Origin of the sequence: Staphylococcus simiae (genome assembly GCF_017357005.1) — a bacterium.
Classification (GTDB): domain Bacteria; phylum Bacillota; class Bacilli; order Staphylococcales; family Staphylococcaceae; genus Staphylococcus; species Staphylococcus simiae_A.
On the sequence record NZ_CP071589.1, the window covers coordinates 749,731 to 807,401 of the forward strand.

The window sequence follows — 57,671 nt, forward strand, 5'->3', positions numbered from 1 at the left end:
GATATAGTTGCACCGAGTATTATATTGGCGCAAGGTATTGGTAGATGGGGTAACTTTATGAATCATGAAGCTCATGGTGGTCCAGTGTCTAAAGCATTTTTAGAACATTTACATTTACCAAACTTTATCATTGAAAATATGTACATTAATGGTCAATATTATCATCCAACATTTTTGTATGAATCATTATGGGATGTTATTGGATTTATAATATTAATATCTTTACGTCAACATATGCGCATTGGTGAAACATTCTTTGTCTATTTAATTTGGTACTCTATCGGTCGTTTCTTTGTAGAGGGACTTCGTACTGACAGTCTAATGCTAACGAGCAATATTAGGGTAGCGCAAGTCGTATCAATTATTTTAATTTTAATAAGCTTGATATTAATTATATATAGAAGAGTTAAATATCAACCAACAGTATATAGTAAAACAGGTCCATTACCATGGCCCACTAATAAATAAAGTGGTGAAAGTTTGAGACAGCTTACAACGATTAAAAATTATAAAGTTAATCCTTTATGGCGTATTTACCAAATTGTTAAGTTTAGCAAAGTTTTAAAAAATACGCTTATTATCGAAATGACTAAATTTATACCAGCAATGTCAGTTAAGAGATGGCTATATTGCCATTTATTAAAAATGACCATAGGGCAACATACGTCTATGGCGTATCAAGTAATGATTGATATATTTTATCCAGAGTTGATTTCAATTGGCGATAACACTGTTGTTGGTTATCGAACAACGATATTAACACATGAAGCGTTAGTAAATGAATTTAGATATGGACCTGTCACGATAGGGTCAAATACTTTAATAGGTGCACATTGTATCATTTTACCAGGCATACGAATTGGAAATAATGTGACAATAGCAGCAGGTAGTGTAGTAACTAAAGATGTACCAGACCATGCATTCGTATATGGTAATCCTATGTACATTAAAAAGAATTAGGAGGTGACAATATCAATGGCACAACAAAAGAACAATATTATATCAATGACATTTGATGATGCGTTTTATCGTAAAATGGCAACACAAAAATTTGGACAACGTGACTATGGTAAAGCAGCAGAATACTTTAATAAAGTGCTAGAATTGTCACCAGAAGATTTAGATATTCAACTTGATTATGCACAGTGTCTTTTGAATATAGGTCAAGGGCGTCGAGCCGAGCATATATTCTTTGATAATATTATTCAAGATAGGCATCTTGAAGATAGCTATTACGAATTGAGTCAATTGAATATTGAATTAAATGAACCAAACAAGGCATTCTTGTTTGGTATTAATTATGTCATAGTTAGTGATGATCAAGAATATAGAGAAGAACTAGAGCAAATGTTTGATGTTTCTTATGATGATGAAGAACAAATTGAAACTGAGGCACAATTATTTTCACTTCAAATATTATTTCAATATTTATTTTCACAAGGTAAGTTAGAAGATGCTAAACATTTTGTATTACAACAACCTGAATATATACAGCAGCATCGAATTATAAGAAATTTAATGGCAATGTGTTATTTATATTTAGGTGAATATGATGTTGCACAAACATTTTATGAACAATTATTAAATGAGGATAAATCCGATATATATGCTTTATGTCATTACACATTGTTACTTTATAACACTAATAATATGGAACAATATCAAAAATATTTAGCGATGTTAAATAAAGTAGCACCGATGAATGAAGATGAAAGTTTTAAACTTGGTATTGTTCTTAGTTATTTAAAGCAATATCAAGCATCTCAGCAATTATTATTACCGCTATATAAAAAAGGCAAATTTTTATCTATTCAGATGTGAGCTGACCCCAATTAGTGGGAATAAAATAAAAACACTTCCGTTGAATTCGTGTAAAATGAATCTAAACGGAGGTGTTTTTCTATGAAAAGAGTATCTTATTCATTAGAAACTAAAAATAAAGCTATTGAAATGAAAAGTGCTGGTTATACTTCAAAACAAATTATGGAGACCTTAAATATTAGAAATAGAACACAGGTCGATACATGGTGGCGTTGGTATCGAAATGGAGAAAGTTATAGATTTTCTCAACAAGTAGGAAAACAGTACAGTTATGGCAAGGGTATTGAAGAATTAAGTGAATTAGAAAGACTAGAATTAGAGCTTAAAAGAAAAGATGTTGAATTGGACATTTTAAAAAAGTACAAAGAATTGGAAAGGAAGTGGTTCCAGTAGTAGTTATAGAATTAGTAGAAGAATTGAAGGATAAGTATTCAACCAAAATGATACTTGAGGTTTTAAACATACCTAAATCAACATTTTATAGATGGAAAAAGAACCAAAATAAAATAGATTTTATTACTGAAAAAGTCATTGAATTATGTGAAGAAAACAACTATACCTACGGTTATCGAAAGATTACAGCGCTAATTAATCAATCATCTTCTGTACCTGTTAATCATAAACGAATTCAGAGAATTATGCAGGAGAACAATTTGAATTGTCGAGTTAGACCTAAAAAGGCTAAAAAAGCTGGATCTGCTTATTATAAAACAGATAATTTATTACAAAGACAATTTAAAGCTAATCAACCAATGAAGTTACTAACTACTGACATTACTTATTTACCATTCGGTAATTCAATGTTGTATTTATCTTCGATTATGGATCTTTACAATGGAGAGATTGTGGCATATAAAATAGGATCTAAACAGGATCAAAATTTAGTTAACGAAACATTAAATGGAAATGATAATTTAATAATGTACACTTTTGACTGTTTAAGTATGTACAATCTGTAAAATTTAGAGATAATTTTATTGAGGTGAATAACAATGAAATTATCTTTAGATATAAATACAGATTATGAAGTTACAACTCTTTCAGATTTACCAAAATTAAAAATTGTTATGGAGAGCTTAAACATGAAAATTAATAAAAGTGAAATCGCAAGACAAATGAATGTAGATCGAAGAACAATAGATAAATATTTAAATGGCTTTAAACCTTCGGTTAATCGAAAAAAACAATCTAAAATTGATCCCTATTATGATTTAATAAAAGAATTGTTGTCTGAAGAATGTGAACAGAAATTCTTTTATAAACGCGTGTTATGGCAATACCTTAAAGATAATCATGGTCTAAATTGTGCGTATTCCACATTTAGAACATATATAAGAAAACATGATTTATTCAATAATTATTTTAAAAAAAGACGACAAAAGTCAACGCCTGTTGGAACAACTAGATTTGAAACAAAACCAGGTTGCCAAGCTCAATTTGATTGGAAGGAAGATATAAGATTTAAAACGAAGGATCATCAAGAGGTATCTTTAAATATTGGTGTTTTACTCCTGTCATATTCACGCTTCAAAATTATGCAAGTTACGATGAGTAAATCATTAGATGTATTACTTAATTTAATGGTTCAAGCTTTTGAATCTATTGAAGGTGTTCCAGAGGAACTTGTTACAGATAATATGAAAACAGTGATGAGTCAACCTAGGACTGAAACGTTTAGTGGACAAGTTAATCCTAAATTCAAACAATTCGCTGATGATTTTAATTTTAAAGTGAAGCCGTGTATAGCTGGTCGTCCTAGAACGAAAGGTAAAGTTGAATCCATTATGAAAATATTAGATGAAATTCATGCCTATCAAGGACAATTATACTTACATGAAATTCCACAATTTATTGACGAATTAAATGATCGTTTGAATTACTCAGTGCATAATGGGACAGGAAAAATACCAATTATTGAAGTAAAAAAAGAAAAGAGCTTCTTACAGCCATTACCCAATGTCCATGTAAGAAACTCATATAAAGTAGAACATAAATATTTGAAAGTCAATCGTTCGAATATGATTACATATCGCTCCAATCAGTACTCAGTTCCTGCTGAATACTATGGAAAAACGGTTGAAGTTCAAGTTTATGATCAACGTTTGTTTGTTTATTATAACACCAAATTAATCGTTGAGCATCCTATTACCCATCATAAATTAAATTATCAGCAACAACACTATTTAGAAACGCTAGCTGTCTCCTATGGAGACCATGATGATATTAATCAGCTGGCCTTAGATAATTTAAAAACGATAGGAGAGATGTATGATGAATAATATTACTAACTACCAACGTTTAAAAGATAATCTGTCATATCTAAAAATGAATCAAATGATTACTCATTTAGATGAAGTGATAGATTTTAGTATCACTAACGATTTATCATTTATTGATACTTTAATTAAATTGAGTGATTATGAAATCGCAGTTAAAGAAAAGAATATGATTGAATCAATGGTTAAGGTAGCAGCATTCCCTTTTAAAAAGGAACTGTGCGACTTTGACTTTTCATTCCAACCTAACGTCAATAAACAAGAAATCGTAGATTTTACTCATTTACGATTTATAGAAAACCATCAGAATATTGTCTTTTTAGGTCCAAGTGGTGTAGGTAAAACCCATTTAGCTACATCAATTGGTATGTCAGCAGCGAAAAAAAGAGTAAGTACGTATTTCATTAAATGTCATGATTTAATACAAAATTTGAAAAAATCTCAATTAGAGAATCGGTTAGAAAATAGACTCAAGCACTATAGTAAATATAAATTACTAATTATTGATGAAATAGGCTATTTACCTATTGATAGTGAAGATGCCAAACTCTTTTTCCAACTGATTGATTTAAGATATGAGAAGAAAAGTACCATTTTTACTACAAATATTAATTTCAATTTATGGAATGAAATATTTGAAGACCCTAAAATAGCTAATGCCATTTTAGATCGCATATTACATCACTCAAATGTCATAAAAATAACTGGGAAGTCTTATCGGTTAAAAGACCATTTTGTGAAAGTTGAAAAGACAGAATGACATTTTTGTACATTCTTAAACAATCATTTTTGTACATTCTTTTATTGACATTTACACATTAAATCAACTAGATATACCCGAGGGTTGTATACTACATAGCGATCAGGGAAGTGTGTATACATCGTATTCTTACTATCACTTATGCGAAGAAAAAGGCATTGTCAGAAGCATGTCCCGTAAGGGAACACCTGCTGACAATGCCCCGATAGAAAGTTTCCATTCCTCGCTAAAGTGTGAAACCTTTTATCTCAACAATGAGCTTAGTAGCTCTAATAACATTGTAATCGATATTGTGGAAAAATACATTGATTATTATAATAAATTTAGAATTCAACAAAAACTAGGCTACTTTTCTCCTATAGATTTTAGAAAATTAGCAGCCTAGAATATAGTGTTTTTATTAAGTTCCCGTTTTAAGGGTTCAGTGCCGATGTATAATGCATTAACTTTTAACTGCTATTATTTAGGTGATATTAAAGAGAGTCACTATTATTGGGATAAGTTACAACAAATTTCACAAGTAGACATAGGGTATGCACCGTGGGCTATTGAAGAAAGTAAGGTACTTTTTGACAATCAAATTTTACCACGATTAGAAAGTGACGATAGTCATGAACGTATATACGGTATTTTTCTGTTGAATGAAATGAATGGCAAAGAAATTTTGATTACTGAAGAAATTTGGAAAATACTTGAAAATATGAATGACTATGAAAAGTTATACTTAACTTATTTAGTCCAAGGCCTAACATTAAATAAATTAGATTTTATTCATAGAGGGATGAAACAATTATATAGCCATCCACAATTAAAATTAAATCATGATTTGTTCTTAGCTTGGATTGCAAAAGCAGAAGATATTATTGCGGAAAAAGTTGATTTAACAAGTGTTGAACCATATATTGCAGCATTCACTTATTTATATTTTAAAAACCAATATCAAAGTATGACTAAAAAAGAAATTATTACGTGGCTAGATATTACACAATATAAACTGAATAAGATGATTGAATTATTGTTGAGCATATAGATTTATGAAATATTAGTTTTATTATATAATGCGCATAATGATAAATAATGAGGAGGCATTGCAAAATGGCTGAAGTAGATTTTGACATAGCAATTATCGGTGCTGGTCCTGCCGGTATGACAGCAGCAGTATATGCATCACGTGCGAATTTAAGCACAGTAATGATTGAAAGAGGAATTCCTGGTGGACAAATGGCCAATACAGAAGAAGTAGAGAACTTCCCAGGATTTGAAATGATTACAGGCCCAGACTTATCTACTAAAATGTTCGAGCATGCGAAAAAATTTGGTGCAACATATCAATATGGTGACATTAAATCAGTAGAAGACAAAGGCGAGTATAAAGTTATTGATTTTGGTAATAAAGAAATTACAGCTCGTGCAGTTATTATTGCAACAGGTGCTGAATATAAAAAAATTGGTGTACCAGGCGAACAAGAATTAGGTGGTCGTGGTGTAAGTTATTGTGCAGTATGTGACGGTGCATTCTTTAAAAACAAACGTCTATTTGTCATTGGCGGTGGAGATTCAGCAGTTGAAGAAGGAACATTCCTAACTAAATTTGCTGATAGAGTAACAATTGTTCACCGTAGAGATGAGTTACGCGCACAAAGTATTTTACAATCAAGAGCATTTAAAAATGATAAAATTGATTTCATTTGGAGCCATACTTTAAAATCAATTAATGAAAAAGATGGTAAAGTAGGTTCTGTTACTTTAGTTTCAACCAAAGATGGTTCAGAAGAAACACATGAAGCGGACGGTGTCTTCATTTATATCGGTATGAAACCATTAACTGCACCATTTAAAGATTTAGGTATTACAAATGATGTAGGTTATATTGAAACTAAAGATGACATGAGTACATCTATCCCAGGTATTTTTGCTGCTGGTGACGTTAGAGATAAAGGTTTACGTCAAATCGTTACAGCTACTGGAGACGGTAGTATTGCAGCACAAAGTGCAGCTGATTATTTAGAACAATTAAATGACTAACTAGAACTAAATGATATCATTTGAGACTAGAGCTATAGTGGTTAAAGCATTGATCAACTATAGTTCTAGTTTTTTTATGTTATATTTAAACTATAGTAAAATATATTTTTATGAAATGTGCTACAAAATAGCATTGTATAACAATTTTTGGTTCTCTATTTTTCAGGACTGATAATTAAAAAGTGAATAATTTAAAATATAAATTATTTTGAAGCCGAGACTCCTGAGGGAGCAGTGCTAGTCGAAGACTACAGGCTGAGACAGCACCCTAGGAATGCGAGGCTTAAAAAATTAATTATGTATCAGTCCAGTTTGGGAGAGAACCCAATTTTTTAGCATTAAAAGTTGTTGGTTTTCAAATGTCGTATATTAATTGGGAAAATACGATTATGAAAATTGGATCAATGAAATTCTAATAATTAACAATCTAAGTAACATAAATGAGTTATAGGCGGTGTCATAATGGATAATAATGAAAAAGAAAAAAGTAAAAGTGAATTACTAGTGGTAACGGGATTATCTGGCGCAGGGAAATCGCTAGTTATTCAAAGCTTAGAAGATATGGGGTTCTTTTGTGTAGATAATCTACCTCCTGTATTATTACCAAAATTTGTAGAATTGATGGAACAGGGAAATCCATCATTAAGAAAAGTAGCGATTGCTATTGATTTAAGAGGTAAAGAATTATTTAAGTCATTAATCACAGAACTTGATGTTATTAAAAGCACGAGTGATGTTATTGTTGATGTTATGTTCTTAGAAGCTAAGACTGAAAAGTTAATTTCACGTTATAAAGAAACACGACGTGCACATCCATTAATGGAACAAGGGAAGCGTTCATTAATTGATGCGATTAATGATGAAAGGGAATGTTTATCACAAATCAGAAGTATATCTAATTTTGTTATAGATACCACTAATTTAAAAGCAAAAGAACTAAAAGCACGTATCCAACGATTTTATGAAGATGACGAATTTGAAACATTTACGATTAATGTAACGAGTTTTGGATTTAAACATGGCATACAAATGGATGCAGATTTAGTATTTGATGTGCGTTTTTTACCTAATCCTTATTATGTAGTTGATTTAAGACCGTTAACAGGTTTAGATGAAGCAGTTTACAATTATGTTATGAAATGGAAAGAGACGGAAATCTTTTTTGAAAAATTAACTGATTTGTTAAATTTCATGATTCCTGGGTATAAAAAAGAAGGGAAGTCACAATTAGTAATTGCTATTGGTTGTACAGGTGGACAACACCGTTCTGTCGCATTAGCAGAACGTCTAGGCAATTATCTAAATGAAGTGTTCGACTATAATGTTTATGTACATCATAGAGATGCACATATTGAAAGTGGCGTGAAAAAATGAAACAAATAAAAGTTGTACTCATTGGTGGTGGCACTGGCTTATCAGTATTAGCTAGAGGTTTGCGTGAATTTCCAATTGATATAACTGCCATTGTCACTGTAGCAGATGATGGTGGCAGTACAGGTAAGATAAGAGATGAAATGGATATTCCAGCCCCGGGAGACATTCGCAATGTGATTGCAGCATTAAGTGATTCAGAATCTGTATTATCACAATTATTTCAATTTAGATTTGGAGAAAATCAAATTAGCGGTCATTCATTAGGTAATTTACTTATTGCAGGCATGACTAATATTACAAATGATTTTGGGCATGCGATTAAAGCTTTAAGTAAAATACTGAATATTAAAGGACGAGTCATTCCATCAACGAATACAAGCGTACAATTGAATGCTGTGATGGAAGATGGAGAAATCGTTTATGGTGAATCAAACATTCCTAAAAAGCAAAAAAAAATTGAGCGTGTTTTTTTAGAACCTAGTGATGTGCAACCGATGGAAGAAGCAATTGAAGCGTTAGAAGAAGCTGACTTAATTGTTCTAGGGCCTGGTTCTTTATACACAAGTGTTATATCTAACTTATGTGTAAATGGTATTTCAGATGCCTTAATTAACTCAAAGGCGCCTAAACTCTATGTATCAAACGTTATGACTCAACCTGGTGAAACAGATGGCTATAGTGTGAAAGACCATATTGATGCTATTCATAGACAAGCCGGTCAAGCATTTATAGATTATGTTATTTGTAATACACAAAAATACGACGATAATGTACTTAAAAAATATCAACAAAAGCACTCTAATCCAGTAGAAGTGAATAGAGAAGAATTGGAAGATGATGACAGAATTAAAGTCTATACGGCATCTAATTTAATTGAAATATCAGACGACTTTTTAGTAAGGCATAATACGAAAGTATTATCTACAATGATATATGATATTGCTTTAGAATTAACGAGTACGATACAATTCATTCCTGGAGACAAACATGTTTAATATTTTGAATACAATATTTATGATATGATAATAAGACTGTGTTTATAACATGAATGTTATCTGATATCTAACTAAAGATGAATAAATCGAAAGGAATGGTTGTCAAATGAGCTTTGCATCAGAAATGAAAAATGAATTAACACGTATAGAAGTAGATCCGTTAAATGCTAAAGCAGAGCTCAGTGCATTAATTAGAATGAACGGCGCATTAAGTTTATCAAATCAACAATTTGTTATTAACGTTCAGACTGAAAATGCAGCAACGGCAAGACGTATTTATTCATTAATTAAAAGAGTGTTTAATGTAGAAGTTGAAATTTTAGTGCGTAAGAAAATGAAATTAAAAAAGAATAACATATATATTTGTCGGACTAAAATGAAGGCGCGAGACATTTTAGATGAATTAGGTATTTTAAAAAATGGTGTCTTTACTTATGATATTGATCAAGAAATGATCAAAGATGATGAAATGCGTCGAAGTTATTTAAGAGGTGCCTTTTTAGCAGGTGGTTCTGTTAATAATCCAGAAACGTCATCATATCATCTCGAAATATTTTCCCAATATGAAAGTCATGCTGAAGGATTAACAAAATTAATGAATAGCTATGACTTAAATGCTAAACATTTAGAACGTAAAAAAGGTAGTATCACTTATCTGAAAGAAGCTGAAAGAATCTCTGACTTTTTAAGTTTAATAGGTGGTTATCAAGCGTTGTTAAAATTTGAAGATGTCAGAATAGTTAGAGACATGCGTAATTCTGTCAATCGTCTTGTTAATTGTGAAACGGCAAATTTAAATAAAACAGTTAGTGCAGCAATGAAACAAGTTGAAAGTATTAAATTAATAGATCAAGAGATAGGTATAGAAAATTTACCTGAAAGATTACGCGAAATTGCTAAAGTTCGTGTCGAAAATCAAGAAATATCGTTAAAAGAACTGGGTGAAATGGTATCAAATGGTCCAATTTCTAAATCCGGAGTTAATCATCGATTACGCAAATTAAATGAATTAGCAGATAAAATTCGTAATGGGGAACATATTGAATTATAAAAGGTAGTTTAAAACCACAATTATCTAAGTGCTTCTTTTTAAATTAAAGTGACTTAAATAATAGGAAAAAAAATTTTTAAAAATTGGTTGCTAAGACAGTATTTATAATATCTTAGCAACCGATTTTATTATAAATGGTTCTCTAACAAATCGGACTGATACATAATTAAATTTTCAAGCCTCGTAACCCCGTTTGCACATTTAGAGCTAGTTAGATTTACAATCTTTACTAGCTCTTATGCAATTGTTGCGCTAGCAACCAATTGTAATCCTTTAGTTAGATTTACAATCTTTACTAGCTCTTGCCCAACCTGCATTGCTTGAAAAACTGGATAACCAGTTTTTCTATGTTGGGTCCCTACCACAGGAGTCTCGGCTTCAAATTAATTTTCGTTTTAAAATTATTTATTTTTTATCAGTCCGTAAATTTCAAGTTTAAGTTAGCCACTTATATTTTTTAAGTAGTACTAACGTTTTAGGCTCTTTTCTGTTTTGTAAACCCAAGATGAGTGGTAGATATTCTATCTATGACTCATCTTGGGTTAGTAACAGCTAAAGTATTTAGCTGTTAAATAACTATAATAGATTTAATACTTTTAATGCTTGAGCCATTCTATGATGAGCTGTGTCATAGCCTAGGATTTTTCTAGGATAATCATTCATAAATTGTTGCACTTGTTTTAAGCGACATTGACTCACGGTTGATAGATCAGTTCCTTTAGGTATAAATCGACGTAACATTTTATGTTGATTTTCACTGGTACCACGTTCAAATGATGAAAATGGATGTGCGAAATAAATATTGATGTCATGACCAAATTCTTCATATAATGATGCGAATTCTGAGCCATTATCTGCTGTGATTGATTTGAATATATGTGGTGTGAGCGACTTTAAATGCTTAAATATTGATGTTAATCCTTGTGAGACTGAATGAGCGCTTTTATCATTAATCAGCTTTAAGATTTCAAAACGTGTAGCACGTTCAACGAGTGTTAAGATGACAGGTTTAGATTTATCTTTGGTACTGATGACAGTATCGATTTCCCAATGTCCAAAGGTTTGACGAGATTGGACGTCCTGTGGACGCTGTTCAATACTTGGACCTAAAATACGACGATGTGTACGATGATAAGTTTGATTAGACATTCGACGTTTTAACTTCTCTAAAAGATGGATATTTTTAGTCGCCATGATATTATCATTAATCCAAGCATATAAAGTTGTCACACATGGTATTAAATCTTTACGGAATACATTTTCACGATGAGCACATGCCACAACAGCTTCAGGTGACCAACGTTGTTGAATCATTAAGTCATCAGCCCAAGCTATAAAATGAGGATTTTTCCGCCATAAAGATTGTGCGCCACAACGTTGTCGATTCTTGTAGTAATTTTGTTGTGCGAGTGATGGAATATATTGGAATTGTTCATATTCATAAACTTTATCTTGATATTTTTGGCGTGAAATTTGACGTGTAGTACCGCGTTTTATTTCATTATGGATAGTTTGAGGCGCACGTCCTAATTCACGTGCAATAGCACGATTAGAAAAGCCTAAATCTTTAAGGGTTTCGATACGAATGCGTTCTTCATAAGTTAGGTGTGTTCCTTTATGTTTTATCGTGTTACAATGATTTTGCGTCATGTGAATTCATCCTTTATTGAAGAGTGTGAGAGCCTCAATAATAACATGAAATTCACGTGACGTTTTTTATTTATAGGTGGCTAAGTTGATTATAAAATCCACCATTTTTTATCAGTCCTAAAAATAGAGAACCCTTATATAAAGACAAAAGGCTCAACAAATTAATGCTGAGCCTTATCTTTAATCATCTAAATTTTTAGGATTAAAATGTTTATAGATCGTATGACCTTCTTCACTTATAATGTTACTAGCAGTCTCTTTTAATATTGGATAATAATTATTAGCAAAACCTACAATTATCTGATTAATTATTAATGATGATAACTCTCTATCTGTAGGTAGTGCAGAATTAATTATTTCAACTAAATCCGAATAAATAATTTCATCAGAATTTTTATGGGCAATATATTTAAGGAAATTACCTTGAACTTCTTCAAAAACACTATATTTTAAATCCATTTCTAAAAATATTAAACTAACAGTTTTTGTGTTTAGTTGGTTTTGTCCCATTTCTGATGCTAATTCTTGAACTGATTGATATAAAAGTCTAATATCATTTTTATCTTCTAACATTTAGCTCACTCCATTTAAAACAACCATGATATTGCTTCCTTAATAGTTGTTGAAATTATCCCGGCATTTCCTTTACTTAAACCAGCATTTAAGGCACCACGTTTTGCAGCATCACCAACAGCTTGAGCTGGTACATCTGACCATTTAAGTAATGGTTTCAATTCTTGAACTATAGGTGAATAAGCTTTATCAAACAAGTTAGCCGCCTTATTGCCACCAACTTTTTTAATTACATTTCTTGCACCACTTTTATGATTTATTATAAATTTAATTGCTGTTTTTGCTACTTTTGTTGCTCCAATTCGTTCTTGAGCTTGAGGATTCTGAGGCAAATCGGGATTTCGATTAATTTTAACACCATCAACATTCACATATTGTGGTTGGTTTACTTTTTGAGAACTTTCTTGTACTTCTTTCGCATTTGCTAAAGGGGAAACTGACGTAATAACAATAGCACTTAATACCAATGATCCGATGCTTTTACTTAGGTTATAAAGTATTATAGCCCCCTTGAAGGGAATTGAACCCCTATTTTAAGAACCGGAATCTTATGTGTTATCCATTACACTACAAGGGGATAATAAGTAACAAACAAATTTCTGTACTATAGTAATTAAAATAAGTACAATTTGAATAGCTATTAATAGTTTACAAATGAAAAGTTGTAAGGTCAATCGTCGATAAAAAGTATAATCAAATATTTTGACCATTTTTGACTTTTTATGTAAAATAAAAAAATAACAGAAATTACAAGGAGGAAATATAAATGAATTTAATTCCTACAGTTATTGAAACAACAAACAGAGGCGAACGTGCTTACGACATATATTCACGTTTATTAAAAGACCGTATTATTATGCTAGGTTCTCAAATCGATGATAATGTAGCAAATTCTATCGTATCACAATTATTATTCTTACAAGCACAAGATTCAGAAAAAGATATCTACTTGTACATTAACTCACCAGGTGGTAGTGTAACAGCTGGTTTTGCAATTTATGATACGATTCAACATATTAAACCAGATGTACAAACAATTTGTATCGGTATGGCTGCATCAATGGGTTCATTCTTATTGGCAGCTGGTGCTAAAGGTAAACGTTTTGCATTACCAAATGCAGAAGTAATGATTCACCAACCATTAGGTGGTGCACAAGGACAAGCAACTGAAATTGAAATTGCTGCTAACCACATTTTAAAAACACGTGAAAAATTAAATCGAATTTTATCTGAACGTACTGGACAAAGTATTGAAAAAATACAACAAGATACAGATCGTGATAATTTCTTAACAGCTGAAGAAGCTAAAGAATATGGTTTAATTGACGATGTAATGGTTCCTGAAGCCTAATTTATTGCATATAATCATATAAAAAAGCTGCGCTTTGATGCGCAGCTTTTTTTATTGTGCGCCCGGCATGGGTAATTACTAGACGGTGAAAGTCCGTTACAGGCTTGGTAGTAGGAACTGTTAGCGAAAGACAAGGGTGTCCATTGTGAAATGGAATCTGAAGGAAGTCGGACGCAAACACTCGCACTGACGAACAGAAATATCATACAAGGCTATGTGGAATGGATGAATCTGCAATACAAGATAAAGTCCGATACTACCCGAGTTCTATATAGTAAATGATGCAGTGGAATGAGTGGAAAGTGGTTACTCTTACCCGGGGAGGTCTCATCAGCGATAAAAAAAATCGTAGTAATAACGAATGATGAGAAGTCAGCAGAGGTCATAGTAGGTAGAAATACTGAAGGACTGAACAATATTCATACAAAGTAAAGAATGGAGGTTAGAGATTTACAACGTACAGAATACAATTAATGATTGGCAACTCATAGAAAGATAAGTAGTGGAACGAAAAAGGATATATGAGTGCGTACAGTAAATCTTAGGTGAAATGAAAGAAATGTATCGTGAGTCTCCATCTATGATGGAGCTTGTTGTAAGAGAGAATAATATACAAAAAGCAATTAAGAAAGTGAAGAAAAACAACGGTGCACCTGGCATCGATGGCATGCGAGTAAGTGAATTAACATCACATTTCGCAAAATACTTTCCACAAATTAAACAAAAACTGCTTGATGGCACGTATAAGCCACAAGCAGTAAGAAAGGTTGAAATACCTAAATCAAATGGGAAAAAGCGCGTGCTTGGAATCCCTGTCGCAAGAGACAGAGTTATCCAACAAGCCATTAAACAAGTCATTGAACCTAGTATCGACCGTACTTTCTCAAAACACAGTCATGGCTTTAGACCGAATCGTAGTACAGGAACTGCACTTAAAGAATGTGCAACATACTATGAAGAAGGTTACTTAGTTGCAGTTGATTGTGATTTAAAACAGTGCTTTGATATGTTGAACCATGATAAATTAATGTATCTATTTGAACGACATGTTCAAGATAAAGCCATTTCTAAATTTATTCGTAGAAGCCTACAGGTTGGTGCAATCGACCTCAATGGTAATTATCGAAGTAGAGAAATAGGTGCACCGCAAGGTGGTGTTATTTCCCCGTTACTTTGTAATATTTATCTTCACGAATTAGATAATGAATTGGAGAAACGTGGTCATCGCTTTGTTCGTTATGCAGATGACTTCGTCATCTTTGTACGTACAAAACGAGCGGGTCAACGTGTCATGGAAAGTGTGACAAAGTTTATCGAAAAAGACCTTAAACTTATTGTAAATAGTGAAAAGAGCAAGGTAGGTTCTATCACACGTTTAAAGTTCTTGAGTTGTCTAATGACCAAAGTAAATGGCACTTATCGTTTCAGACCGACTATGGAAGCAAGAAGAAATTTAAAACGCACCTTAAGACGTCTAACGAAACGAAATAGACCAGGTACCTTTAAAGAGATTATATCAGAAATTAATCAAGTAACACGAGGGTGGATAAATTACTTTGGTAAAGGATTTATTACAGGTTTTGTAACGAAGTTACAATCATGGTTAAACCGACGCATTAGACAACTAATCCTCAAAAGATGGAAAAGAATAAAAACCAAATATAAGATGTTACGTAAGTATGGACTTGACCATAAGAGTGCAATGAAAATTGCCAATTCAAGAAAGAAATACTGGCGCTTATCATCAACGCATGAAGTTCATCGTGCACTTACAACAAAACGTCTCTACAAGTGGGGGTTAGAACCATTAACCCAACTCGCAGAGACGGCTTACGCAAGATATTGAACCGCCGAGTACGGAACCGTACGCTCGGTGGTGTGAGAGGACGGATAATCAAATAATGGTTATCCTCCTACTCGATTAGAACGATGTTTTGATAATTGTACAAAGGTAGTAATTACTGTAATTGCACCCACAATAATAAAGAACATAGCTAAAATAATTGAAGGTATTGAATGATTAAAAGTTAAGCAACCAATAATAATTAATATCACACCATTCATTAGTGACAATAAATGAAAAGATTTAGATTGTTTCATTAAGAACACTCCTTAATAATGTTTAATCATTAATCAAATCTTCTAGTGCCAATTTTAAATTACTATATTTAAAATTGAAACCTAATGCTTGTAATTTATTAGGTATTACTTTTTGAGTATCTAGTATCACTGTTGACATTTGACCAAGTAATGTTCGTAATACTAATCCTGGTACCCATGTTTCATGTGGTTTATGCATTGTACGAGCTAGTGTGTAGCCAAAGAAATTTTGTCTTTCTGGTATAGGTGAAGTTAAGTTGAATGGTCCTTGGGCACTTGGATGATTGATCAAATATAAAATAGCGTTAGTTAAGTCATCTATATGAATCCAAGAATACCATTGGCGACCTGATCCTAATTTGCCACCTACATAAAATTGATAAGGTAATTTCATTGATTTAAGTGCGCCACCCTCAGAAGATAGCACCATACCAAATCTACCAATGACAACTCTAGTTCCTAATTGCTCGAACTGTTGAGCAAATCGTTCCCATTGATAAACAATATCTGATAAGAAATCAAATGGTAAGGTTTTATATAATTCTGTATAAGTCATATATAAGTCAGGAGGGTAATATCCAACAGCACTTGCATTAAATAAGACTTTAGGTGCCTGTTGACGTGATTTAAAGAGATCGAATAATGCTTCAGTACTTTGAATTCTGCTGAGCATTAGCGTTTGCTTATATTCTGGTGTCCAACGTTTATTTAATGTAGCACCTGCTAAATTAATTACGCTATCAATATTATCAGGAACAATTTGTTGCCAATTTGGCTTACTCCAATTAACAAACGTTATTTTAGCATCAGATGATGTTTCGTCATGACGCGTTAATATCGTTATATGACAGTCCGTTTTTTTAAGTTCATTTATCAGGCTTGAACCTACTAAACCTGTTCCACCAGTAATTAAATAGTTTTTCAAAATAATCCCACCTTGAAAGTTAATTGTAAATATTTGATAATTATTCTTATTATTCAAAGGTTATTCAAAAATTAGACATTAAGATGTCATTTTAACTTTTAGCAATGCATTTAAATAAATATGATATAAGTTATAATAAAGATGTACCTTCGATATCTAATAAACATCTCTTATTAAGTATATGTAAACGCTGCATGATACAACGAAGGTAAATTTTGACTCCCTTTAGTAGTAAGACCCGTGCGAGAATCGTACGGGTCTTATTTTTGTTGTTCTTATAAAAGGTGTAGAAAGGAAGGTAAGTTAAATAACATTAAATTCCTTGATATTATCAAAATTTAAAAAGTTATGAATAACATTTGAAGCAACGTTATTATACTATACCCATTTATTGATGTAATTAATTATGACTTTGTAATTATAAGAAGTTACAATGTTGAAAATTGGGGTATATTTCTATATATAAGTAATTTGAAAGTTAATAAAGAAAATGAAGAGGTTTCTATTTTTTATTTTAAATGATGAGTTAATAAATGTTGTATTTAAACTGTAGATGTTAAGATAGAATTTAATTCAATTTCTTTGTAGGTATGTTAAATGAACAAGTCTATTAAACCATGTATTTCTATATAAACAGAACTGAGCCATTTACTGAAATATATTGAGTTTAATTAATTTGTGCAACATATAATAAAGATTAATAAGATTTAAAGTGAGGGAGAGTATGTCGAATCAACATAACGACTACAATAATATTGAAGGTCAAGACAAAAAGAAAATGAGCACGGTATCTAAAATAATTAGTGCTATTATCGTGCTGTTATTATTATTTGGTTTAGCATTTGCTATATTTGCGTTTGTAGATCATTCTAATAAATCTAAAGAGCGTTTAGAGCATGAACAAGAACAACGTGAAAAAAAGAAACAAGATGATATAGAAAAAGAACAAAAAGAAAAGGAAAAACAACAAGATGACATAGATAATCAAGAAAATCAAAGCCAACAACAACGTTCACAAAATAATGCTACTCAAGCACCAGTAAGACAACAAAGCAGTAATACATCACAACAGCAATCTAATCAGAATAATCAAAAAGAAAAAGCGACTAGCGATGACAAAGCAAAAACTGATAAAGATTCAGACTCTAAAGATAAAGATGATGAAGCATCAAATAAAGAGCAAAGTGATGACAAAGCAGATAGCAATAAAGAACAAGCTAAGCCACAACAAAATAATAATGCTAATCAACAACAACAGACACAACGACCAACACAACCACAACAACAAGCAGGTGGTGGTGCTGCAAATAGTAATAGTGGAAACAGTAATAATCAAGCTACCACAGCACCTAGACAAGCACCACAACAGAGTCAAAGTTCCAATGCAACACAAGCTAATAGACAAAGTGGCAATTAATATTTAACTCTAGTTCATTACAATTAAAAAACAAATACTCAATCAATACTAAACTGTCAGTGAGACAAAATAACTCACTGACAGTTTTTTTAAGTTCTCTAATTTTTTAAGACTGATAAAAAAGAATAATTTAAAAATAATTATGTATCAGTCCAATTTGGAAGAGAACCTTTTTTATTGAATTGGAAATTGACAATTGAGATGACTTGACCAATGTTAAAATACCCACCAAATGATAGCGGTAATGATGAAAGAAATAATTAAAATGACAAAGCAACCCATGGCACAACCACATCCTTGAAGTCGACAACTAAAGTGATAGTTACCATTAAATGCTACAGATTGACGGTTTTGTTTGAAATACATATTTCCTTTATATTCTGGGTCGCTAGGATCTAAGACTTGTTGCTCTGAATTATTATTTGATAAATTTTCATTATGCATGACGCAATCACACCTTTATTATCGTGTTATATTCTAGAATGATTAATTATAACAAGAAAGGGTATAACGTTCATTAAATACAATAACTACTGTTATTAAATAGTTGAGACGAAGTAACTTGTTATGAGTGAAAACGTTTTATCAAATTATTTAGAAAATTTAAGTTAATCCACTTGCATTTTGTGAAATACAATAGTAGTATTGCATGTGTAAAGAGGTTGAATTTTGTCCCAGGTGGGACTTAATAAGACAATCACTGTTTGATAGCTATTGATATTTTCAACATTAAGAGGAGGAGGTAGTAGTGAAAGACTTATTACAAGTTCAACAAAAACTTATACCAGATCTTATTGATAAGATGTATAAACGTTTTTCGATTCTCACTACTATTTCTAAGAATCAACCAGTTGGTCGTCGAAGTTTAAGTGAACACATGGATATGACTGAGCGTGTATTACGTTCAGAAACAGATATGTTGAAGAAACAAGATTTGATTAAGGTCAAACCTACAGGAATGGAAATTACTGTAGAAGGTCAACAAGTACTTGAGAGATTGAAATCCTATTTCGATATTTATGTTGACGATAATCGTTTAGCAGAAGATATTAGAAGTAAATTTCAAATTAAGGAAGTACATGTTGTTCCAGGAGATGCAGACCATAATCAATCAGTTAAAGCAGATCTTGGTAGACTAGCGGGACAATTATTAGAAAGTTCGCTATATGAAGATGCTATCGTTTCTGTGACTGGTGGTTCAACTATGGCTTATGTAAGTGAAGCTATTCATTTATTACCATTTAATGTTTTCTTTGTTCCAGCACGAGGTGGTCTTGGTGAAAATGTTGTTTTTCAAGCAAATACCATTGCTGCGAGTATGGCTCAACAAGCTGGTGGTTATTACACAACGATGTATGTACCAGATAACGTGAGCGAAACAACGTATAAAACATTAATGTTAGAACCGTCAGTAATCAATACATTAGACAAAATTAAACAAGCAAACGTAACTGTACACGGTATCGGTGATGCGCTGAAGATGGCGCATAGACGTCAGTCACCTCAAGAGGTTATTGATAAACTTCAACATCACCAAGCCGTCGGAGAGGCATTCGGATATTATTTTGATAATCAAGGTCACATCGTTCATAAAGTAAAAACAATTGGACTACAGTTAGAAGATCTTGAATCAAAAGATTTTATTTTTGCAGTTGCCGGTGGACAATCAAAAGGACAAGCAATTAAAGCATACCTTTCAATTGCACCTAAAAATACTGTGTTAATCACAGATGAAGCAGCCGCAAAAATAATACTTGAATAAGAGATAAAAAGTTTAATACTTTTTAAATATCATTTTAAAGGAGGCCATTATAATGGCAGTAAAAGTAGCAATTAATGGTTTTGGTAGAATTGGTCGTTTAGCATTTAGAAGAATCCAAGATGTAGAAGGTCTTGAAGTAGTAGCAGTAAACGACTTAACAGATGACGATATGTTAGCTCATTTATTAAAATATGACACAATGCAAGGTCGTTTCACAGGTGAAGTTGAAGTAGTAGATGGTGGTTTCCGTGTGAATGGTAAAGAAGTTAAATCTTTCAGTGAACCAGATGCAAGTAAATTACCTTGGAAAGACTTAGATATCGATGTTGTATTAGAATGTACTGGTTTCTATACTGACAAAGATAAAGCACAAGCTCATATCGATGCAGGTGCTAAAAAAGTATTAATCTCAGCTCCAGCTACTGGTGACTTGAAAACAATCGTATTCAATACTAACCACCAAGAATTAGATGGTTCTGAAACAGTTGTATCAGGTGCATCATGTACTACAAACTCATTAGCCCCAGTTGCTAAAGTTTTAAATGATGACTTTGGTTTAGTTGAAGGTTTAATGACAACTATCCATGCTTACACAGGTGACCAAAATACTCAAGATGCACCTCACAGAAAAGGTGACAAACGTCGTGCTCGTGCAGCAGCAGAAAACATCATCCCTAACTCAACAGGTGCTGCTAAAGCTATCGGTAAAGTAATTCCTGAAATCGATGGTAAATTAGATGGTGGAGCTCAACGTGTTCCAGTTGCTACAGGTTCATTAACTGAATTAACAGTAGTATTAGAAAAACAAGACGTAACAGTAGATCAAGTTAACGAAGCAATGAAAAATGCTTCAAACGAATCATTCGGTTACACTGAAGACGAAATCGTTTCTTCAGACGTAATTGGTATGACTTACGGTTCATTATTTGATGCTACACAAACTCGTGTAATGTCAGTTGGAGACCGTCAATTAGTTAAAGTTGCAGCTTGGTATGATAATGAAATGTCATATACTGCACAATTAGTTCGTACATTAGGTTACTTAGCTGAATTATCTAAATAATAACAGCATAGTTAATATTACTAGTGCTCAGAACTATTCATCATAAATAATGCTTATGAGTAAGCGGGGAGCACATACGCTTCTCCGCTTATTTTTATATTAAAGTTCCTAAAAACAAGGAGGAAACACCATGGCTAAAAAAATTGTTTCTGATTTAGATTTGAAAGGTAAAACAGTTTTAGTGCGTGCCGATTTTAATGTGCCATTAAAAGATGGAGAAATTACAAACGATAACCGTATTGTTCAAGCTTTACCAACGATTCAATATATTATTGAACAAGGTGGCAAAGTTGTTTTATTCTCACACTTAGGTAAAGTAAAAGAAGAAAGTGACAAAGAAAAATTAACATTACGCCCAGTTGCTGAAGATTTATCACAAAAATTAGGTAAAGATGTTGTCTTTGTTCCTGAAACACGTGGAGAAACTTTAGAAACAGCTATCAAAAATCTTAAAGAAGGCGACGTATTATTAGTTGAAAATACTCGTTTCGAAGATTTAGATGGTAAAAAAGAATCTAAAAATGATCCTGAATTAGGTAAATATTGGGCTTCACTAGGCGACGTTTTCGTCAATGATGCTTTCGGTACAGCGCACCGTGAACATGCTTCTAACGTTGGTATTTCATCGAATCTTGAAACTGCAGCTGGTTATTTAATGGACAAAGAAATTAAATTTATTGGTGGCGTAGTTAATGATCCTAAGAAACCTGTTGTAGCTATCTTAGGTGGTGCTAAAGTTTCTGACAAAATTAATGTTATCAAAAACTTAGTTAACATTGCAGATAAAATTATTATCGGTGGTGGAATGGCGTATACATTCTTGAAAGCCCAAGGTAAAGAAATCGGTTTATCATTACTTGAAGAAGATAAAATTGATTTCGCTAAAGAATTACTTGAAAAACATGGTGACAGAATTGTCTTACCAGTTGATGCAAAAGTAGCTAAAGAATTTTCTAATGATGCAAAAATCACTGTAGTTTCAATAGATGATATCCCTGCTGACCAAGAAGCAATGGATATTGGTCCTAACACAGTTAAATTATTTGCTGATGAATTAGAAGGTGCTCATACAGTAGTATGGAATGGACCTATGGGTGTATTCGAATTTAGTAACTTTGCTCAAGGTACTATCGGTGTATGTAAAGCAATTGCTAATCTTAAAGATGCTATCACAATTATTGGTGGCGGAGATTCAGCTGCTGCAGCAATCTCATTAGGATTCGAAAAAGACTTCACACATATTTCTACTGGTGGCGGTGCATCATTAGAATATCTTGAAGGTAAAGAATTACCTGGTATTAAAGCAATAGATGATAAATAATGAATAACCAATAAAAGTGATGTGCATGTTTTTGTTATTTTTATAAAGGGAACACAATAATATAAAGTTTTGTTACATCACTTTTCAAAAAATAATTTTCAAAAATTTAAGGAGTGTCTTTAATGAGAACACCAATTATAGCTGGTAACTGGAAAATGAATAAAACAGTACAAGAAGCAAAAGATTTTATTAACCAATTACCTACATTACCAGATTCAAAAGAAGTAGAATCAGTTATTTGTGCACCTACAATTCAATTAGATGCATTAACAACTGCAATTAAAGAAGGTAAAGCACAAGGATTAGAAATCGGTGCTCAAAATGCTTACTTCGAAGACAGTGGTGCATTTACAGGTGAAACTTCACCAGTTGCATTAGCAGATTTAGGCGTTAAATATGTTGTTATTGGACATTCAGAACGTCGTGAGTTATTCCATGAAACTGATGAAGAAATTAATAAAAAAGCACATGCAATCTTTAATTACGGTATGACACCAATTATTTGTGTTGGTGAAACTGATGAAGAGCGTGAAAGTGGAAAAGCTAACGATGTCGTTGGTAATCAAGTGAAAAAAGCTGTTGCTGGTTTATCTGATGAGCAACTTAAACAAGTAGTGATTGCTTATGAACCAATCTGGGCAATTGGTACAGGTAAATCTTCTACATCTGAAGATGCAAATGAAATGTGTGCATTTGTACGTCAAACAATTGCAGACTTATCTAGTAAAGAAGTATCTGAAGCTACTCGTATTCAATATGGTGGTAGTGTTAAACCTAACAACATTAAAGAATATATGGCTCAATCAGATATCGATGGCGCACTAGTAGGTGGGGCATCACTTAAAGTTGAAGATTTTGTAGCATTGTTAGAAGGTGCAAAATAAGTATGGCTAAGAAACCAACTGCATTAATTATTTTAGATGGTTTTGCAAATCGTGAAAGTGAACACGGTAATGCTGTTAAGTTAGCACACAAACCTAATTTTGATCGCTATTATAGTAAATATCCAACTACTCAAATCGAAGCTAGTGGCTTAGATGTAGGTCTACCTGAAGGACAAATGGGTAACTCAGAAGTTGGACATATGAATATTGGTGCTGGCCGTATCGTGTATCAAAGTTTAACTCGTATTAATAAATCAATCGAAGATGGTGACTTCTTTGAAAATGAAGTGCTAAATGACGCGATTGCACATGTTAAATCACACGATTCAGCATTACACATCTTCGGTTTACTTTCAGATGGTGGCGTTCATAGTCACTACAAACATTTATTTGCTTTATTAGAATTAGCTAAAAAGCAAGATGTAAAACAAGTATACGTTCATGCATTTTTAGATGGCCGTGACGTTGATCAAAAATCTGCACTTAAATATATTGAAGAAACTGAAGCTAAATTTAAAGAACTAGGTATTGGACAATTTGCTTCAGTATCAGGTCGTTATTATGCAATGGACCGTGACAAACGTTGGGAACGTGAAGAAAAAGCTTACAATGCGATTCGTAACATTGATGCACCTGTATACAAATCAGCTAAAGAAGGCGTTGAAGCTAGTTATAATGAAGGTTTAACTGATGAATTCGTTGTACCATTTATTGTTGAAGATCAAAATAGTGGTGTTAATGATGGAGATGCAGTCATCTTCTTTAACTTCCGTCCAGACAGAGCTGCGCAATTATCAGAAGTGTTTACGAATAGAGCATTTGATGGTTTCAAAATTGAACGTATTAACGATTTATTCTATGCAACATTTACTAAATACAATGATAATGTAGATGCAGCTATCGTATTCGAAAAAGTTGATTTAACAAATACAATTGGTGAAGTTGTTCAAGATAATAACTTAACACAATTAAGAATTGCTGAAACTGAAAAATATCCACACGTTACTTACTTTATGAGTGGCGGTCGTAACGAAGAATTTAAAGGTGAACGTCGTCGTCTAATCGATTCTCCAAAAGTTGCGACATACGACTTAAAACCTGAAATGAGTGCTTATGAAGTTAAGGATGCCTTAATTGAAGAATTAGACAAAGGTGATTTAGATTTAATCTTATTAAACTTTGCTAATCCAGATATGGTTGGACATAGCGGTATGTTAGAACCAACAATTAAAGCTATTGAAGCTGTCGATGAATGTTTAGGTGAAGTTGTTGATAAAATCATCTCAATGGATGGACATGCAATTATTACTGCAGACCATGGTAACTCTGACCAAGTATTAACTGATGATGATCAACCAATGACAACTCATACGACTAACCCAGTACCAGTCATTGTTACTAAAGAAGGCGTAACATTACGTGAAACTGGTCGTTTAGGTGACTTAGCACCTACATTATTAGACTTATTAAATGTTGAACAACCAGCAGATATGACTGGTGAATCATTAATCAAACATTAATCATGTAAAAATGGTTAAGTAAACGCTTAATGACACTTATTTTTAACAATTACTAGTATTATCATTTTATTAAATGAATAAATAAAGCTATAATAATTATAGAATACTTATTTTAAAGGAGATTATAAACATGCCAATTATTACAGATGTTTACGCTCGCGAAGTCTTAGACTCTCGTGGTAACCCAACTGTTGAAGTTGAAGTTTTAACTGAAAGTGGCGCTTTCGGCCGTGCATTAGTACCATCAGGTGCTTCTACAGGTGAACATGAAGCGGTTGAATTACGTGACGGAGATAAATCACGTTACTTAGGTAAAGGTGTAACTAAAGCTGTTGAAAATGTTAACGACATTATCGCACCTGAAATTGTAGAAGGTGAATTCTCAGTTTTAGATCAAGTATCAATCGACAAAATGATGATCGCTTTAGACGGTACATCAAATAAAGGTAAATTAGGTGCTAACGCTATTTTAGGTGTATCAATCGCCGTAGCTCGTGCAGCAGCTGATTTATTAGGTCAACCACTTTATAAATATTTAGGTGGATTCAATGGTAAACAATTACCAGTTCCAATGATGAACATCGTTAACGGTGGTTCTCATTCAGACGCTCCAATCGCGTTCCAAGAGTTCATGATTTTACCAGTTGGTGCTAAATCATTTAAAGAATCATTACGTTGGGGTGCTGAAATCTTCCACAACTTAAAATCAATTTTAAGTAAACGTGGTTTAGAAACTGCAGTAGGTGACGAAGGTGGTTTCGCTCCTAAATTTGAAGGTACTGAAGACGCAGTAGAAACAATTATGCAAGCAATCGAAGCTGCTGGTTATAAACCAGGCGAAGAAGTATACTTAGGTTTCGACTGTGCTTCATCAGAATTCTACGAAGATGGTGTTTATGACTACAGTAAATTCGAAGGTGAACATGGTGCTAAACGTTCAGCTGCTGAACAAGTTGACTACTTAGAACAATTAGTAAACAAATACCCAATCATTTCTATTGAAGACGGTATGGACGAAAACGACTGGGATGGTTGGAAACAACTTACAGAACGTATCGGTGACCGTGTACAATTAGTTGGTGATGATTTATTCGTAACTAACACTGAAATCTTATCAAGAGGTATTGAAAACGGTATTGGTAACTCAATCCTAATCAAAGTTAACCAAATTGGTACATTAACTGAAACATTTGATGCTATCGAAATGGCTCAAAAAGCTGGTTACACAGCAGTAGTTTCTCACCGTTCTGGTGAAACTGAAGATACAACAATTGCTGATATCGCAGTTGCTACAAATGCAGGACAAATCAAAACTGGTTCATTATCACGTACTGACCGTATTGCAAAATACAATCAATTATTACGTATCGAAGATGAATTATTTGAAACTGCTAAATTTGACGGTATCAAATCTTTCTACAATTTAGATAAATAAGATTTAAATATAGACACTAATATAATTTGAGTTGAGTTGAATTATATTAGTAACATGAAAGTTTTTGAGTTCACGCAAAAAGTTCACGCTTTTATATATGCCTGTCACAGAGTTGAGACTGTGGCAGGTTTTTTTATTGATATTTACAGCTTACATAAGATATTGAACCATCGAGTACGGAACTGTACGCTTGATGGTGTGAGGGGATGAATAATCAAATAATAGTTATCCTCTTACTCGATTGTTGTCAGATTGCATTGCCAAATTTGATGGATGAAAAATAATTCTCTATTTTTTAGGACTGATAAATAAAAGTTTTATAGTTTAAACATCAATTATTTTGAAGCCGAGACTCCTGAGGGAGCAGTGCTAGACGAAGACTACAGGCTGAGACAGCACCCTCGGAACGCGAGGCTTGAAAAAATAATTATGGCATCAGTCCAATTTGGGAGAGAACCTGAAAAAATGTAATCAAGTTTGTGGGAAAATCTTTTTGGTAAATTTAAAATACTGTCTCATAATACATTGAAATGTTCATAAGAAATCGTAATGAAATGTTAATCTTATCATTGTGTTTTGAAGTTAATGACAACGTAAGGTCAAATAGTTATCCTAATTTAACTTAGCATATGAAACTGTTATAATAGAGTAGATATTGATAAAGGAGTTCAAAAAGGATGGACAAAACAAGTAAAGAAATTAAGACCGGTCGATTTATCGCTGTTACTTCTGTTGTGTTTGCAATTCTATTAATTATTCATTACTTTGTGTCTCTTGATGCTGCGACAGCAAAAGCATTATTAGAGTTAAGCAATCAAAATGCCACAACACGTGCAGCTGACTATATTTTAAATAATTTTAGATTTACGGGTATTATGTATATTTTGGCATATTTAGCAGGTATTATTACTATTTGGAATAGACATACATATGTATGGTGGTTTATGTTTGCTGTTTATCTTTCTAATAGTTTATTTACATTGATTAATTTTTCAATGACGATAAAAGCAATTCAACATGCACATCAAACGCTATTAACATTTCCAATTATCATTGTTGTCATCGGATCATTAGCATTAGCCATTTATATGGTTGTCGTTTCTATTAAATATAAAAGTACGTTTAATAGATAGAAAATTGATTTCATTGCTATAAATATGTTATACTTCATGACGTATATAAGGAACGGAGGACAATTTATGCATACATTTATCATCACATTATTAATCATTGATTGTATTGCATTAATAACTGTAGTCTTACTCCAAGAAGGTAAAAGTAATGGACTTTCAGGTGCTATCAGTGGTGGCGCAGAACAGTTATTCGGTAAACAAAAACAACGTGGCGTCGATTTATTCTTAAATAGATTAACAATTATTTTATCAATTTTATTTTTTGTACTTATGATTTGCGTAAGTTATCTTGGTATGTAAGTCCGACGATATGAATGTCGGGCTTTTTTGTTTATAATAGACAATGTTAACTTGTTATATTAATAAGAAGTCAATTAATCATTAATGTTGAATTAGACAGTTTTCAATGATAAATAATATAAAACGTATTTAAATAGATGTAATAGAAGGAGCAATCAATCATGCAAATTAAATTACCTAAGCCATTCTTTTTTGAAGAAGGACCTCGTGCAGTATTATTATTGCATGGTTTTACAGGGAACTCATCAGATGTTAGACAATTAGGTCGCTTTTTACAGAAGAAAGGTTACACGTCATATGCACCACAATATGAAGGTCATGCTGCACCACCTGAAGAAATATTACAATCAAGCCCATTCGTGTGGTTTAAGGATGCACTTGATGGCTATGATTACTTAGTAAATCAAGGATACGAAGACATTGTAGTCGCAGGTTTATCATTAGGCGGAGATTTTGCTTTAAAATTAAGCTTAAATCGTGATGTAAAGGGTATTGTAACGATGTGTGCACCAATGGGTGGTAAAACTGAAGGTGCAATTTATGAAGGTTTTCTAGAATATGCGCGCAATTTCAAAAAATATGAAGGTAAAGATCAACAAACAATCGATCAAGAAATGGAACATTTCAAACCAACTGAAACATTAAAAGAATTAAGCAATACACTTAATGACATTAAAGAACATGTTGATGAAGTACTTGATCCTATTTTTGTAGTGCAAGCAGAACAAGACGATATGATTGATCCACAATCCGCAAATTATATATATGAACATGTCGATTCTGATGATAAATCAATAAAATGGTATGCCAATTCAGGTCATGTCATTACTATTGATAAAGAAAAAGAACAGGTATTTGAAGACATTTATCAATTTTTAGAATCATTAGATTGGTCAAAATAAAAAAATTAGAGCAATAAGAAAGGAGGGGCATAATGAATTTAAAGCAATCAATAGAAGACATAATTAACAAACCAGATTATCAACCCATGTCTGTGTCAGATTTTCAAGATGCCTTAGGTTTAAGTAGTGCTGACTCATTTAGAGATTTAATTAAGGTGCTAGTTGAACTAGAACAAACAGGTTTAATAGAACGTACTAAAACAGATAGATATCAGCGTAAACAATCAGGTAAAGCTGCATCTAAATTGGTTAAAGGTACACTTAGTCAAAATAAAAAAGGCTTTGCATTTTTAAGACCTGAAGACGATGATATGGAAGATATTTTTATACCACCTACTAAAATCAATAGAGCCATGGATGGAGACACTGTCATTGTTGAAGTTCATAATTCTAAAGGTGAACATAAAGGGAAAATAGAAGGTGAAGTTAAATCCATTGAAAAGCATTCTGTAACGCAAGTCGTTGGTACGTATAGTGAAGCACGACATTTTGGCTTTGTTATTCCTGATGACAAACGTATCATGCAAGATATCTTTATTCCTAAAGGCCAAAGTTTAGGTGCAGTAGATGGACATAAAGTATTAGTACAAATTACTAAATATGCAGATGGTACAGATAATCCAGAAGGACATGTTTCTGCAATTTTAGGACATAAAAACGATCCAGGTGTTGATATTTTATCTATTATTTATCAACATGGTATCGACATAGAATTCCCTGATAATGTCCTCAAAGAAGCTGAAGCAGTTCCAGATGACATAACAGCTGATGAAATAACAGGCAGACATGATTTACGTGATGAATTAACAATTACTATCGATGGTGCAGATGCTAAAGATTTAGACGATGCGATTAGTGTTAAGAAATTAGCGAATGGTAATACGCAATTAACTGTTAGTATTGCTGATGTCAGTTATTATGTCACAGAAGATTCAGCATTGGATAAAGAAGCATATGATAGAGCTACAAGTGTTTACTTAGTTGACCGTGTTATTCCAATGATTCCACATCGATTAAGTAATGGTATTTGTTCATTAAATCCTAATGTCGATCGTTTAACACTTAGTTGCCGTATGGAAATTAATGAACGTGGCGATGTAGTGAATCATGACATTTTTGATAGTGTCATTCATTCGGATTATCGTATGACTTATGATGCTGTTAATCAAATTATTACGGAACAAGATCCTAAAGTACGAGAGCAATATAAAGAAATCACACCAATGTTGGATTTAGCACAAGAGTTATCACAACGTCTAGTTCATATGAGAAGACGTCGTGGTGAAATTGATTTTGATATTAGTGAAGCAAAAGTGCTTGTTAACCATGAAGGTATCCCAACTGATGTTCAAGTACGCCAGCGTGGTGAAGGTGAAAGACTGATTGAATCCTTTATGCTTATTGCTAATGAAATAGTCGCTGAACATTTTAGTAAACTAGATGTACCATTTATTTATCGTGTCCATGAACAACCTAAATCTGAACGTCTAAGACAATTCTTTGATTTTATTACTAATTTTGGTGTAATGGTTAAAGGTACTGGTGAAGACATTCATCCATCTACTTTACAAAAAATTCAAGAAGAAGTTGAAGGTCGACCTGAACAAATGGTTATTTCAACGATGATGTTACGTTCTATGCAACAAGCGCATTATGATGATGTAAACTTAGGACATTTTGGTTTATCAGCTGAATATTATACACATTTCACGTCTCCAATTAGACGTTATCCTGATTTAACAGTACATCGTTTAATACGTAAATATTTAATTGACAAATCAATGGATGACAAGTCGTTACATCATTGGGAAGAAAAGTTACCTGAACTAGCAGAACATACATCTAAACGCGAACGTCGTGCAATTGAAGCTGAACGTGATACAGATGAGCTTAAAAAAGCTGAATATATGGTTCAACATATTGGTGATGAATTTGAAGGTATAGTGAGTTCTGTAGCCAATTTTGGTATGTTTATTGAATTACCTAATACCATTGAAGGTATGGTCCATATGTCTAATATGACAGACGATTATTACCATTTCGATGAACGACAAATGGCGTTAATTGGCGAAAGACAAGCTAAAGTCTTTCGTATTGGTGATACTGTCAAAGTAAAAGTAACGCATGTAGACGTAGATGAACGACAAATTGATTTCCAAATCGTTGGTATGCCATTACCTAAGAATAATCGCTCAGAACGACCAGCACGTGGTAAAACCATTCAAGCTAAGACACGTGGTAAGTCTCTAGATAAAGAAAAATCTGGTGATAAAGGCAAAGGTCGTCAAGCTAAAGGTAAACAACGTAAAGGTAAAAATCAACGTCATAAAGACAAACAAGGCAAAGATAATCACAAACCATTTTATAAAGCTAAAAGTGTTAAAAAGAAAGCACGAAAGAAGAAAAAATAAGCAACTAAGAGGTGACTATATATGGCTAAAAAGAAATCACCAGGTACGTTAGCTGAAAATCGTAAAGCAAGACATGATTATAATATTGAAGATACGATTGAAGCGGGTATTGTGCTACAAGGTACTGAGATTAAATCCATACGACGTGGTAGTGCCAACCTTAAAGATAGCTATGCCCAAGTAAAAAATGGTGAAATTTATTTAAATAATATGCATATAGCACCGTATGAAGAGGGCAATCGTTTTAATCACGATCCTCTTCGTTCTAGAAAATTGTTATTGCATAAAAGAGAGATACTCAAGCTTGGCGAAGAGACACGTGAAGTTGGCTATTCAATTGTTCCGTTGAAGTTATATTTAAAGCATGGACATTGTAAAGTGTTATTAGGTGTCGCTAGAGGTAAGAAGAAATATGACAAACGTCAGGCCTTGAAAGAAAAAGCTGTCAAACGTGATATGGCACGTGATATGAAAGCCCGTTATTAAGCGACCTAGTTGCTTAATAGGGCTATATTTGATATAGTTATACTTGCTTTGTTAGAAGCATGATTAGAGAAATTATTATCGTTTGATGTTTTATTACGGGGGCGTTTTTGGATTCGACAGGGGTCCCCCGAGCTCATTAAGCGTGTCGGAGGGTTGTCTTCGTCATCAACACACACAGTTTATAATAACTGGCAAATCAAACAATAATTTCGCAGTAGCTGCCTAATAGCACTCTGCATCGCCTAACAGCATTTCCTATGTGCTGTTAACGCGATTCAACCTTAATAGGATATGCTAAACACTGCCGTTTGAAGTCTGTTTAGATGAAACTTAATCAAACTAGTATCATGTTGGTTGTTTATCACCTGTCATGATGCGAAACTTATAGATAAACTACACACGTAGAAAGATGTGTATCAGGACCTCTGGACGCGGGTTCGAATCCCGCCGTCTCCATTGTATAGCTCACAGCCATTGCGGTTGTGAGCTTTTTGTTGTGCGCCCGGCATGGGTAATTACTAGACGGTGAAAGTCCGTTACAGGCTTGGTAGTAGGAACTGTTAGCGAAAGACAAGGGTGTCCATTGTGAAATGGAATCTGAAGGAAGTCGGACGCAAACACTCGCACTGACGAACAGAAATATCATACAAGGCTATGTGGAATGGATGAATCTGCAATACAAGATAAAGTCCGATACTACCCGAGTTCTATATAGTAAATGATGCAGTGGAATGAGTGGAAAGTGGTTACTCTTACCCGGGGAGGTCTCATCAGCGATAAAAAAAATCGTAGTAATAACGAATGATGAGAAGTCAGCAGAGGTCATAGTAGGTAGAAATACTGAAGGACTGAACAATATTCATACAAAGTAAAGAATGGAGGTTAGAGATTTACAACGTACAGAATACAATTAATGATTGGCAACTCATAGAAAGATAAGTAGTGGAACGAAAAAGGATATATGAGTGCGTACAGTAAATCTTAGGTGAAATGAAAGAAATGTATCGTGAGTCTCCATCTATGATGGAGCTTGTTGTAAGAGAGAATAATATACAAAAAGCAATTAAGAAAGTGAAGAAAAACAACGGTGCACCTGGCATCGATGGCATGCGAGTAAGTGAATTAACATCACATTTCGCAAAATACTTTCCACAAATTAAACAAAAACTGCTTGATGGCACGTATAAGCCACAAGCAGTAAGAAAGGTTGAAATACCTAAATCAAATGGGAAAAAGCGCGTGCTTGGAATCCCTGTCGCAAGAGACAGAGTTATCCAACAAGCCATTAAACAAGTCATTGAACCTAGTATCGACCGTACTTTCTCAAAACACAGTCATGGCTTTAGACCGAATCGTAGTACAGGAACTGCACTTAAAGAATGTGCAACATACTATGAAGAAGGTTACTTAGTTGCAGTTGATTGTGATTTAAAACAGTGCTTTGATATGTTGAACCATGATAAATTAATGTATCTATTTGAACGACATGTTCAAGATAAAGCCATTTCTAAATTTATTCGTAGAAGCCTACAGGTTGGTGCAATCGACCTCAATGGTAATTATCGAAGTAGAGAAATAGGTGCACCGCAAGGTGGTGTTATTTCCCCGTTACTTTGTAATATTTATCTTCACGAATTAGATAATGAATTGGAGAAACGTGGTCATCGCTTTGTTCGTTATGCAGATGACTTCGTCATCTTTGTACGTACAAAACGAGCGGGTCAACGTGTCATGGAAAGTGTGACAAAGTTTATCGAAAAAGACCTTAAACTTATTGTAAATAGTGAAAAGAGCAAGGTAGGTTCTATCACACGTTTAAAGTTCTTGAGTTGTCTAATGACCAAAGTAAATGGCACTTATCGTTTCAGACCGACTATGGAAGCAAGAAGAAATTTAAAACGCACCTTAAGACGTCTAACGAAACGAAATAGACCAGGTACCTTTAAAGAGATTATATCAGAAATTAATCAAGTAACACGAGGGTGGATAAATTACTTTGGTAAAGGATTTATTACAGGTTTTGTAACGAAGTTACAATCATGGTTAAACCGACGCATTAGACAACTAATCCTCAAAAGATGGAAAAGAATAAAAACCAAATATAAGATGTTACGTAAGTATGGACTTGACCATAAGAGTGCAATGAAAATTGCCAATTCAAGAAAGAAATACTGGCGCTTATCATCAACGCATGAAGTTCATCGTGCACTTACAACAAAACGTCTCTACAAGTGGGGGTTAGAACCATTAACCCAACTCGCAGAGACGGCTTACGCAAGATATTGAACCGCCGAGTACGGAACCGTACGCTCGGTGGTGTGAGAGGACGGATAATCAAATAATGGTTATCCTCCTACTCGATTTGAGTTGGTGTAGCGGGGGTTACAGCCGAAGTGTAGGAAATAGGGGCTTATTTAAGTGTTTTGATTTATATATTTATTACCTATAATGATTATTTAGGTATTGATTACATTGCAGTCTTTTTTCCAGATTATTAAGGAAATATACAGAGTGTTAAAGTGCATTGAGGAAGTAATAAATATTTATATTTAGTTTGTTCATGTTTCTATTAAGGTAAGTTACCGTATTATAGTTAGTAACATGTTTGATCTTCATATTATGACATGACTTTTAGGAAACTTTAGAATTATGTTCTATGCTAAACATATCTAATCAAATTCTACTTATATGTTAAAATAAAATTAATTATTAATAGAAAAGGTTTGTTTATATGAATATTTATGCGGCTATGTTTTTAGCTTTGTTATTTATAGTGATATATTCAATTATTTGTACTCTTATTTATAATTTTAATTATAGACGTATGAATAACGGTAAGAATTTAAGTAGAAAACAAATATCGATTAACTTGATATTACACGCATTATTTGCATTAATATGGGTTGTAATAGCGATATATCTATCTTATTTTAAATAAATATCCAACATTAAAAAATAAATTAATAGTATAAGATGACTAAACATATAATTATATTTCGAGCCTGGGACATAAATCCCAAAAATAATAGCACAAAGATGATTTTATTTTTAAATCGTCTTTGTGCTATTTTATGTTCAATACTCCGTATTGTAGTTTCGCGTTCCTAGGGTGCTGTCTCAGCCTGTAGTCTTCGACTAGCACTGCTCCCTCAGGAGTCTTCACTACAATACTTCGTTTTTATTGTAAATGTCAATAAAAGAATGTACAAAAATGATTGTTTAAGAATGTACAAAAATGTCATTCTGTCTTTTCAACTTTCACAAAATGGTCTTTTAACCGATAAGACTTCCCAGTTATTTTTATGACATTTGAGTGATGTAATATGCGATCTAAAATGGCATTAGCTATTTTAGGGTCTTCAAATATTTCATTCCATAAATTGAAATTAATATTTGTAGTAAAAATGGTACTTTTCTTCTCATATCTTAAATCAATCAGTTGGAAAAAGAGTTTGGCATCTTCACTATCAATAGGTAAATAGCCTATTTCATCAATAATTAGTAATTTATATTTACTATAGTGCTTGAGTCTATTTTCTAACCGATTCTCTAATTGAGATTTTTTCAAATTTTGTATTAAATCATGACATTTAATGAAATACGTACTTACTCTTTTTTTCGCTGCTGACATACCAATTGATGTAGCTAAATGGGTTTTACCTACACCACTTGGACCTAAAAAGACAATATTCTGATGGTTTTCTATAAATCGTAAATGAGTAAAATCTACGATTTCTTGTTTATTGACGTTAGGTTGGAATGAAAAGTCAAAGTCGCACAGTTCCTTTTTAAAAGGGAATGCTGCTACCTTAACCATTGATTCAATCATATTCTTTTCTTTAACTGCGATTTCATAATCACTCAATTTAATTAAAGTATCAATAAATGATAAATCGTTAGTGATACTAAAATCTATCACTTCATCTAAATGAGTAATCATTTGATTCATTTTTAGATATGACAGATTATCTTTTAAACGTTGGTAGTTAGTAATATTATTCATCATACATCTCTCCTATCGTTTTTAAATTATCTAAGGCCAGCTGATTAATATCATCATGGTCTCCATAGGAGACAGCTAGCGTTTCTAAATAGTGTTGTTGCTGATAATTTAATTTATGATGGGTAATAGGATGCTCAACGATTAATTTGGTGTTATAATAAACAAACAAACGTTGATCATAAACTTGAACTTCAACCGTTTTTCCATAGTATTCAGCAGGAACTGAGTACTGATTGGAGCGATATGTAATCATATTCGAACGATTGACTTTCAAATATTTATGTTCTACTTTATATGAGTTTCTTACATGGACATTGGGTAATGGCTGTAAGAAGCTCTTTTCTTTTTTTACTTCAATAATTGGTATTTTTCCTGTCCCATTATGCACTGAGTAATTCAAACGATCATTTAATTCGTCAATAAATTGTGGAATTTCATGTAAGTATAATTGTCCTTGATAGGCATGAATTTCATCTAATATTTTCATAATGGATTCAACTTTACCTTTCGTTCTAGGACGACCAGCTATACACGGCTTCACTTTAAAATTAAAATCATCAGCGAATTGTTTGAATTTAGGATTAACTTGTCCACTAAACGTTTCAGTCCTAGGTTGACTCATCACTGTTTTCATATTATCTGTAACAAGTTCCTCTGGAACACCTTCAATAGATTCAAAAGCTTGAACCATTAAATTAAGTAATACATCTAATGATTTACTCATCGTAACTTGCATAATTTTGAAGCGTGAATATGACAGGAGTAAAACACCAATATTTAAAGATACCTCTTGATGATCCTTCGTTTTAAATCTTATATCTTCCTTCCAATCAAATTGAGCTTGGCAACCTGGTTTTGTTTCAAATCTAGTTGTTCCAACAGGCGTTGACTTTTGTCGTCCTTTTTTAAAATAATTATTGAATAAATCATGTTTTCTTATATATGTTCTAAATGTGGAATACGCACAATTTAGACCATGATTATCTTTAAGGTATTGCCATAACACGCGTTTATAAAAGAATTTCTGTTCACATTCTTCAGACAACAATTCTTTTATTAAATCATAATAGGGATCAATTTTAGATTGTTTTTTTCGATTAACCGAAGGTTTAAAGCCATTTAAATATTTATCTATTGTTCTTCGATCTACATTCATTTGTCTTGCGATTTCACTTTTATTAATTTTCATGTTTAAGCTCTCCATAACAATTTTTAATTTTGGTAAATCTGAAAGAGTTGTAACTTCATAATCTGTATTTATATCTAAAGATAATTTCATTGTTATTCACCTCAATAAAATTATCTCTAAATTTTACAGATTGTACATACTTAAACAGTCAAAAGTGTACATTATTAAATTATCATTTCCAGTTTTTATGTAATTTTACATGTAAATACTTCAAAAAAATAAGACACTTTCGTATAATTTAATAAATACCAATAAACTAAATTAACGAGGTGTCTTATGTATAAAGATTATAACATGACTCAACTTACACTACCAATGGAAACTTCAGTAAAAATTCCTCAAAATGATATTTCAAGATACGTTAATGACATTGTTGAAAGTATACCAGATAAAGAATTCGATGAATTCAAACATTACCGTGGTGCGACTTCTTACCATCCAAGAATGATGTTGAAAATTATTCTATATGCCTATACACAATCTGTATATTCTGGAAGAAAAATTGAAAGACTGCTCAATGATAGTCTTCGTATGATGTGGTTATCTCAAAACCAATCACCTTCGTATAAGACAATTAATCGTTTCAGAGTTAATCCTAAAACGGATGCTTTAATCGAATCTTTATTTATCCAATTTCATAGTCAGTGTCTAAAACAAAACCTTATTGATGATCAAGCTATTTTTATCGATGGAACCAAAGTAGAAGCTGATGCCAATCGATATACATTCGTATGGAAGAAAAGTATTTTAAACTATGAATCAGATATGAACGAAAATTCAAAAATAATCTATCAAGAATTGGTAAAAGACAAAATTATACCAGAGATTATAGAAGATAAAGATACTGATTTATCAAAAGAAGATGTTGATTTAATCGGTAGCCATTTGGATAAAGAAATCGAAGATTTAAATCAACAAATTGACAATGAAACACAACCAGAACTAAGAAAGCAAATTCGTAAAAAAAGAACAGAAATTAAAAAAGTTAAAAAGAAATTTGATGATTATTCTGAACGAAAAATGAAATATAAAGAGCAAAAAGCAATTCTTCAAGACCGCAATAGTTATTCTAAAACAGATCATGATGCTACCTTTATGAGAATGAAAGAAGATCATATGAAAAATGGACAACTTAAACCAGGATACAATTTACAAATAGCGACAAATTCACAATTTGTTTTATCATATAATGTCTACCAAAATCCAACAGATACTAGAACTTTAATACCATTTTTAACTTTGATTAACGAAACCTACGGTTATTTACCTGAGTATATCGTCGCTGATGCTGGTTATGGTAGTGAACAAAATTATATGTCTATCATAGATGATTTTAATAGAACACCTTTAATTACGTATGGAATGTTTATTAAAGATAAAACTAAAAAATTTAAAAGTGACATTTTTAATACTCAGAATTGGGATTATGATGAAATTAACGATGAATTTATTTGTCCAAATCAAAAACGATTAGGTTTTAAACGATATGCTTACCGTAACGATAAATATGGATTTAAAAGAGACTTTAAATTATATGAATGTGATGATTGTTCGGACTGTCCACTCAAACATCAATGTATGAAATCCAAGTCAAAAACAAATAAAAAAATAATGAAAAATTATAATTGGGAGTATTTTAAATCTCAAATTAATCAAAAGCTTTCTGAGCCAGAGACGAAAAAAATCTATAGTCAAAGAAAAATTGACGTAGAACCTGTTTTTGGATTCATGAAGGCTATTTTGGGGTTCACTAGAATGTCGGTTCGAGGGCTCGATAAGGTTAAACGTGAACTTGGATTTGTGCTAATGGCAGTTAACATAAGGAAAATAGCAGCTCAACGAGCTGTATATTTCAAAATTAAAAACGAAAAAGACAATTTCTATCAATTTTCAATAGAAATTGTCTTTTTTTTACTTAAACCTAGAACTTAATGTCCCAGACCCTTTTTACTAAGAAATAACTTATGATGTAATGAAAATAGAATTTATATATCCGATATAAAATTATAATTTATATTATTTATGTTAAAATAGAAATATAAATTATTATTATTTTCAAAGGGGCTATTCTTATGAATAAACAAAAGAAATATTATGTTCATACAATATTAACTATAATAGGTTTTACTGCACTGTGCACATTTATTCTGGGATTTCCATTTGGAACAATGTTAGGTTCAGGTCTAGGTTATACTATAGGTGTCTTGAATAAAGAAAATAATGATGAAGATTAAGTAAAAAATAACAGATTCAAGATTAGAGATTAACCATTAACAAGAAAGGAAGAATGTATGGTTACTTTATTATCTATCATATTAGTCGTTTCATTAGGTGAAACACTCTATCTCTTGCTTAAAATTAGAAATTTAAGAAAAAGTAATGCATCTGATAAAGAATATGAAAAAATGGTAAGCAACTACACTCCACTTGGAATTGCTACTCTTGTGATTTCAATTGTTATATTAGCGATATCATTTATATTTTAAGTTCGAATCTAAATAAATATAAGCACATATAAAAATTCGGTTGAGACATTACTATTATGTCATCAACCGAATTTTTTAATTAGTTATTATTCGTTTCTTTTTGGATATCGTCTGATATAGAATAATCTACTGTTTTTAATTTGGATATATCAATCTTTTTACTGCCTAGTTTTTTGCCAACTATACCTTGTGTTGCGGTAAGTGTAACTTCTTTATCATTCTGAAGTTGATAGGTGATTATACCTTTGGCAGTACCACCTTTTTTAATAGCATCGTGACTATGTGTTCGCCAACTTTCAAATTTTCCAGTGCTTGGTGTTGAACCTAGTTCTAAATTATTAACTGTATCTTTACTATCTTGAGTTGCATTTAATGATGCTATCCATACATTCGTAGCTGTAATAGCCTTATCATTAGCTTTGCTTTTTACTTCATATTCAAATGCTAATAATTTATGTTTGTTTTTAGAATCTTTATCATTGACTAAAAAGACATTTTTAATTTTAAGAACTGCTTTCTTAAGAACTAAAGTATCATTTTTAAATTGTACTTTATTATCATCAACTTTAGATGATTTTGAAGTATCTGTAGATTTCGTAGTGTCAGAACTTTTTGAGGAATCGGTGCTATCGTTCTCTTTGTTGTTACAAGCACTTAATAACAATAAACTTCCAAATAAAATAATTAAGGCTTTTTTCATTCTTCATTCTCCTTTAAATTTATCTATAAAATAACAACTAATTTTATTATAAAATAAGTAATTATTTTATATGATAAATATTATATACATATGAAGGGGAATTTGGAATATACTTTGATCAATTTTTTGTATTGATATATAAAGTTGTATCATCCATACGACATTATTAAATTCATAATTAATAGATAAAATCATAACTATAGACTAGTTAATTTCATCAAGGTTATTTAATTTTAACCTTTTTTAAAATATAAGAAGAACATGCACAAAATATTGATATTAAAAGTAAACATGTAAAAATAATAAAGTTAGTCCCAGAGATAGTGATATTAAATTCTGAACTACCATTGTCTTAAAAAGTGTAATCTATATTTAGAACTAGAATTATTAGCAATCCTATACTAGCACAAATACCTATAATATCGAGGAGTAATTTCATATAAGGAAACCTAATCTCATTGCTTTTCATGATTAACACATCCTAAGCTAGAATTTATTATTTTAATTATAATATACTAAAAAAATATAAAACTTACATTTCTTACTATTGTTAATATATCTATTGAAATATTTCAAAACTTTTTAGCAGTAATTACAATTAAATGATGTGAAAATCGTATGTTATTGATTTGAAATAATGTAATATAACTAACCAAGGATTATGGAGGTGATTATATGAAGTTATTCGCTATAATTTTAGGTCTACTTGTTATCATATCGTGGATATTTGTATTTAGAGAATATAAATTAGGTAATAAGAATAATGATAAAACTAAAAATATTATGCTAATTGCTTGTATATTAACCCTAGTGATGACTATCTTACAACGCTTTTATTAGAATCATTTTTAAAGTTTGTAAAAACTTGAATATAAATAGTAGGTGGATGATATGGAATTAGTTGGAAGAATAATTACCTTTATGATGTCAACTGTGTCAAATTGGTTAGGGAGTAGTGATTTAATTAAAGATATTAAACAAAAATTTAGTAATAAAAATCGGTAATGATAAGATGTATCGATTTTTAGTTCAACAAAGGTACTTGCTTATCTCCTTGTTTACTTATTATTCAACCAAGTATCTTTAGTACTTTAAATATAAATCATTCCACAATTTTAAGTATAAGTGTACATGGTGTCTTTATATTTATCAGCAAGTTCTATCATAAGTTAATCAAGGACAAGTTAACTATATGTCAGTTAGGTTATCATACTAAAAGTATTCATATGGAAAAACATTAAGAGGTTAATTGCTAAATAAGAAGGTGTTAATATTGATCAAGTTAGAACATTATCATTTAAATGCTAATAATAGAAGAAGCAACAAATATTTAAACATTCTGCATAAAGATTTTAAAGAGATAGGTAAATCTGGAAAAATATATACAAAAGATGAATTGACTAACAAAGGAGCTATTCCTGCTTTTAATTATAAAATTGAACAATTTGATCAAATAAATTTAACAGAAGATACCTTACATTGTATCTATCTTTTAAATAATATAGATAATAACGAATTGACTAGACGAAGTTCTATTTGGAAATTGGAATCTGATGAATGGAAGTTATTTTTCATCAAGGGACAATAGTTAATAACACTAAACAATAATGTCATATAGCACGATTAAATATTTTTTTCTAACAAAAAAATTTAGATTATTTTACAATTGGAAAACTTACATATCGCATTAAAATGTAAAATAACTAAATATCATAATATGAATTATTAATGAAATTAAATTAATCCTTTACTTTTATTAATATACGTGTATAATAGTAATTAAGTAATAAAGAGCGTGAAGAAAATTGTGAGTTATTTATTGAATATATCTCCTTTTCATTTATGAATTTGTTACAAATATTTAGTGCAAAAGCACGACGGAGGTATTCGATATGAATAACGGTACAGTTAAATGGTTTAATGCAGAAAAAGGTTTTGGTTTCATCGAAAGAGAAGATGGTAACGACGTATTCGTACATTTCTCAGCAATCGCTGAAGATGGATACAAATCATTAGAAGAAGGCCAAAAAGTTGAATTCGACATCGTTGAAGGCGACCGTGGCGAACAAGCAGCAAACGTAGTTAAAATGTAATTTTAATTATAACAGAGCTCTCACTAGAGGGCTCTTTTTTTATAGTCAAAATACGCAAAAATAAGGAGTGGGGCTTATATCAATGGCATTAATTGATACAAACTCTACTCCTTTTTATATGATTGAAATAGTAATAAAAATATATAAAACGATATACGGTTAAGCTTTGCTAAAAACGTCAACACTATATAAATTTGTTTGTCCACAATGATGACATGTGACAGCAAATGCTGGTAACGTTTTTTCGTTATGTTCAAAACTAGGTATTGCAAATTTCGCTTTGTTAATGGCTATATTTGGTTTATAACAACAAACGTGCCTATTTTTTGAATTTAGAAACTGTGTCATTTGTGCAATTTCCACTTCAGTAAATTGATTGTTATTCATCATAGTCACAACCTTTCAATTTAAAATAATAATAAGTCAGTCTAAAGAGACTTTGAGACAACAGCAACATGACTTATCATTGTTATATTATTTTAAGTTATTTTTTAAAAGTAAGCTGAATTGTGCCTAATTGAATAAAAATCATTCCAGAGTGTCATTTTGATTTTTAAAATGAGCATGTAAAATTGCCTAAATAAAAAAATCGCCAATATCAGACTTTAATAATGACGAAAATTAAAGTCTGACTGGCGACAACAAGAAGTAATGTTAAACACTTACAAATGTCTAACACTAATAGAATAACATATCATATTTGTTGTTGCTACTTAATTAATAATTTAAAATATGGTGCTGTGCTATAATTTTAGTAAAAATTATTTATTAACTTTAGAAATTGTTCATAACACAATAAGTTGCGATTCAATTATTTAAAATTTAATAGGGTGCTAATATAAAGACTAACGCCTTTATGTTGCATCATGAGTATCGAAAATGTTCAATTCCAATTGTTTAAAATCTGCTGATACATACAAAGACGTATCATTGATTACAACTTGATGATTATCTATTATAATATCAGCTAATATTTTATAACTACCGTTTGATAAAGGCTGAACAATAGAAAGTTGTTGTTCATTTTGTTGTATCACAAGTTGTTTAGATGATTGGTTATTAATGTGCCATTCTGCCATAATTGATTCTCCTAGATGTCATTTTTAACAATAAATGACTGATAATTTAAGTGTCGAAACTATAATTTAACTAAAACTTTGTTCTATTTCAGTGAATGTTTTAGTAGTCACTTTAATATTGTTAATATTATCATTTTTAAGGTCACCTGTTAAATAACCATGATTGATTAATATTTTGCAATTATAAACGAAATCATCAAAGTTTCGGTCGCAAAAGAATTGATCATGTGCTGTTTGAGCATCATCAAAAAAGTTAGCCTGTTCTTCACTTTGTCCTTCATTTGAGCGCTCCATATACAATTTATAAAATTTAGCTATCGTATATTTTTGTTCTTGAGTTAAATGATTCAAAATTAACATCCTCCTAGTATGAATACAATTACTCTAGCTATACCCATTTATGCTCATGAAACAAACCTTTGTCACAAATTAGTTGTTATTGTAGCTTTTAACTAATTTTAACTTATAGTCCTTAGTGAAATTATCTGTGATAGCATAAGGTGAAATGATGTATAAACTATGACTTTTGACAGCATCTTTACTAACACCAAATTTATAGGCTTGATAAATAATTTTTGTACAATATGTAAAATTTTTGCTATTCAAATTTAAAGTAACTAAATAGCGATGATCTGTATTTTCATAATTATCTTTAACCCATGTTGCAGCTTTTTGGCCGGCTCCAGGTTTTGTACAACGATAGACTTTCATCCAATCATTTTTCCCAGAAGCATAGATATATTTAAATGAATCAAAAGACTGCGTCATTGGTTTATCACCAGGACCTTCAATTTGCAAAATATTTTTATTATCTATAGCAATACTGCTATGACCAAAGAAACCATATAGCACTGGACCTTTAGTAATAATAATGTCGCCAGGTTGCAATTTGAAATCATCATGACTAGTATCGATACTTTTGTCAGCAGACATGACGGTTTGATTAATAATAAAAGGTAAACTACATAATAACATTAATATAACTAAAAAAAGTTTTAATAACTTCAAACGTCTTCTCCTCACTAATAATTAATAAAAAAGAGCGGGAAGAAAGTTATAGTAAACTTTCTGACTCGCTCAAAAATGTTAGTTATAATATGCCGAATAATAGCGTATAAATTAATATAGCAAAACCAAAAATATAAAACACTACAGTGAAACTTAAATAAGATTCTTTTTTAGATTCTTTTTTGGAAGTACGCATAAGAATTAGAATAACTGTACCACATACTAAAAATATAAGTGATAACCAGAATAATGCAATAAAATGTAAACTCATTGTTAGTTCCTCCTTTTCAATTCTATTAATTAATAAGATCATAAAAAATTGGATATATATAGTAGAGTGTCAATACAATGTTAATTAAAAAGAGTAACTCGCTTAATAAATCTTTGGCGATCATTGCTATGATAAAAGTAGTAATTAAAACAATACTGCATATGATAATGCCAGGTAGCAACCAAAGATTGTTATCCCAATGTTGATTGTAGGTAATTACTATATTAAATAAGGCAAAGATAATAGTTAGGATCAAATTAATACTACTCAATTTTGATATTTTCATGATTGACACCTTCTAGTTGTTAATAGATTCAACAGTCTATTTACTATGATAGCATGATTTTAATGAGCATACATAAAAAAGTATGACAAATCTATTAATTGAGATAACACGATTAGCAAAATAAATTACTAAAATTCACTTTCATTAACTACTAAAAATGCTGTAATTATGAATAAATTAGCAACAATTGTTTTTTTAAACAAAAAATGTGCAAAAATTGAATTTTGCACATAGACAAATATGAGTTTTCTGATAAGATTAGTAACAAGACTTTAAAATTAATGCTAAATGTTCTTTGTCACTCTGAATCTATTAATTTAATCTAAGTATTAAACACATTCGTTTAACTTAAACATAAATATTGTATTGTTTAGCAGTCCGAATTACTCGACAACAATTAAAAAAACAAAAAGGGAGTAGATGAGCTGACCCCAATTAGTGGGAATAAAATAAAAACACTTCCGTTGAATTCGTGTAAAATGAATCTAAACGGAGGTGTTTTTCTATGAAAAGAGTATCTTATTCATTAGAAACTAAAAATAAAGCTATTGAAATGAAAAGTGCTGGTTATACTTCAAAACAAATTATGGAGACCTTAAATATTAGAAATAGAACACAGGTCGATACATGGTGGCGTTGGTATCGAAATGGAGAAAGTTATAGATTTTCTCAACAAGTAGGAAAACAGTACAGTTATGGCAAGGGTATTGAAGAATTAAGTGAATTAGAAAGACTAGAATTAGAGCTTAAAAGAAAAGATGTTGAATTGGACATTTTAAAAAAGTACAAAGAATTGGAAAGGAAGTGGTTCCAGTAGTAGTTATAGAATTAGTAGAAGAATTGAAGGATAAGTATTCAACCAAAATGATACTTGAGGTTTTAAACATACCTAAATCAACATTTTATAGATGGAAAAAGAACCAAAATAAAATAGATTTTATTACTGAAAAAGTCATTGAATTATGTGAAGAAAACAACTATACCTACGGTTATCGAAAGATTACAGCGCTAATTAATCAATCATCTTCTGTACCTGTTAATCATAAACGAATTCAGAGAATTATGCAGGAGAACAATTTGAATTGTCGAGTTAGACCTAAAAAGGCTAAAAAAGCTGGATCTGCTTATTATAAAACAGATAATTTATTACAAAGACAATTTAAAGCTAATCAACCAATGAAGTTACTAACTACTGACATTACTTATTTACCATTCGGTAATTCAATGTTGTATTTATCTTCGATTATGGATCTTTACAATGGAGAGATTGTGGCATATAAAATAGGATCTAAACAGGATCAAAATTTAGTTAACGAAACATTAAATCAACTAGATATACCCGAGGGTTGTATACTACATAGCGATCAGGGAAGTGTGTATACATCGTATTCTTACTATCACTTATGCGAAGAAAAAGGCATTGTCAGAAGCATGTCCCGTAAGGGAACACCTGCTGACAATGCCCCGATAGAAAGTTTCCATTCCTCGCTAAAGTGTGAAACCTTTTATCTCAACAATGAGCTTAGTAGCTCTAATAACATTGTAATCGATATTGTGGAAAAATACATTGATTATTATAATAAATTTAGAATTCAACAAAAACTAGGCTACTTTTCTCCTATAGATTTTAGAAAATTAGCAGCCTAGAATATAGTGTTTTTATTAAGTTCCCGTTTTAAGGGTTCAGTGCCTAGATCGTATGACTTTCTATAATTTCATCATGGGATTTGAAAATGACAATACACCATTCGGAAAATTAGCACATCATATTAGCGAAGATAAGCAATTTCCTAAAACAGAAAAAAATAATAGTGCCATAAGAGCATATGTGATTTCTAACTATAAAGACCAACAATTAATTGAAATGACAAATCGAGCGATTAGTATATATATGATAAGTTAATTAGTGTAATACCAATTATGATTATATAATGCATGGCGTACATCATTGGTCTTAAAATTGACTTCATTATTTTTGATTGAAAATGGTTCGATAATATCTTTATCTAACCAAGTATTAATGAGTTCATTAGGGACACCATCTAATAACATTTCACTTTTGCTAATTATAAAACATTCCCATTCAAGTGAAATATTTTGTGGATTCACATAATTACAATGATTATGTTGGTCCATAAACAGTCACTCCTTTAGATTTCTATATTATTCAGGTTCTCTATTTTTCAGGACTGATAAATAAAAAGTGAATAGTTTAAAATATAAATTATTTTGAAGCCGAGACTCCTGAGGTAGGGACCCAACATAGAGAAACTGTGAAACAGTTTCTACAAGCAATGAAAGTTGGGCATAGCTAGGCTAAAAAAATAATTATGTATCAGTCCAATTTGGGAGAGAACCGTTATTCATAAAATAATTACCCATATTATTTTGATGATAAACAAAATAATCATCATTTTTTGAAATTTGTATAATATAAAATGAATGCGTTTTACTATCAATCACTTTTGAATAATGATTTAATATATTTTGTAGTCATTTTAATAAAAAGATAATACATTTGAACTACGCAAAACTTTTTATTGAAGAGGTGCTTATTGTGACTAAAACATTATACTTAATGCGTCATGGTCAAACTTTATTTAATTTTAAAGGAATTATTCAAGGGGCTGGGGACTCTCCATTAACAGAACTTGGAATTAGTCAGGCAAAGAAGGCTAAACAATATTTCGATAATTTGGGGATAACTTTCGATAGTTTCTATTCATCAACACAAGAACGTGCAAGTGATACTTTGGAAAATGTAGTTCCTGGAACAGAATACATACGCTTAAAAGGACTTAAAGAATGGCATTTTGGCATGTTCGAAGGTGAGACAGTTCATCTTTTCGACAATATGGTTCAACCAGATGATTTATTTGGTGATCGCATGGTGCCATTTGGAGGCGAATCAAAAGAGCAAGTTGCTACTAGATTAGTTGCTACTATGAAAGATATTATGACAAATACTTCTGAAAATGCATTAGTCGTCAGTCATGGTACAGCAATAGCGCTATTTTTAAGACAATATTTAAATATTGAACAAGCGGTAAAATATAATATAGGCAATTGTAATATATTAAAATTCGAATATGATGATACTAACAATAACTTTGAATTTATAGAATTAATTGATCCAGTAATATAATAACAAACGAGTCGATTTGAGTAGATATTATTATCTCAAATCGACTCGCTTTTTTATTACCATCAAAATATTTCATCGAATAACTAATATCAATCCTAAACGAATAAATATATTAATTTTTGAAAAATCATTAAAGCAACAATAATAATGATGATGCTAGATATTTTATTAACTAAAATTAATAACTTACCACTTTTGTCAAAAGAACCAACAACTTTACCTAATATGGCGAGCAATATAAACCACAACCAAGAAACAGCAATACAAGCTAGCGTAAAAGCAACTTTGTTATTACCTTCATATACAGCTGCGCTACTTCCAATGACGCCAATAGTATCCATGATCGCATGTGGATTCAACAATGATACGGATAAAGCAAAACTAATTTGTTTAAAGGCTGACAATGATTCGTTGTCTTGATTGTTGTGAGGCTTTTCAAACCACAATGTCCAGGCCATATAACACAAGAATATTAAACCTATCATGTAAATTACAGCCTGTAAAACAGGTAATGACATTAAAATTAGAGAAATTCCAATAACGGCGATAGTAATTAATAAACTATCTGACAAACCTGCAGTAATAATTGCAGGAAGGGCATAACGTAATTTAGATTGATTGGCACCTTGATTAAAGATAAAAACATTTTGAGCGCCTAAAGGTAATATCAAACCAATAGCTAGTAATAGTCCGTGAATAATTGCAGCTACCATATATACTCCTTTTATTTTTCAAATTATGAAAATTCTGATTTTAACTATAATCATTTATTATACATGACATATTAGTAATTGAAAGCAGTATCGTTACTTTTAAAAGTTGTAAACGATGAAATAATGAAGTGCCTTTCAAGAATGATTGAATGTAAATAGAAAGTATAAAGTGGTTTGAAGTCAAGATACTTGAGTTGGAAATAAGTTATTAAAAGTTAGAAATAGAGTTAGCTGTAGTAGTGTAAATTGTGATGAGTAGTAATCGAAAATATTAGTGCTAGTTGTTAGTGAACCATAATAAAAGACTATTTTTGACATAAAAAAACTGCACAACAACATTTAAGAAGGCAGTTAACTTATAACTATATGTTATTTTAATAAATCATAACATAACCAGTGTTCATCAAAATAGTCATTATTAATCTTAATAGCATTCTTTTCGAAGCCTAAATTATCAAAGCCTAAAGAGCTGTAAAATACTTTAGCACTAATATTATTAGAAACGATAGACGCTAATACTGATTCATAACCCATTTCTCGAGCATATTGAATAATGTGCTTAATCAATTTACTATTGATATCCTTGTCATTTTCTTGAATGAAATTAAATTTGATGATGGATTTATGTTCTTTGCCTACAATTTGAACTTGCTCTAAAGTAGCAGTACCAATTAATGATTTATTGTTGAAATATCCAAAAACATTGCAACTTGATGAAGGTCTAGATAGTATGTCTTTCATTAAGCTTTCGGTCATAGTTTGGCTATATTGTAAATCTTGAGTGAATTCTTCTTTAACTGATGTAATTAGATTTTTATAATCTTGGTAATCATTAGAAGATAAAGTTTTAATTGTATTCATTACTAACCTCCCTAATGTCTAATGGTAAAACATGCAAGCTAAAATTATCTTAAATACATATTAAAATGTTTATTAAAAATTTGCAATCAAAGAATTTTAAAACAAAACATAATTTATGAATAAAAAATTCCGTGAAACTTATTATGTATTAGCACTTTTTAAAATATTCAAAAATTCAACTTTAAAAATTTAATTATATAATCAATTAATTGATTGACAAACCGCGGAACAATAAATAGTTTATAGTTAACTTAATAAGATTGTCAGTAACTTTTTGAATAATAAATAATGATAAATCAGCATATTTTAACCTTAGTTAATGTTGACGGAGTGAATGGGATTCATCATCAGAAATAGACGTAGGGATTTTATATTATTTTACATGACGGGCATTCTATAGTGAAAATTTTTAAAATTTATTTCTTGCCCACACTCGACTATCAATAACTGTTATGATTCATTTGCATGTAACAGATAAAAAAAGCTATTAACAAGTTTGTACCTGTTAATAGCATCTAAAACTTTATTTATATGATGAATTACTCAACTACTTCAACATTTAAATCAACATTGATATTACCACGAGTAGCTTTAGAATATGGACAGAATTCGTGTGCCATTTGTAAATACTTCTCTGCATCTTCTTGTGATAATACATTTTTAACTTTTGCATCTATAGAAACGCTTAATTGTGGACTTTCGGCATTTGGATCATCCTCTAAGCGAACAGTTAATGTTACTTCTGGTTCAGCACCACGTACTTTATTTTGTTTTAAAATCAAATCAAATGCACCATTGAAACAAGATGCATAACTAGCTGCAAATAATTGTTCTGGATTTGTTGCTTTGCCATCTGCTTGTTGTGGTGGTAATACATCTACATCAATTGCATGATCGTCAGTGTAGACATGTCCCTTACGACCACCTGTATTTGTAGCTTTAGTTTCATAGTGAACTGCCATAATTATTACCTCCTTGAATAGTTATATTTATTATCTACCCGTTTTAATATATTTAAATCATGAACATACAAACAATAACTTTAGTATTTTATCATTGAAGCACTAAAAAGAGTTTTATAAAATACTAGTTAATGGAAGTAGAAAAGAGGAACTAAAATGAATGATGTCAAAGTCGTAGTAACTATCGCACCTGAACAAATCATTACGCAACAATTAATAGATGAAATTAAAGTTAAAATAGCTGATATTGATATAGTAGAACTTAGAATTGATCAATTACATGATGTATCGAAAGAAGCAATTCGTGTGTTAATAAAGGACTTAAGGTCTATTTTAAATCAGCAACAACTATTAGTGACTTACCGCACAAATCAGCAAGGTGGTAAAGGTAATTTACTACAGGATGACTATATTAATCTTCTATATATGTTAGCAGAGACAAAAGATATAGATATAATTGATATCGAATGGGATCAACATATTGATGTTAATTTATATCAACACATGATAGCAACAGTTCAACCGATGACAAAAGTTATTTTGTCACATCATAATTTTGATGAAACACCTACACAAGAAGAATTGAATTTTATTTATTATAAAATGCAAAAATTCCAACCAGATTATGTTAAGGTTGCTGTGATGCCTCAAGATAAAGATGATGTGATTAAATTATTGCAAGCTATGTCATTAGCTTCCCAGTCAATCAGTTCAAAAGTAGTTGGTATTTCCATGTCACATCTTGGATTAGTATCGCGTACTGCTCAGGGTGTCTTTGGGGGATCATTGACATATGGCTGTTTGGGTGAACCACAAGCACCAGGTCAAATTGATGTTTCGCAATTAAGTAGACAAATCGCATTATATACTAACAAGTAGTTTAGTTGAATTTGCTTAAGGCATATCATATAATTGATAAGTATTATCAATAGTACGTGAGGGAGCGATTTTAAGTGGATTTACAACAAGCAATAGCAGAAAGACGAAGTGTTAAAAAGTTTAAAAGAGATATGCATATTGATGACAATGCTTTATATGAAGCAATCGAAAAAGCTGCTGATGCTCCGAATCATGGTATGAGAGAGCCGTGGAGATTAGTACATGTATCTAAAGATCGTTTAGGTGATATGAGTGAAGACATATCAAAATTTGCGTTTCCCAATGAATTAGATAAGCAACAAAGTCATTATGATGCGGTTACTAAATTAGGGGGCATGTTACTGCTAATTATGAAGACAGACCCTAGACAAAAACAAAATAGAGAGAATTATTTTGCATTTGGAGCGTACGCACAAAATTTAATGCTATTACTTTATGAAGCAGGTATTGGTACATGTTGGAAATCACCAATGTATATCTTTGATCCAAAAGTAAGAAAAGTACTAGGTGTTAAAAATGATGAAATTTTAGCAGGATTTTTATACTTAACTGATTTAGAAGAAGAAATGCCTAAAGCGCCGCGTAAAAATAAAAATCTTATCACAGAATATTAAAGTTATCCAAGTATTAAGTAATACTAAAAACAGGTCTGAAGAGCGCTCTTCAGACCTGTTGTGCTAATTAAACTTATTTGTTAAATGTTTCTGCTAAAAATGTTTCAACTTGTTCTGGTGATTTTGCATTAGCTGAATGCAAATGTGCAATTTTATGATCGTTTTCAAATACTAATAAACTAGGAATACCCATAACATCATTATCAGCTGCTACGTCCTCAAGTTCATCACGATTCACTGAATACCATTGGTAGTTATTATATTCTTCCATAATTGGATCTATCCACATATCCATAGCTTTACAGTCGGGACACCAACCAGCTTCAAATTTAATAATCACAGGTTGATCACTATTGATAATGTTCTTAAACTCTTCTGTCGTTGAAATTGATTTCATCTTTACATCTCCTCTAAATAGAATATTTAAACCTATTATAGCTAATGATATCTTTTTTATAAAAAAATTAGCTCTAAAAGTAAAGCCATTTTGACGTTAAAATGATATATTAAAGATAATATATAAAGGAGGTTTATTCATAATGATTAAATTCTATCAATATAAGAACTGTACTACTTGTAAAAAAGCAGCAAAGTTTTTAGATGAATATGGTGTGAGTTATGAGCCAATTGATATTATTCAACATACACCAACTAAAAGTGAATTTGAAACAATTATTGCCAATACTGGCGTTGATATTAACAAGTTATTTAATACACACGGTGCAAAATATCGTGAACTAGATTTAAAAAATAAACTTAAAGATTTATCAGATGATGAAAAGTTAGAGCTATTATCATCTGATGGTATGTTAGTGAAACGTCCATTAGCAATTTCAGGAGATAAAATTACACTAGGATTTAAAGAAGATCAATATAAGGATACGTGGTTAGCGTAATTTTGAAAACGTTTTCTTAATTTTGTCGATTTTTATTTCGTTTACATGTAAAATGTAGATTAACAGTCATTCGAAATTTTATAGATTATTGTTGAATGACGTTAAAGCTTGTGGCATCATAAATATGTAAAATTAATTAGGAGGGGATTCTTTTGGCAGTACCGAACGAATTTAAATATTCAAAAGAACATGAATGGGTTAAAGTTGATGGTAATGTTGCAACAATTGGTATCACTGAATATGCTCAAGGAGAGTTAGGTGACATCGTTTTTGTTGAGTTACCTGAAACTGATGATGAAATTAATGAAGGGGATACTTTTGGTAGTGTAGAATCTGTAAAAACAGTATCAGAATTATATGCGCCAATTTCTGGTAAAGTAGTTGAAGTTAACGAAGAACTAGAAGATAGCCCTGAATTTGTAAATGAATCTCCATATGAAAAAGCATGGATGGTCAAAGTAGAAATTAGTGACGACAGTCAAATTGAAGCATTATTATCAGCAGATCAATATTCAGAAATGATTGGCGAATAATAATATCAAACTCCTTAATCATAGTATTGAGGAGTTATTTTTTTACAATAACTTAAATTAACTAATCCAAGAATTGAAATATTATTAGATAAGTAAGAACCTTATGTTTGTGATATGAGAGGTTGTAAAGTCATTAATAATAGTCCAAATACATAAAATAGTAATTACAGTGAGTCGCTAAAGTAAAAATAATGACATAAAATTAGTACATACAATGTAAGCAAGTCGATTGCGTTAAATGATGAGTCGATTATAATTTTAATATCAAACACTTTAAGAAAGGTTCGTTTAAATAATGAGTTGCACTATAGATATTACGGATGTCACACAAAATTTTGACAAAGACAAACATTTAATCTTTGGTTATACACCGACATGTGGTACATGCAAAATTTCAGAACGAATGCTCGATATTGCCAATGAAATTTTGCAGTTACCAATAATTAAAATTGATTTAAACTTTCATCCACAATTTAGTGAAATAAATCAAATTATGTCAGTACCAGTATTATTGTTGATGAATCGAGATAAAGAAGTTAAACGAATTTATGCTTTTCAGTCTGTTCCTAATTTGTTAGAAAATTTAAAATAATTATTGACGAATTTATACAGTAATGGTAGGATTAAAACAAATTAAATGATGCGTAAGCTCTTATCGAGAGTGGTGGAGGGATGTGCCCTACGAAACCCGGCAACCGTCTGTAATGGAAATGGTGCCAATTCACATAAAGTTTTTAACTTTAGAAGATGAGAGAAACAATACTTTTATTGCTTTCTCAATCTTTTTATCGATATTGAGAAAGCATTTTTTATTTTATTAAGCAATACTGGGGAGGTATATACGTGATTGAGTTAAAACAAGTCGTCAAAGAATATCATACGAAAAACAAAAATGTTCTAGCTGTTGATCATGTTGATTTATCTATTAAATCAGGATCAATATATGGGGTGATTGGTTTTTCAGGTGCAGGTAAGAGTACATTAATTAGAATGTTTAATAACTTAGAAGCACCAACTTCTGGCGATATTATTATAGATGGCGATAATATTAGTAAGCTTTCTAAATCAGGACTACGAAAAAAACGTCAAAAAGTAAGCATGATTTTCCAACATTTCAATCTTTTATGGTCTAGAACAGTCCTTAAAAATATAACATTTCCACTTGAAATTGCTGGTGTGTCTAGAAATGATGCCAAGAGGAAAGCCTTAGAATTAATTGAACTTGTTGGACTAAAGGGAAGAGAGAATGCTTATCCTTCAGAATTATCTGGTGGACAAAAACAAAGAGTGGGTATTGCTAGAGCATTAGCAAATGATCCAACGGTCTTACTTTGTGATGAAGCAACGAGCGCATTAGACCCACAAACAACTGATGAAATTTTAGATTTATTACTTAAAATTCGTCAACAACAAAATCTTACAATAGTCTTAATTACTCATGAAATGCATGTTATTCGTCGAATTTGTGATGAAGTTGCTGTCATGGAAAATGGGCGTGTGATTGAGCAAGGCAGTGTAACCAATGTTTTTGAAAATCCACAACATGAAGTAACTAAGCGTTTTGTTAAAGAAGACTTAAACGATGATTTTAATGATTCGACTGTTGATTTAGAACCACTTGATCCAAATGCATATATCGTTAGATTGAACTTTACTGGTTCAACGACAACAGAACCTATTGTTTCTAATCTTTCAAAGTTATATAACATTGATATAAATATTCTTGAAGCGAATATTAAAAATACAAAAGAAGGTACGGTTGGCTTTTTAATTCTACATATTCCATTTATTACTCCTGAAGATTTTGGAAAATTCAAAAAAGAATTGAATGAACAACACGTCAAAGTGGAGGTGTTACGACATGGGTAAATCATTTAGCGATATTATCAATGAAATGGTTACAATGCCTAATGTGCAATGGCCAGATGTTTGGCAGGCAGTAGTTGAAACACTCTATATGACAGTTGTCTCGACAATCTTTGCTTTTATATTCGGTATTATCTTAGGGGTGCTATTGTTCTTATCAGCTAAAGGCACATCTGTAGGCGCAAGAATTTTTTATACAATTGTGTCATTCATTGTAAATTTATTTAGAGCAATTCCGTTCATCATTTTAATATTATTATTAATACCATTCACGAGCTTAGTATTAGGGACAATTAGTGGTCCAACAGGCGCCTTACCTGCATTAATTATTGGCGCAGCACCATTCTATGCCAGACTTGTAGAAATTGCTTTTAAAGAAATTGATAAAGGTGTTATTGAAGCGGCTTGGTCTATGGGGGCTAACACTTGGACAGTTATTAGAAAGGTATTATTACCTGAAGCAATGCCTGCATTAGTATCTGGTATTACGGTTACAGCAATTGCTTTAGTTGGATCAACAGCTGTTGCTGGGGTTATCGGTGCTGGTGGTTTAGGTAACCTAGCTTATTTAACAGGATTTACAAGAAATCAAAATGATGTCATTTTAGTTTCAACAGTATTCATTTTAATTATAGTATTTATAATCCAATTCATTGGTGATTGGTTTACAAATAAACTTGATAAACGATAAAACTGGGGGTTTGTTAAATGAAAAAATTATTAGGTCTTATTTTAGTATTAGCATTATCAGTAGTATTAGCAGCATGTGGTAATAAAGAGGATGACAAAACGATTAAAGTTGGTGCATCTCCTGCGCCACACGCAGAAATTTTAGAAAAAGCTAAACCTTTATTAGAGAAAAAAGGTTATAAACTTGATGTCAAAGTTATTAATGACTATACAACACCAAACAAATTATTAGATAAAGGTGAAGTAGATGCCAACTTCTTCCAACATACACCGTATTTAAATACTGAGAAAAAAGATAAAGGATACAAAATTGAAAGTGCTGGTAACGTACATTTAGAACCAATGGCTGTATATTCTAAAAAATATAAAAGCTTGAAAGACTTACCAAAAGGTGCAACAGTGTACGTATCAAATAATCCAGCTGAACAAGGACGTTTCTTGAAATTCTTTGTTGATGACGGACTAATTAAAATTAAAAAAGGCGTTAAAATTGAAGATGCTAAATTTAGTGATATTACAGAAAACAAAAAAGACATTAAATTTAATAATAAACAATCAGCAGAATTCTTACCTAAAATTTACCAAAACCAAGATGCTGATGCGGTCATCATTAATTCAAACTTTGCTATTGAACAAAAATTAAATCCTAAAAAAGATTCAATTGCTATTGAAAAAGCAGAAAACAATCCATATGCAAACTTAATTGCTGTTAAAGAAGGTCATCAAGACGATAAGAAAATCAAAGCTTTAATGGAAGTATTGCATTCTAAAGAAATTAAAGATTATATTAACGAAAAATATAATGGATCAGTTGTACCAGCAAAATAAATAAGAATATTAAATGCCAACTTCACGATGAAATGAAGTTGGCATTTTTGCATTTAAAATACTCTTAAAATAAAAATATTAAGAGTAATAACAAATGAAATATTGCAGTTGCGATTGGTCCAATTGTTTTAAAGTGTTGTCGATATTTCCAGACAATTAAACAATCAATAAATAGAGAGGAAATCATTAATATTGACATTGTAATTATAATATCAATGTTGTGATAAATTAAAGTTACAATAGCAACAATAAATAATGATAAACTACGTGCAACTGCATAATAAGCATTTTTTTGTTGTGTTTTAACACAAGCTTCAATAGAATAACCTAAACTAACACAGGCACTAATCAATGTAAAAATAGCTTAAATTAAGTAAATAGTAATCATCCTTATTATTTTGTTTAATATACATGTTACTTATCGTTATAAATTAAATCAAATTTAAAAAAGAGCTTGCTATGGAGTGAACACCATACCTTAATATGTATTTATTAAATAACGGAGGGTAAATTTTATGAATATATTTGTAACAGGTGCAACAGGTTTTATCGGAACAGCAGTTATAAAAGAGCTTATTGCTAATGGTCATCAAGTAACGGGATTAGCGCGTACTTTGCAATCAGCAGATAAATTACGCCGACTAGATGCATTGGCACATCATGGTGACTTGGAAAATTACGAAGTTTTAAAAGAGGCAGTAAAACAAAATGATGCTGTTATTCATTTGGCATATGTACATGATTTTTCATCACCTCAGAAATTCTTTGAATCAGGAACGATTGATATGAAAGCCATTTTAGCAATGGGTGAAGCATTACAAGGGACAAATAAACCACTAATCGTTACTGGTGGTATAGCAGGTTTAGATCAGGGACATCTGTTAACAGAGACATTTCGACAAAACGAGGAAACTTTAGAACAAAGCCCAAGACGTAGTGAATTAGCTGCCCAAAAATTAACAGAACAAGGAATTAATGTTTCTATTGTTCGTTTACCACCAGCAGTATATGGTAATGGTACTAGTGCATTTGTA

General features: G+C 31.4%; 62 protein-coding genes, 1 tRNA gene, 1 other RNA gene, 4 pseudogenes and 1 riboswitch (2 of these 69 only partly in view). Of the genes and pseudogenes, 46 read left to right on the top strand and 22 right to left on the bottom strand.

The window, feature by feature from the left end; genetic code table 11:
- The 12 genes and pseudogenes from lgt to whiA form a co-directional block, all read left to right on the top strand.
- Nucleotides 1–468, top strand: the 3' portion of a protein-coding gene (lgt, locus tag J3R86_RS03340) for a prolipoprotein diacylglyceryl transferase (protein WP_207518058.1). The gene continues 366 nt to the left of window position 1, outside the view; 468 of the gene's 834 nt are visible here — the last part of the coding sequence; its start codon lies off the left edge, out of view; it ends in the stop codon at nucleotides 466–468.
- 12 nt (nucleotides 469–480) lie between these two features.
- Nucleotides 481–960, top strand: a complete 480-nt coding sequence (locus J3R86_RS03345; RefSeq protein WP_242685745.1) for an acyltransferase — start codon at nucleotides 481–483, stop codon at nucleotides 958–960.
- A 15-nt stretch (nucleotides 961–975) separates the two neighbouring features.
- Nucleotides 976–1,818 (top strand): annotated as a pseudogene (locus J3R86_RS03350) (tetratricopeptide repeat protein); the annotation flags it as partial.
- An 84-nt stretch (nucleotides 1,819–1,902) separates the two neighbouring features.
- A pseudogene (locus J3R86_RS03355) lies at nucleotides 1,903–2,732 on the top strand (IS3 family transposase); the annotation flags it as partial.
- 81 nt (nucleotides 2,733–2,813) lie between these two features.
- The gene (istA, locus tag J3R86_RS03360; RefSeq protein WP_207516850.1) at nucleotides 2,814–4,100 is read left to right on the top strand and encodes an IS21 family transposase; all 1,287 of its coding nucleotides are present in this window, start codon (nucleotides 2,814–2,816) and stop codon (nucleotides 4,098–4,100) included.
- Nucleotides 4,093–4,857 (top strand): IS21-like element helper ATPase IstB, encoded by a 765-nt coding sequence (istB, locus tag J3R86_RS03365; protein ID WP_207516745.1) that lies wholly within the window; start codon nucleotides 4,093–4,095, stop codon nucleotides 4,855–4,857. Before istA (J3R86_RS03360) ends, istB (J3R86_RS03365) begins: the two co-directional genes overlap by 8 nt.
- Nucleotides 4,858–4,912: 55 nt before the next feature.
- A pseudogene (locus J3R86_RS03370) lies at nucleotides 4,913–5,242 on the top strand (transposase); the annotation flags it as partial.
- Nucleotides 5,243–5,278: 36 nt separating this feature from the next.
- Nucleotides 5,279–5,887, top strand: a pseudogene (locus tag J3R86_RS03375) (tetratricopeptide repeat protein); the annotation flags it as partial.
- A gap of 65 nt (nucleotides 5,888–5,952) precedes the next feature.
- Nucleotides 5,953–6,882: a thioredoxin-disulfide reductase gene (gene trxB, locus J3R86_RS03380; RefSeq protein ID WP_207518060.1), complete on the top strand. Its 930-nt coding sequence runs from the start codon at nucleotides 5,953–5,955 to the stop codon at nucleotides 6,880–6,882.
- A gap of 462 nt (nucleotides 6,883–7,344) precedes the next feature.
- Complete coding sequence (rapZ, locus tag J3R86_RS03385; protein ID WP_207518061.1) at nucleotides 7,345–8,256, top strand: RNase adapter RapZ; 912 nt, start codon at nucleotides 7,345–7,347, stop codon at nucleotides 8,254–8,256.
- Nucleotides 8,253–9,251 carry a YvcK family protein gene (locus tag J3R86_RS03390; protein ID WP_207518062.1) on the top strand — a complete coding sequence of 333 codons (999 nt, stop codon included), beginning with the start codon at nucleotides 8,253–8,255 and terminating at the stop codon, nucleotides 9,249–9,251. The genes rapZ and J3R86_RS03390 overlap by 4 nt, the downstream gene beginning before the upstream one ends.
- Nucleotides 9,252–9,357: 106 nt before the next feature.
- Nucleotides 9,358–10,302, top strand: coding sequence for a DNA-binding protein WhiA (gene whiA / locus J3R86_RS03395; RefSeq protein WP_207518063.1), 945 nt, complete (start codon nucleotides 9,358–9,360; stop codon nucleotides 10,300–10,302).
- Between the two features lie 576 nt (nucleotides 10,303–10,878).
- On the opposite strand, the gene J3R86_RS03400 is transcribed toward whiA, so the two are convergent.
- From J3R86_RS03400 to J3R86_RS03415, 4 genes are all read right to left on the bottom strand, one after another.
- The gene (locus J3R86_RS03400) at nucleotides 10,879–11,952 is read right to left on the bottom strand and encodes an IS30 family transposase (protein ID WP_207516515.1); all 1,074 of its coding nucleotides are present in this window, start codon (nucleotides 11,950–11,952) and stop codon (nucleotides 10,879–10,881) included.
- A 180-nt stretch (nucleotides 11,953–12,132) separates the two neighbouring features.
- Nucleotides 12,133–12,525: a hypothetical protein gene (locus J3R86_RS03405; protein WP_207518064.1), complete on the bottom strand. Its 393-nt coding sequence runs from the start codon at nucleotides 12,523–12,525 to the stop codon at nucleotides 12,133–12,135.
- Between the two features lie 14 nt (nucleotides 12,526–12,539).
- Complete coding sequence (locus J3R86_RS03410) at nucleotides 12,540–12,992, bottom strand: hypothetical protein (RefSeq protein WP_242685746.1); 453 nt, start codon at nucleotides 12,990–12,992, stop codon at nucleotides 12,540–12,542.
- Nucleotides 12,993–13,030: 38 nt separating this feature from the next.
- Nucleotides 13,031–13,102: transfer RNA gene (locus J3R86_RS03415), tRNA-Arg, on the bottom strand.
- A 189-nt stretch (nucleotides 13,103–13,291) separates the two neighbouring features.
- Between J3R86_RS03415 and clpP the strand changes: the two genes are divergently transcribed.
- Both clpP and ltrA (J3R86_RS03425) read left to right on the top strand, forming a co-directional pair.
- Complete coding sequence (clpP, locus tag J3R86_RS03420; RefSeq protein ID WP_207518065.1) at nucleotides 13,292–13,876, top strand: ATP-dependent Clp endopeptidase proteolytic subunit ClpP; 585 nt, start codon at nucleotides 13,292–13,294, stop codon at nucleotides 13,874–13,876.
- 559 nt (nucleotides 13,877–14,435) lie between these two features.
- Nucleotides 14,436–15,722, top strand: coding sequence for a group II intron reverse transcriptase/maturase (gene ltrA, locus J3R86_RS03425; RefSeq protein ID WP_207518488.1), 1,287 nt, complete (start codon nucleotides 14,436–14,438; stop codon nucleotides 15,720–15,722).
- 59 nt (nucleotides 15,723–15,781) lie between these two features.
- Here the strand turns inward: ltrA (J3R86_RS03425) and J3R86_RS03430 are convergent, their stop codons facing one another.
- Nucleotides 15,782–15,976, bottom strand: coding sequence for a hypothetical protein (locus J3R86_RS03430; protein WP_207518066.1), 195 nt, complete (start codon nucleotides 15,974–15,976; stop codon nucleotides 15,782–15,784).
- A 22-nt stretch (nucleotides 15,977–15,998) separates the two neighbouring features.
- A complete protein-coding gene (locus J3R86_RS03435; protein ID WP_207518067.1) occupies nucleotides 15,999–16,901 on the bottom strand; it encodes a TIGR01777 family oxidoreductase in 903 nt (300 codons plus the stop codon).
- 724 nt (nucleotides 16,902–17,625) lie between these two features.
- Between J3R86_RS03435 and J3R86_RS03440 the strand changes: the two genes are divergently transcribed.
- On the top strand, nucleotides 17,626–18,318 hold the full coding sequence (locus tag J3R86_RS03440; RefSeq protein ID WP_242685747.1) for a DUF4887 domain-containing protein: 693 nt from the start codon (nucleotides 17,626–17,628) through the stop codon (nucleotides 18,316–18,318).
- A gap of 216 nt (nucleotides 18,319–18,534) precedes the next feature.
- Here the strand turns inward: J3R86_RS03440 and J3R86_RS03445 are convergent, their stop codons facing one another.
- Nucleotides 18,535–18,762 carry a hypothetical protein gene (locus J3R86_RS03445; protein WP_207518069.1) on the bottom strand — a complete coding sequence of 76 codons (228 nt, stop codon included), beginning with the start codon at nucleotides 18,760–18,762 and terminating at the stop codon, nucleotides 18,535–18,537.
- Nucleotides 18,763–19,066: 304 nt separating this feature from the next.
- Here J3R86_RS03445 and J3R86_RS03450 point away from each other — a divergent pair, with 304 nt between their 5' ends.
- The 13 genes from J3R86_RS03450 to ltrA (J3R86_RS03510) all read left to right on the top strand — a co-directional run bounded on the left by J3R86_RS03450 (nucleotide 19,067) and on the right by ltrA (J3R86_RS03510) (nucleotide 33,821).
- Nucleotides 19,067–20,080 (top strand): sugar-binding transcriptional regulator, encoded by a 1,014-nt coding sequence (locus J3R86_RS03450; RefSeq protein WP_207518070.1) that lies wholly within the window; start codon nucleotides 19,067–19,069, stop codon nucleotides 20,078–20,080.
- Nucleotides 20,081–20,132: 52 nt separating this feature from the next.
- Complete coding sequence (gene gap, locus J3R86_RS03455) at nucleotides 20,133–21,143, top strand: type I glyceraldehyde-3-phosphate dehydrogenase (protein WP_002461945.1); 1,011 nt, start codon at nucleotides 20,133–20,135, stop codon at nucleotides 21,141–21,143.
- A gap of 130 nt (nucleotides 21,144–21,273) precedes the next feature.
- Nucleotides 21,274–22,464 (top strand): phosphoglycerate kinase, encoded by a 1,191-nt coding sequence (locus tag J3R86_RS03460; protein WP_207518071.1) that lies wholly within the window; start codon nucleotides 21,274–21,276, stop codon nucleotides 22,462–22,464.
- Nucleotides 22,465–22,586: 122 nt separating this feature from the next.
- Entirely contained in the window at nucleotides 22,587–23,348 is a 762-nt protein-coding gene (gene tpiA / locus J3R86_RS03465) for a triose-phosphate isomerase (protein ID WP_207518072.1), read from the top strand.
- A gap of 2 nt (nucleotides 23,349–23,350) precedes the next feature.
- The gene (gene gpmI / locus J3R86_RS03470) at nucleotides 23,351–24,868 is read left to right on the top strand and encodes a 2,3-bisphosphoglycerate-independent phosphoglycerate mutase (protein WP_207518073.1); all 1,518 of its coding nucleotides are present in this window, start codon (nucleotides 23,351–23,353) and stop codon (nucleotides 24,866–24,868) included.
- A 130-nt stretch (nucleotides 24,869–24,998) separates the two neighbouring features.
- Nucleotides 24,999–26,303: a surface-displayed alpha-enolase gene (gene eno / locus J3R86_RS03475; protein ID WP_002461952.1), complete on the top strand. Its 1,305-nt coding sequence runs from the start codon at nucleotides 24,999–25,001 to the stop codon at nucleotides 26,301–26,303.
- A gap of 677 nt (nucleotides 26,304–26,980) precedes the next feature.
- Entirely contained in the window at nucleotides 26,981–27,436 is a 456-nt protein-coding gene (locus tag J3R86_RS03480) for a hypothetical protein (protein WP_207518074.1), read from the top strand.
- Between the two features lie 66 nt (nucleotides 27,437–27,502).
- Nucleotides 27,503–27,736, top strand: a complete 234-nt coding sequence (secG, locus tag J3R86_RS03485) for a preprotein translocase subunit SecG (RefSeq protein ID WP_207518075.1) — start codon at nucleotides 27,503–27,505, stop codon at nucleotides 27,734–27,736.
- A 161-nt stretch (nucleotides 27,737–27,897) separates the two neighbouring features.
- Nucleotides 27,898–28,638 carry an alpha/beta hydrolase gene (locus J3R86_RS03490; RefSeq protein ID WP_207518076.1) on the top strand — a complete coding sequence of 247 codons (741 nt, stop codon included), beginning with the start codon at nucleotides 27,898–27,900 and terminating at the stop codon, nucleotides 28,636–28,638.
- A 32-nt stretch (nucleotides 28,639–28,670) separates the two neighbouring features.
- Nucleotides 28,671–31,049: a ribonuclease R gene (gene rnr / locus J3R86_RS03495; RefSeq protein ID WP_207518077.1), complete on the top strand. Its 2,379-nt coding sequence runs from the start codon at nucleotides 28,671–28,673 to the stop codon at nucleotides 31,047–31,049.
- Between the two features lie 21 nt (nucleotides 31,050–31,070).
- A complete protein-coding gene (gene smpB / locus J3R86_RS03500) occupies nucleotides 31,071–31,535 on the top strand; it encodes an SsrA-binding protein SmpB (protein WP_002461960.1) in 465 nt (154 codons plus the stop codon).
- Between the two features lie 97 nt (nucleotides 31,536–31,632).
- Nucleotides 31,633–31,994, top strand: a transfer-messenger RNA (tmRNA) gene (ssrA, locus tag J3R86_RS03505).
- A 540-nt stretch (nucleotides 31,995–32,534) separates the two neighbouring features.
- Nucleotides 32,535–33,821, top strand: coding sequence for a group II intron reverse transcriptase/maturase (gene ltrA, locus J3R86_RS03510; protein WP_207518488.1), 1,287 nt, complete (start codon nucleotides 32,535–32,537; stop codon nucleotides 33,819–33,821).
- A gap of 952 nt (nucleotides 33,822–34,773) precedes the next feature.
- On the opposite strand, the gene istB (J3R86_RS03515) is transcribed toward ltrA (J3R86_RS03510), so the two are convergent.
- Both istB (J3R86_RS03515) and istA (J3R86_RS03520) read right to left on the bottom strand, forming a co-directional pair.
- Nucleotides 34,774–35,538, bottom strand: coding sequence for an IS21-like element helper ATPase IstB (gene istB / locus J3R86_RS03515; protein ID WP_207516745.1), 765 nt, complete (start codon nucleotides 35,536–35,538; stop codon nucleotides 34,774–34,776).
- Nucleotides 35,531–36,817 carry an IS21 family transposase gene (istA, locus tag J3R86_RS03520; RefSeq protein WP_207516747.1) on the bottom strand — a complete coding sequence of 429 codons (1,287 nt, stop codon included), beginning with the start codon at nucleotides 36,815–36,817 and terminating at the stop codon, nucleotides 35,531–35,533. The genes istB (J3R86_RS03515) and istA (J3R86_RS03520) overlap by 8 nt, the downstream gene beginning before the upstream one ends.
- Before the next feature lie 186 nt (nucleotides 36,818–37,003).
- On the opposite strand from istA (J3R86_RS03520), the gene J3R86_RS03525 reads away from it, so the two are divergent.
- The 3 genes from J3R86_RS03525 to J3R86_RS03535 all read left to right on the top strand — a co-directional run bounded on the left by J3R86_RS03525 (nucleotide 37,004) and on the right by J3R86_RS03535 (nucleotide 39,213).
- On the top strand, nucleotides 37,004–38,659 hold the full coding sequence (locus J3R86_RS03525) for an IS1182 family transposase (RefSeq protein ID WP_207517263.1): 1,656 nt from the start codon (nucleotides 37,004–37,006) through the stop codon (nucleotides 38,657–38,659).
- Between the two features lie 140 nt (nucleotides 38,660–38,799).
- Complete coding sequence (locus tag J3R86_RS03530) at nucleotides 38,800–38,961, top strand: hypothetical protein (RefSeq protein WP_207518078.1); 162 nt, start codon at nucleotides 38,800–38,802, stop codon at nucleotides 38,959–38,961.
- Nucleotides 38,962–39,018: 57 nt separating this feature from the next.
- Nucleotides 39,019–39,213: a hypothetical protein gene (locus J3R86_RS03535; RefSeq protein WP_207518079.1), complete on the top strand. Its 195-nt coding sequence runs from the start codon at nucleotides 39,019–39,021 to the stop codon at nucleotides 39,211–39,213.
- A 79-nt stretch (nucleotides 39,214–39,292) separates the two neighbouring features.
- Here the strand turns inward: J3R86_RS03535 and J3R86_RS03540 are convergent, their stop codons facing one another.
- A complete protein-coding gene (locus J3R86_RS03540) occupies nucleotides 39,293–39,913 on the bottom strand; it encodes a DUF5067 domain-containing protein (RefSeq protein WP_207518080.1) in 621 nt (206 codons plus the stop codon).
- A 675-nt stretch (nucleotides 39,914–40,588) separates the two neighbouring features.
- Here J3R86_RS03540 and J3R86_RS03545 point away from each other — a divergent pair.
- The 3 genes from J3R86_RS03545 (at nucleotide 40,589) to J3R86_RS03555 (ending at nucleotide 42,006) form a co-directional block, all read left to right on the top strand.
- Complete coding sequence (locus J3R86_RS03545) at nucleotides 40,589–40,753, top strand: hypothetical protein (protein WP_207518081.1); 165 nt, start codon at nucleotides 40,589–40,591, stop codon at nucleotides 40,751–40,753.
- Nucleotides 40,754–41,186: 433 nt separating this feature from the next.
- Nucleotides 41,187–41,501, top strand: a complete 315-nt coding sequence (locus J3R86_RS03550) for a DUF4440 domain-containing protein (RefSeq protein WP_207518082.1) — start codon at nucleotides 41,187–41,189, stop codon at nucleotides 41,499–41,501.
- Nucleotides 41,502–41,805: 304 nt separating this feature from the next.
- Nucleotides 41,806–42,006 (top strand): cold-shock protein, encoded by a 201-nt coding sequence (locus J3R86_RS03555; protein WP_002461971.1) that lies wholly within the window; start codon nucleotides 41,806–41,808, stop codon nucleotides 42,004–42,006.
- A gap of 159 nt (nucleotides 42,007–42,165) precedes the next feature.
- Here the strand turns inward: J3R86_RS03555 and J3R86_RS03560 are convergent, their stop codons facing one another.
- The 6 genes from J3R86_RS03560 to tsaA all read right to left on the bottom strand — a co-directional run bounded on the left by J3R86_RS03560 (nucleotide 42,166) and on the right by tsaA (nucleotide 44,650).
- The gene (locus J3R86_RS03560; protein WP_207518083.1) at nucleotides 42,166–42,393 is read right to left on the bottom strand and encodes a hypothetical protein; all 228 of its coding nucleotides are present in this window, start codon (nucleotides 42,391–42,393) and stop codon (nucleotides 42,166–42,168) included.
- 467 nt (nucleotides 42,394–42,860) lie between these two features.
- Nucleotides 42,861–43,085, bottom strand: coding sequence for a hypothetical protein (locus J3R86_RS03565; protein ID WP_207518084.1), 225 nt, complete (start codon nucleotides 43,083–43,085; stop codon nucleotides 42,861–42,863).
- 66 nt (nucleotides 43,086–43,151) lie between these two features.
- Nucleotides 43,152–43,436, bottom strand: coding sequence for a hypothetical protein (locus J3R86_RS03570; protein WP_207518085.1), 285 nt, complete (start codon nucleotides 43,434–43,436; stop codon nucleotides 43,152–43,154).
- Between the two features lie 78 nt (nucleotides 43,437–43,514).
- Nucleotides 43,515–44,060 carry a lipoprotein N-acylation protein LnsA gene (gene lnsA / locus J3R86_RS03575; protein ID WP_207518509.1) on the bottom strand — a complete coding sequence of 182 codons (546 nt, stop codon included), beginning with the start codon at nucleotides 44,058–44,060 and terminating at the stop codon, nucleotides 43,515–43,517.
- Nucleotides 44,061–44,175: 115 nt separating this feature from the next.
- Nucleotides 44,176–44,364, bottom strand: coding sequence for a type II toxin-antitoxin system toxin TsaT (gene tsaT, locus J3R86_RS03580; RefSeq protein ID WP_002463925.1), 189 nt, complete (start codon nucleotides 44,362–44,364; stop codon nucleotides 44,176–44,178).
- 25 nt (nucleotides 44,365–44,389) lie between these two features.
- On the bottom strand, nucleotides 44,390–44,650 hold the full coding sequence (tsaA, locus tag J3R86_RS12170) for a type II toxin-antitoxin system antitoxin TsaA (RefSeq protein ID WP_242685748.1): 261 nt from the start codon (nucleotides 44,648–44,650) through the stop codon (nucleotides 44,390–44,392).
- 505 nt (nucleotides 44,651–45,155) lie between these two features.
- On the opposite strand from tsaA, the gene J3R86_RS03585 reads away from it, so the two are divergent.
- Together J3R86_RS03585 and J3R86_RS03590 are read left to right on the top strand one after the other, a co-directional pair.
- Nucleotides 45,156–46,297, top strand: a protein-coding gene (locus tag J3R86_RS03585; protein WP_207516677.1) for an IS3 family transposase whose coding sequence is annotated in 2 segments (ribosomal slippage) — nucleotides 45,156–45,426 and nucleotides 45,426–46,297 — 1,143 coding nt in all. Because the reading frame shifts where the segments join, the coding sequence is not laid out codon by codon here.
- A 52-nt stretch (nucleotides 46,298–46,349) separates the two neighbouring features.
- A complete protein-coding gene (locus J3R86_RS03590; RefSeq protein ID WP_207518086.1) occupies nucleotides 46,350–46,553 on the top strand; it encodes a sterile alpha motif-like domain-containing protein in 204 nt (67 codons plus the stop codon).
- Here J3R86_RS03590 and J3R86_RS03595 read toward each other — a convergent pair.
- The gene (locus J3R86_RS03595; RefSeq protein ID WP_207518087.1) at nucleotides 46,550–46,786 is read right to left on the bottom strand and encodes a hypothetical protein; all 237 of its coding nucleotides are present in this window, start codon (nucleotides 46,784–46,786) and stop codon (nucleotides 46,550–46,552) included. The two genes, J3R86_RS03590 and J3R86_RS03595, sit on opposite strands and share 4 nt — an antisense overlap.
- Nucleotides 46,787–47,207: 421 nt before the next feature.
- Between J3R86_RS03595 and J3R86_RS03600 the strand changes: the two genes are divergently transcribed.
- Nucleotides 47,208–47,795 (top strand): histidine phosphatase family protein, encoded by a 588-nt coding sequence (locus J3R86_RS03600; RefSeq protein WP_207518088.1) that lies wholly within the window; start codon nucleotides 47,208–47,210, stop codon nucleotides 47,793–47,795.
- Nucleotides 47,796–47,890: 95 nt separating this feature from the next.
- Here the strand turns inward: J3R86_RS03600 and J3R86_RS03605 are convergent, their stop codons facing one another.
- The 3 genes from J3R86_RS03605 to J3R86_RS03615 all read right to left on the bottom strand — a co-directional run bounded on the left by J3R86_RS03605 (nucleotide 47,891) and on the right by J3R86_RS03615 (nucleotide 50,331).
- Complete coding sequence (locus J3R86_RS03605) at nucleotides 47,891–48,508, bottom strand: LysE/ArgO family amino acid transporter (RefSeq protein ID WP_207518089.1); 618 nt, start codon at nucleotides 48,506–48,508, stop codon at nucleotides 47,891–47,893.
- A 369-nt stretch (nucleotides 48,509–48,877) separates the two neighbouring features.
- Entirely contained in the window at nucleotides 48,878–49,369 is a 492-nt protein-coding gene (locus tag J3R86_RS03610; protein WP_207518090.1) for a GNAT family N-acetyltransferase, read from the bottom strand.
- Between the two features lie 539 nt (nucleotides 49,370–49,908).
- The gene (locus J3R86_RS03615) at nucleotides 49,909–50,331 is read right to left on the bottom strand and encodes an organic hydroperoxide resistance protein (RefSeq protein WP_207518091.1); all 423 of its coding nucleotides are present in this window, start codon (nucleotides 50,329–50,331) and stop codon (nucleotides 49,909–49,911) included.
- A gap of 156 nt (nucleotides 50,332–50,487) precedes the next feature.
- Between J3R86_RS03615 and aroD the strand changes: the two genes are divergently transcribed.
- Complete coding sequence (gene aroD, locus J3R86_RS03620; protein ID WP_207518092.1) at nucleotides 50,488–51,210, top strand: type I 3-dehydroquinate dehydratase; 723 nt, start codon at nucleotides 50,488–50,490, stop codon at nucleotides 51,208–51,210.
- 74 nt (nucleotides 51,211–51,284) lie between these two features.
- Entirely contained in the window at nucleotides 51,285–51,824 is a 540-nt protein-coding gene (locus J3R86_RS03625; RefSeq protein ID WP_207518093.1) for a nitroreductase family protein, read from the top strand.
- Nucleotides 51,825–51,897: 73 nt separating this feature from the next.
- Here the strand turns inward: J3R86_RS03625 and J3R86_RS03630 are convergent, their stop codons facing one another.
- Nucleotides 51,898–52,221 (bottom strand): thioredoxin family protein, encoded by a 324-nt coding sequence (locus tag J3R86_RS03630; protein WP_207518094.1) that lies wholly within the window; start codon nucleotides 52,219–52,221, stop codon nucleotides 51,898–51,900.
- Nucleotides 52,222–52,363: 142 nt separating this feature from the next.
- On the opposite strand from J3R86_RS03630, the gene J3R86_RS03635 reads away from it, so the two are divergent.
- From J3R86_RS03635 to J3R86_RS03660, 6 genes are all read left to right on the top strand, one after another.
- Nucleotides 52,364–52,720 (top strand): arsenate reductase family protein, encoded by a 357-nt coding sequence (locus J3R86_RS03635; protein ID WP_002464078.1) that lies wholly within the window; start codon nucleotides 52,364–52,366, stop codon nucleotides 52,718–52,720.
- Nucleotides 52,721–52,872: 152 nt separating this feature from the next.
- Nucleotides 52,873–53,253: a glycine cleavage system protein GcvH gene (gene gcvH, locus J3R86_RS03640; protein ID WP_002464077.1), complete on the top strand. Its 381-nt coding sequence runs from the start codon at nucleotides 52,873–52,875 to the stop codon at nucleotides 53,251–53,253.
- 295 nt (nucleotides 53,254–53,548) lie between these two features.
- The gene (locus J3R86_RS03645; protein WP_207518095.1) at nucleotides 53,549–53,845 is read left to right on the top strand and encodes a thioredoxin family protein; all 297 of its coding nucleotides are present in this window, start codon (nucleotides 53,549–53,551) and stop codon (nucleotides 53,843–53,845) included.
- Nucleotides 53,846–53,902: 57 nt separating this feature from the next.
- A riboswitch (SAM riboswitch) is annotated at nucleotides 53,903–54,007 on the top strand.
- Between the two features lie 89 nt (nucleotides 54,008–54,096).
- The gene (locus tag J3R86_RS03650; protein WP_207518096.1) at nucleotides 54,097–55,122 is read left to right on the top strand and encodes a methionine ABC transporter ATP-binding protein; all 1,026 of its coding nucleotides are present in this window, start codon (nucleotides 54,097–54,099) and stop codon (nucleotides 55,120–55,122) included.
- Nucleotides 55,115–55,810 carry a methionine ABC transporter permease gene (locus J3R86_RS03655; RefSeq protein WP_207518097.1) on the top strand — a complete coding sequence of 232 codons (696 nt, stop codon included), beginning with the start codon at nucleotides 55,115–55,117 and terminating at the stop codon, nucleotides 55,808–55,810. Before J3R86_RS03650 ends, J3R86_RS03655 begins: the two co-directional genes overlap by 8 nt.
- Before the next feature lie 17 nt (nucleotides 55,811–55,827).
- Complete coding sequence (locus J3R86_RS03660) at nucleotides 55,828–56,637, top strand: MetQ/NlpA family ABC transporter substrate-binding protein (protein ID WP_207518098.1); 810 nt, start codon at nucleotides 55,828–55,830, stop codon at nucleotides 56,635–56,637.
- Nucleotides 56,638–56,701: 64 nt separating this feature from the next.
- On the opposite strand, the gene J3R86_RS03665 is transcribed toward J3R86_RS03660, so the two are convergent.
- Nucleotides 56,702–56,989: a hypothetical protein gene (locus J3R86_RS03665; protein WP_242685749.1), complete on the bottom strand. Its 288-nt coding sequence runs from the start codon at nucleotides 56,987–56,989 to the stop codon at nucleotides 56,702–56,704.
- A gap of 163 nt (nucleotides 56,990–57,152) precedes the next feature.
- Between J3R86_RS03665 and J3R86_RS03670 the strand changes: the two genes are divergently transcribed.
- On the top strand, nucleotides 57,153–57,671 hold the 5' portion of the coding sequence (locus tag J3R86_RS03670; protein ID WP_207518099.1) for an SDR family oxidoreductase. Its footprint extends 372 nt past the window's final position; 519 of the gene's 891 nt are visible here — the first part of the coding sequence; its start codon is at nucleotides 57,153–57,155; its stop codon lies beyond the right edge, outside the window.

Excerpts from the sequence above, each read along its gene's own strand:
- istA (WP_207516850.1), top strand. The coding sequence starts at position 2,814 with ATGAAATTATCTTTAGATATAAATACAGATTATGAAGTTACAACTCTT.
- istB (WP_207516745.1), top strand. The coding sequence starts at position 4,093 with ATGAATAATATTACTAACTACCAACGTTTAAAAGATAATCTGTCATAT.
- trxB (WP_207518060.1), top strand. The coding sequence starts at position 5,953 with ATGGCTGAAGTAGATTTTGACATAGCAATTATCGGTGCTGGTCCTGCC.
- rapZ (WP_207518061.1), top strand. The coding sequence starts at position 7,345 with ATGGATAATAATGAAAAAGAAAAAAGTAAAAGTGAATTACTAGTGGTA.
- J3R86_RS03390 (WP_207518062.1), top strand. The coding sequence starts at position 8,253 with ATGAAACAAATAAAAGTTGTACTCATTGGTGGTGGCACTGGCTTATCA.
- whiA (WP_207518063.1), top strand. The coding sequence starts at position 9,358 with ATGAGCTTTGCATCAGAAATGAAAAATGAATTAACACGTATAGAAGTA.
- J3R86_RS03400 (WP_207516515.1), bottom strand. The coding sequence starts at position 11,952 with ATGACGCAAAATCATTGTAACACGATAAAACATAAAGGAACACACCTA.
- J3R86_RS03405 (WP_207518064.1), bottom strand. The coding sequence starts at position 12,525 with ATGTTAGAAGATAAAAATGATATTAGACTTTTATATCAATCAGTTCAA.
- clpP (WP_207518065.1), top strand. The coding sequence starts at position 13,292 with ATGAATTTAATTCCTACAGTTATTGAAACAACAAACAGAGGCGAACGT.
- ltrA (WP_207518488.1), top strand. The coding sequence starts at position 14,436 with ATGTATCGTGAGTCTCCATCTATGATGGAGCTTGTTGTAAGAGAGAAT.
- J3R86_RS03430 (WP_207518066.1), bottom strand. The coding sequence starts at position 15,976 with ATGAAACAATCTAAATCTTTTCATTTATTGTCACTAATGAATGGTGTG.
- J3R86_RS03440 (WP_242685747.1), top strand. The coding sequence starts at position 17,626 with ATGTCGAATCAACATAACGACTACAATAATATTGAAGGTCAAGACAAA.
- J3R86_RS03445 (WP_207518069.1), bottom strand. The coding sequence starts at position 18,762 with ATGCATAATGAAAATTTATCAAATAATAATTCAGAGCAACAAGTCTTA.
- gap (WP_002461945.1), top strand. The coding sequence starts at position 20,133 with ATGGCAGTAAAAGTAGCAATTAATGGTTTTGGTAGAATTGGTCGTTTA.
- J3R86_RS03460 (WP_207518071.1), top strand. The coding sequence starts at position 21,274 with ATGGCTAAAAAAATTGTTTCTGATTTAGATTTGAAAGGTAAAACAGTT.
- tpiA (WP_207518072.1), top strand. The coding sequence starts at position 22,587 with ATGAGAACACCAATTATAGCTGGTAACTGGAAAATGAATAAAACAGTA.
- gpmI (WP_207518073.1), top strand. The coding sequence starts at position 23,351 with ATGGCTAAGAAACCAACTGCATTAATTATTTTAGATGGTTTTGCAAAT.
- eno (WP_002461952.1), top strand. The coding sequence starts at position 24,999 with ATGCCAATTATTACAGATGTTTACGCTCGCGAAGTCTTAGACTCTCGT.
- J3R86_RS03480 (WP_207518074.1), top strand. The coding sequence starts at position 26,981 with ATGGACAAAACAAGTAAAGAAATTAAGACCGGTCGATTTATCGCTGTT.
- secG (WP_207518075.1), top strand. The coding sequence starts at position 27,503 with ATGCATACATTTATCATCACATTATTAATCATTGATTGTATTGCATTA.
- J3R86_RS03490 (WP_207518076.1), top strand. The coding sequence starts at position 27,898 with ATGCAAATTAAATTACCTAAGCCATTCTTTTTTGAAGAAGGACCTCGT.
- rnr (WP_207518077.1), top strand. The coding sequence starts at position 28,671 with ATGAATTTAAAGCAATCAATAGAAGACATAATTAACAAACCAGATTAT.
- smpB (WP_002461960.1), top strand. The coding sequence starts at position 31,071 with ATGGCTAAAAAGAAATCACCAGGTACGTTAGCTGAAAATCGTAAAGCA.
- ltrA (WP_207518488.1), top strand. The coding sequence starts at position 32,535 with ATGTATCGTGAGTCTCCATCTATGATGGAGCTTGTTGTAAGAGAGAAT.
- istB (WP_207516745.1), bottom strand. The coding sequence starts at position 35,538 with ATGAATAATATTACTAACTACCAACGTTTAAAAGATAATCTGTCATAT.
- istA (WP_207516747.1), bottom strand. The coding sequence starts at position 36,817 with ATGAAATTATCTTTAGATATAAATACAGATTATGAAGTTACAACTCTT.
- J3R86_RS03525 (WP_207517263.1), top strand. The coding sequence starts at position 37,004 with ATGTATAAAGATTATAACATGACTCAACTTACACTACCAATGGAAACT.
- J3R86_RS03530 (WP_207518078.1), top strand. The coding sequence starts at position 38,800 with ATGAATAAACAAAAGAAATATTATGTTCATACAATATTAACTATAATA.
- J3R86_RS03535 (WP_207518079.1), top strand. The coding sequence starts at position 39,019 with ATGGTTACTTTATTATCTATCATATTAGTCGTTTCATTAGGTGAAACA.
- J3R86_RS03540 (WP_207518080.1), bottom strand. The coding sequence starts at position 39,913 with ATGAAAAAAGCCTTAATTATTTTATTTGGAAGTTTATTGTTATTAAGT.
- J3R86_RS03545 (WP_207518081.1), top strand. The coding sequence starts at position 40,589 with ATGAAGTTATTCGCTATAATTTTAGGTCTACTTGTTATCATATCGTGG.
- J3R86_RS03555 (WP_002461971.1), top strand. The coding sequence starts at position 41,806 with ATGAATAACGGTACAGTTAAATGGTTTAATGCAGAAAAAGGTTTTGGT.
- J3R86_RS03560 (WP_207518083.1), bottom strand. The coding sequence starts at position 42,393 with ATGAATAACAATCAATTTACTGAAGTGGAAATTGCACAAATGACACAG.
- J3R86_RS03565 (WP_207518084.1), bottom strand. The coding sequence starts at position 43,085 with ATGGCAGAATGGCACATTAATAACCAATCATCTAAACAACTTGTGATA.
- lnsA (WP_207518509.1), bottom strand. The coding sequence starts at position 44,060 with ATGTTATTATGTAGTTTACCTTTTATTATTAATCAAACCGTCATGTCT.
- tsaT (WP_002463925.1), bottom strand. The coding sequence starts at position 44,364 with ATGAGTTTACATTTTATTGCATTATTCTGGTTATCACTTATATTTTTA.
- tsaA (WP_242685748.1), bottom strand. The coding sequence starts at position 44,650 with ATGAAAATATCAAAATTGAGTAGTATTAATTTGATCCTAACTATTATC.
- J3R86_RS03590 (WP_207518086.1), top strand. The coding sequence starts at position 46,350 with ATGACTTTCTATAATTTCATCATGGGATTTGAAAATGACAATACACCA.
- J3R86_RS03595 (WP_207518087.1), bottom strand. The coding sequence starts at position 46,786 with ATGGACCAACATAATCATTGTAATTATGTGAATCCACAAAATATTTCA.
- J3R86_RS03605 (WP_207518089.1), bottom strand. The coding sequence starts at position 48,508 with ATGGTAGCTGCAATTATTCACGGACTATTACTAGCTATTGGTTTGATA.
- J3R86_RS03610 (WP_207518090.1), bottom strand. The coding sequence starts at position 49,369 with ATGAATACAATTAAAACTTTATCTTCTAATGATTACCAAGATTATAAA.
- J3R86_RS03615 (WP_207518091.1), bottom strand. The coding sequence starts at position 50,331 with ATGGCAGTTCACTATGAAACTAAAGCTACAAATACAGGTGGTCGTAAG.
- aroD (WP_207518092.1), top strand. The coding sequence starts at position 50,488 with ATGAATGATGTCAAAGTCGTAGTAACTATCGCACCTGAACAAATCATT.
- J3R86_RS03630 (WP_207518094.1), bottom strand. The coding sequence starts at position 52,221 with ATGAAATCAATTTCAACGACAGAAGAGTTTAAGAACATTATCAATAGT.
- J3R86_RS03635 (WP_002464078.1), top strand. The coding sequence starts at position 52,364 with ATGATTAAATTCTATCAATATAAGAACTGTACTACTTGTAAAAAAGCA.
- J3R86_RS03645 (WP_207518095.1), top strand. The coding sequence starts at position 53,549 with ATGAGTTGCACTATAGATATTACGGATGTCACACAAAATTTTGACAAA.
- J3R86_RS03655 (WP_207518097.1), top strand. The coding sequence starts at position 55,115 with ATGGGTAAATCATTTAGCGATATTATCAATGAAATGGTTACAATGCCT.
- J3R86_RS03660 (WP_207518098.1), top strand. The coding sequence starts at position 55,828 with ATGAAAAAATTATTAGGTCTTATTTTAGTATTAGCATTATCAGTAGTA.